Origin of the sequence: Burkholderia puraquae (genome assembly GCF_002099195.1) — a bacterium.
GTDB classification, from domain to species: Bacteria; Pseudomonadota; Gammaproteobacteria; order Burkholderiales; family Burkholderiaceae; genus Burkholderia; species Burkholderia puraquae.
In genome coordinates, this window is sequence record NZ_NBYX01000008.1 from 114285 (window position 1) to 171123 (window position 56839).

The following is a 56839-nucleotide window of genomic DNA, read 5'->3' on the forward strand; positions in this document are numbered from 1 at the left end:
CGCACGGTGCGACGCTGCTGCGCGAACTGCGCAAGCCGTCGGCCGTGCTGCCGCGCGTCGATGCGGCGTGGATCGGGCGCGAGGTGCGGCTCAGCGACGGCCGGCTGACGCTGGTCGAATGACCGCGGCGCGGTTGCCGCGTGCCTGAGCCGGCACTCAGCGCACCGGCGTGCGGACTTTCCCGTCGACCTTCAACGTGCGCCGGTCGTGCGCGGCTTCGTATTCGACCGTCTGCGCGGGCGTGACGGCGCCGTACGAACGGCCATTCACATAAACGGTGCCGTCCCGCAGTTCGACCCGGTCGCCGTTAACGGTCGCGGCGGCACGTTCGCCCTGCAGCACCGCGCCCGAGCAACCGGCGGTCGAAAAGCTGCGGACCGACGTGCCCGGCATCGCGGCGATCCCGCCCCGATCCGCCGCCTGCGCCGCGCTGCAGGGCGGCGCGTCCATGCTGCCGGCAGCATGGGCCGCGCCGGCGCTGATGCCGCATCCGGCAAGCAACGCAATCGTCATCGGCTTCAGATGGTTCATGGTGCGCTCCGTTGTCCGCTGCCGCGGATCGATGACCGGGCGACACCCGTGCTCGCATTGCAGGCCGTCCGGAGGCTCCCAGTATGCGTCCGGTTCGCGGCACTCCGCCATTCGCGCCAGTACCACTCACGGCCCGCCCCTGCCCCCTCGATCCGCACCGACACCGGCCGCCGGCAGCGCCTCCCCGGCGCAACCAGTCCGCATGAAGATTCACCTTGATCGAGTTGCGACTCGCAACTATTATTGATTGCGATCCGCAACCTTTCCGGACCCACCATGGACCTCATCGACGCTCCCGCCAAGCCTCGCGAAGCCACCATCCTCGAGCTGCGCGACTTCTCCCGCAAACTGGTTCGCGAGCTCGGCTTCATGCGCGCGACGCTGGCCGACAGCGACTGGGCGCCTTCGGCCGTTCACGCGATCCTCGAGATCGGGATGGCGCCCGGCATCAACGCCCGCGATCTCGGCAACATCCTGCGGCTGGACAAATCGAACACGAGCCGGCAACTTGCGCGGCTCGAGGCGGCCGGTGTCGTGGAACGGCGCGTGTCGAGCGACGATGCGCGCGCGACCGAGTTGTACCTGACCGCCGACGGAAAAAAGCTCCAGAAAAGAATCGACACGTTCGCGACGGATCAGGTGTCGAATGCGCTGCGCCGCATGGTGCCTGCCGACCAGCAGGCGCTGCTGCGCTCGCTCGCGCTGTATGCCGATGCGCTCGCGCAGGACAACGCCGCCAAGGCGCCCGCCGCGGCATTCGATGCGCCATCGATCCGCGAAGGCTACCAACCGGGCTGCATCGGCGATATCGCGAGCCTCCACGCGCGCTTTTATGCGGAACACTGGGGCTTCGGCGCCTTTTTCGAAAAGCGGGTGGCGACCGAGCTGGCCGAGTTCGCCGGTGCGCTGCCGGCCGGCGGCAAGGCGCTCTGGCTGTGCCGGGAAGACGGGCGGACACTCGCGTCGCTCGCGATCGACGGCGACCCGGCCAGCGGCGTCGCGCACCTGCGATGGTTCATCGTGAACGACGCGTTGCGCGGGTCTGGCATCGGCCGCCGGCTCATGACGGAAGCGATGCAGTTCGTCGACGCGCAGCGGTTTCGCGAAACCTATCTGTGGACGTTCAAGGGGCTGGATTCGGCGCGCCATCTGTACGAGTCGTTCGGCTTTGCGTTGACGAGCGAATCCGCCGGCACGCAATGGGGAACCGAGGTGGTCGAGCAGCGCTTCAGCCGGCCCGGGCCAACCGGCGGCTGAGGTTCGACGGGTCGGCTCCGCTGCGAACGCCCTTGTGGCCTGCCGGCACGACGTTCCCGCACCGCCAGCCACGCATGTTCGAACGTCTCGCCGCCCTTGCGTTCTGCGCGGCCGTCATCGCACCGGCCGCCGTTGCCGCGCCAACCGATGCCGCGACCGGCATCGATCCGCTCGACCGGAGGATGACGCGTTGCCTGGACGCCCCCGGGCACGCATCGAGCGCGGCACGTGGTCGATGCAGCACTTGATGCGTTGCACGCGCACGATGCCCGGGACAAGCATCGCGGCCGCGACGGCACTCACCCGGCGGCAGACCGCCTCAGACGGAGAATGCCGAGTATCCGCGCATGTACTTCCGACGAGATCGGATACAGCAGCACCAACACGATCGCCATCGCCGTGAACACGAGCGGCCCCTTCCATAACATCGCCCACAAGCCGTCGAGCGTGCGTGCCGGCTGCACACGATTGGCGGCGAATCCGATCGCCTCCAGTATCTGGCCCACGGCGCCGACCGCAAGCGCAAGCGCCGCCTTCTGTGCGAGCGCCACGACACCGAAGATCACCCCCTCGCCGCGGATGCCGGTGCGCCACTCGCCGTATTCGACGGTATCGGGAATCATCGCCCACTGGGCAAGCAGCATCGCGGCATTGCCGAACCCGATCGCAACGAGCACGGCCAGCAACATCCCCAGGCCCGGGAGCCCCGTAACCCCGAGCAAGCCGTAACTCATCGCCGTGATGCAGGCGCCGGCCAACGCGACCCAACGCTTCGATGTCCTGCGCATGACCCACGCCCAGAACGGGATCGAGACGAATACCTGCAGCGCGACGGCACCCAGCGCCCAGCCGATCAGGTCTTCCCGATGCATGCAGTATTTCAGCACGTACGGGAGCGTCTTCGACAGCAGCGTGGACGACGTCATGTGCAGGATCGCGAAGCCGAACACGATGACGAACGCGCGGTTGCGGACGATCACGAGCAACGCGTCACGTATCGACACGCGATGCTGGTCCGGGACGATCGCTTCCTTCGTCGACAGGAACGTCATCACGAAGACAAAGACCGCCACCGTCGCGTACAACACGTTCACCCACAGAAACCCCGTTTTCGCATTGCCTCCACCCAGCACCTGCACGAGCCGCAGTGTCGACAAAGCGACCAGCACGCCAGCCGTGGCCGCGCATACCATCCGATACGCGGCCAGGCTTCCCCGCTCGCGGCTGTCGACCGTCAGCGTCGCCATCAATGCGTTGTACGGCATCGACAGCACGGTATAGGCCGTCCTGAACAACGCGTGGGTGCTCACGACGAACGCGAGTTGGGCGACACCCTCGAGGCGGTTCGGCACGAACATCGCTACGAAGCTGACGGCGAGCGGAACGCATCCGAACAGCAGGTAAGGCCGGTAGCGCCCCCAGCGCGTTCTCGTGTGATTGGCGATATATCCCATCACCGGATCGAACACCGCGTCCCACAGCATTGCACCGCCGAATATCGCGCCGGCGACCCCCGGGGCAATTCCGACCACATCCGTGTAGTAATACAGCAGATAGAGCGTCGTACTCTGCCAGTACAGATTGAACGCGAAATCGCCTATGCCAAAGCCGATCTTGCGTACGAACGGCAACCTGACGCCAGCCTTGTCGCCCGCTCCCGGCGCGCCCTGCGCCGGCATGGAATGTGAAATTTCGGCCATCGTCTCTCCACGGTTCAGCCTCGTCCTGCCCGCTCCAAACTCAATCCCGGACTTCATCCGGTGAAGTTTCGAATCGGAATCGGCGGTCGATTCGGTGCCTCCTCGTTCTGCAACTCGGCTTCATGCTTGCGGAGCAGCGCCGCCGCCTTGTCCGCGCGTCCCGTTGCCGACAATCGCTCGAGATAGGCCCGTAACTTGCCGCGCACGTGATACGGGCCGCCCTCGTCGACGACGTTGACGAGCGGATCGCGCCCGCGTGCCGCCCCAGGGAGCATCTGCGCTTCCCACTCCTTCAGCAGTGCGGTACCCCGGGCAACGACGTCCGCACGATCGCCGGCCAGGTTGCGCAACTCATGCGGGTCGCGGTCGAGATCGAACAGCATGACATCGTCGAAGAGGTGATATCCGTCGTGCAACGTGACGATCATCAGCCAGTGCTCGAAACGCACGCCGCGCTGGCATGTCCATGCGCCCTGCGACACGACGAGGTGATCGCGACCTTCGTCCACGCCCTCCCGCAGGCTCTTCGCGAACGAAACGCCGTCCCAGGAATCGGGAACAGGCTGCCCGAGCAATTCCAGAATGGTTGCGGTGACATCGATCTGATAGTGGAATGCGCGGTATTCGCGCGCCGGTTCCAGGCCCGGCCACTTGAGCAACAGCGGAACGTTCGTCGTGAACTGGTCGGCCGTCTGGTGATCCCCGTAGATTCCCAGCTCGCCGAGCGTCTCGCCATGGTCGGACGACAGCATCACGGCCGTGTCGCCCATCACGCCGAGCGCCGTCAGCTGTCCGAGCAGTTTCCCGACATATTCGTCGGCCATGCGTACACCCGCGTCGTAGCCGTCGAACATCGCTCGCACGGCCGCCATGTCCGGAATGTGCTGCGGCTGGCGCGGATATCGCCGCAAGGCCGCTTCGTTCGGCGCAAATCCCGTGCATTCCTGCGCACTGTGCGGGCCGCACCCCTGCCAGTGGTTTGCACGCACGTCTTCGGTCAGCCACGCCGGCAATGGATCGTCCGCAAACGGCTCGCCATCACTCGCAGGCGCGCGGTACGGCGTGTGCGGGTCCCACATATGAACGTGCAGGAACCAGTTGTCTTCGCTGCCGTGCCGGGCCAGCCAGTCCGACGCGATCGCGAACACTTCATCCGCTGTCTCGCGCCCGAACTTGCCGACGTTGTAGGCCTCGTCGAAACCGGCGTACCAGTGGAACGCCGAATGCCGATGCGCGAAGGAGCTCACGCTCACGGTCTTCAAACCCGCCTGCTGCAGGCGAAACGGGAAGCTGTCGAAGTGCAGTTGCGACCAGAACTTGCGATCGGGGCCGCCGATCACCGGGTCGGCATCGACGCCACCGTGGTTGACCACGCCATTGTGAACGCCGAAACGACCGGTCAGCAGCGCCGTGCGACTCGGCAGGCATGGCGTATCGGACGCATGCACGTTCCGGAATTTCACGCAATCGGCAGCCAGCCTGTCGATGTTCGGGCTGGTCCGGCGATGGTACCCGTAGCAGCCGAGGTGGTCGGGGCGCAGTGTATCGATGTCGAAGTAAATCAGTCTCATTGTCTGTCGTTTCTCGTCATGTCGCCGGCCTTCGCCGACAAGATGCCCCCGTGGGTTGCCGTTTGCACGCCGCGGCGCTGTACGTCAACCCGTCCTGAGGCTACCAATTCTGTGTACTGATGCGTAGTTGATTGCGGACAGCCACCACACCCCGACGTCCGCGGCCGCAGTGAGTTGCCGGCCCAGCGTGACGCGCCACGCGTCGGTGCCCAGGCCGACATAAGCCGCCTTCGAAAAGAGGGGGCCCGACGTGCTCGCCAGGCCGCCCGTGCCCGTGACGAATCCGCTTTGAAGGGTAAAGATCGCCTTCAGCCCCTGCCCCAGATCGTCGGTTCCCTTCAGGCCGAAGCTATTGCCGGAGATGAGGTTGCTATCGAACCCGATCTGATGCCCGCCTTTCACGCCATCGACCCAGCGAACGCCTCCGCCGACAGTCCCGAACAGCATCACGCTCGACTGCGCGTTCGCGCCGCCAACCATCATTACCGCCGCCGTCGCCAGAATTATCTTTCCCTTCATTCGTCTCCTCCTGTTTTGCACTGCTTATTACATCGTGAAGAACGGCCCTCTCAATGATTCTTCAATGGCGATCCACTCGTTCGATCGTCGGTCGATTGGCGCCCGGCGGATCGGATGCGCCCGCATTGCGCGCCCATCGTTCCTTCAGCTCGGCCTCAGGTACCGAATCGGCGCTCTTCCAGCTTCACCAGCGCCTCCGCGACGTGATCCGTCGCGGAACGCCCCAGAACGATCCGGTACACGCCTTCCCGTATATGCCACTGCCCCGACGCTTCATCGAAGCGCGCGAGCAAACGGGGATCAGCGGTCAGGCTAACTTCCGTGGAAGCCCCTGCTTGCAGCGATACGCGCTCGAAGCCGAGCAGACGCAAACGCGGCTCCCCGTCGACCTCGGTCAGATACACCTGGGGCACATCGTCGCCATCCCGCGCGCCGGTATTGGTAACGGTAAAGCCGACCGTCACGGTTTCGCCGCCACATGCCGAGAAGTTGCCGTACGTGAATTGCGTGTAGCCCAGCCCATGACCGAACGAAAACATCGGCTGCTCGCCGCACTGCGCGAACCAGCGATAGCCGATCTCCGCACCTTCGTGGTAATGCACCCGGATGGGCGTGCCCAATTCGACGTCCGCTCCGGGCAAGCGTGGATGCGGCGTCTGCTCGATGCTGACCGGAAAGGTGACGGGCAGGCGTCCGGACGGATTGACCTCGCCTGTCAGGATTTCGGCGATCGCCTGGGCGCCGGCCTGCCCGGGGAACCACGCCTGGACCACCGCGCGCACCTTGTCTCGCCATCGCATTTCGATCGGATTGCCCGTCTGCAACACCACGACGACACGCGAATTCACGCGCGCGACGGCTTCGATCAGTTCGTCCTGTCCGAACGGAAGTCCCATGTCTGGACAATCGAATCGCTCCCCCTCGTGCCGGATCGCATTCACGATCACGACATCCGCCTTGGCGGCCAACGCCACCGCATCGGCAATATGCGCGCCGCTGTCGAATTCGACGATCGCTTGCGGCATCCGCGCGCGCAGTTCCGCAAGCGGCGACGGCCCGTAAAAGCACATCGACGTGGGCCCCAGCAACGGATGGCTCCTGAGCGGCACCTCGGCGGCATACCCGCCGCGCGGCCGAACCTGGCTCGAACCCGATCCCGACAATACCCCGGCCTGCGCAAACCCTCCGATCATTGCGATCCGTCCGAGATTGCGCGCAAGCGGCAACGTCTCGTCATCGTTCTTCAACAGCACGATCCCCTTGCGGGCGATCTCCAGCGCGACGCCATGATGGGCCGTCCAATCGACGGCTTCGGCCGCACGCGGCCGATCGATGCCGATCGCATAGTACGAACGCAGCATGCGCCGCACCATCTCGCCGATACGTGCCTTCGAAATCCTGCCTTCGTCGTAAGCGCGACGCAGCGGTTCGTTGAACCACTCGCACGCGTCGAGCTGCGCGCCGGACTGCTGATCCAGGCCTTTCAACGCAAAATCCCAGTGCCCGACCGCGCGCCAGTCCGACATGATCCACCCCTTGAAGTGCATCGCGCCTTTCACGATGTCCTGCAAGATGCGCCTGTTGCCGCACGCGTATTCGCCGTTCACCAGGTTGTACGCGCCCATCACCGCACCGGGCGCACCCTCCTCGATCGCGATCTGGAACGCAAGCAGGTCGCTTTCGCGATGCGCGGCGGGATCGATGATGGCGTCGAGAAAAAACTTGTTCGTCTCGCTCGCGTTGAGCGAGACGTGCTTCACCAGCGCGATCACCCCTTGCGCCTGGGTTCCCGACACGAGCGCGGCGCCCAGTTTTCCCGACACGAGCGGATCTTCCGACACGTACTCGAAATTTCGCCCGTTGCGCACTTCGCGCACCAGATTGATCCCGCCACCCAGTGCGACGTTGAAACCGAACGCACGCACCTCCCTGCCGATCGCCGCTCCTTGCGCTCGGGCCAGTTCCGGATCGAACGTTGCTCCGAGCGCGAGCGTGGCCGGGAACGCCGTCGCGCCCGCATGCGGATCGTCCGTCGCCCGCACGCCCAGGCTCGTGTCGGCAAGCATCAGCGGCGGTACGCCCAACCGCGCCACGCCGCGCACGTATCCCGCGATCGCGGGCACGTCCGCCGGTACGCGCGGCTCTCGCGCGTGCGTGCCGAAGATGCGCACCATCAGGCTGTACAGCATCGAGAACCGTTCGTCGTCCGTCATGCGGGCTTCGGTCTCCGTCGCCCGCGCGTCGGGATCCTGAACCTGCACGCCGGAACTCGGCGACGGCGCTGGCGTGGCGGAACCCATCTCTTTGGCATCGATGCCGCCGTGGGCGAATTTCATCTTGAGAACGCTCCCTCTCTTATAACTATCCACTCGGATAATTTAATTGCGCTTCGGCAGGGCAGTCAAGCAGGATGCGGCCGATCGATGTCGGGACTTTCCCCGATGGCAAGCGATTCGATGCCGTTCACGGTGCGGTTGCGCCGGCCAGCGGTCGACGCTATGCCAGACGTTGCGGCGCTATCCGGGCGAAGGCACAATTCCGATAATCCATTTTCCGGAAGCAGCAATGACGATCGTCAGACAAGCCCAGCAGGAGCGAAGCGAACAGACTCGCGCGGAAATCCTGGGCATCGCGCTTCATCAGTTTTCCACGTCCGGCTTCGACGCGGTAAGCGTCCGGGACATCGCCGATCAGGCGGGCGTCAACCACGCGATGATTCGCTACTACTTCGGGAACAAGGAAAACCTGTGGCGTGAAAGCGTGGCCTACCTGTTCGAACGCTTCATGGAAAAGGCTGCGCCACCGAAGCCGGACGCCGGAAAGCTCTCGCTCGAGGCGGTCAAGGCGTACATTCGGAACTACGTTCGGTATTGCGCGGAGTATCCCGAGCACGCGCGTCTGATGATGCAGGAAGCCAACCGCGATTCAGAGCGGCTGAAGTGGATGGCCCAGAAGTTCATTCGCCCGCGTCACGATCTCACGATTCCGCTGATCAAGCGCGTTTGCGCGCAGACGAAGGGATTGGAAAAGATCGACCCTGTCCTGCTGTTGTACATGGTCACGGCGATCGCACAGATTCCGTACCTGCTGACCGCGGAGATGAAATACGTGCACGGCATCGACGCACTGCGGGAAAAGGCCATCGACGCCCATTGCGACGCGGTCCTGACGTTCATCTTCCGCTGAGCGCCGACGCCGCGACCCGCTCCGGAACGCTCGGCCGAGCGGCGCGCACGGTTACTTTCAGGGTCATTCAGAGTCAGTCGACTCGCGGGCCGGAAGCCTTGATCCATGAGGATTCCGGAGTGACGGAATTATCTTGCTGTACGTCCTGTCGGGAATGGAGGAATCGGCGGGCCAGCGCGCGGATGCGGAGATCGTCGAGGACGATCACCGATCCTACGGCTACCCGGCAGGTCGGACTCACGTCAAGAACAGGCGGTAGCCGCGCGTGCGTCGAACGCGTCCGCTTCCGGAAGCCGTGCCCACGACTCCGGGCCCGCGTCGATTTCTTCGACCGTCAGCAGGCACGCATCGAGTTCGCGTCGCAACTGGCCGTGATCGATCACCTGCCCGATGAACACGATCTCCTGCCGGCAATCGCCTGCTGGCTCCTCCCATTTTTCCAGCACGCCGCCGCGGCGATAGTCGTCGTGCGGCCAGTCCGACTGCGGCACGAATCGCCACCAGCGACCGACGTAGCCCCACTGGAATCCGCCGCCCGTCTGCACGAGCATGCCGATCTCGGCATGGCGGTGCGCGGCCCAGACATAGCCCTTGCAGCGCAGCAGCCGGCCATTGGTCCACGGCCGGCTCAGCCATGCAAGCAGGCGCGCCGGATGAAACGGCGCACGTTCGCGATAGATCCACGACGCGATCCCGTATGAATCCGATTCCGACGGGTGTTCGCCGGCCTGCATGCGTTGCATCCATCCCGGCGATTCGACGAGCGCCGGTAGATCGAAGCGCCGCGTGTCCAGGACGTCTGACGGATCGATCGCACCGTGCTGCATCGGCAGGATTCGCGCGGACGGATTCAGCGACGCAAGCATGGCGCGCAGCCGGTCGAAACCCGCGTGGCCGATCCGGTCGAGACGGCTCACGAGGATCACGTTCGCGTATTCGACTTGTTCGATCAGCAGGTCCGACAGCTTGCGCGGCGGACCGGAATTGCCGTCGTTCGCGAGCGTTGCGTCGTGCGCGACCGGTCCAGCCGACGCGATCATGTCCTCGAAGGTCTCGCCGTTGACCACCGTGACGAGCGTGTCCAGGCGCGCCAGTTCGCTAAGACTGAAACCGTCTCGATCGAGAAACGCAAACGTCTCCGCGACCGGCATCGGTTCCGAGATGCCGGTCGATTCGATCAGCAGATAATCGAAGCGGCGCTGCCGCGCCAGCGTGCTGATCTGCTCGAGCAGATCGGCGCGCAGCGTGCAGCAGATGCAGCCGTTGCTCATCTCGACCAGTTCGTCCTCGCCTCGATGCAGCTCGACGTTGCGCCGCACGTCGTCGGCGTCGACGTTCACTTCGCTCATGTCGTTGACGATCACGGCGACCTTCAGTCCCGCGCGATTGCGCAGGATGTGGTTCAGCAACGTCGTCTTTCCGGCGCCGAGGAAGCCGGACAGTACTGTGACCGGAATTCTCGGGCCAGGGGCGGCCGGCGCTCCTTGATTCTCGGGCGTCGTCATGCGCTTTGCCCGGACGCGCGATCCAGGTAGCCTTCGAACAGGTCGACCACGACGTAGCCGTCGTCGGCGGCGTCGCCCCACAGATCCTTCACGCGGAACTCGACGTGGTAGGTCGGCTGATGCGCGGCGCCGGTGTCGCCGTGGCCGATCGCGTCCGGGAATGGCCACGATTCGGTCGTCCGGTGCAGCACGACACCTTCCTTGCCGCGAACGTAGCCCGGCGCGCGGATGTGTCCGCTGACGTATTCGTCGCGAACGACGACGCAATCGCCGACCTCGAACCGCATTGATTCGGGCGGTGCCGCCCGGCCCCCGGATTTCGGCGGGTTCGCGAGCCTGAAATGCGAACCGAGCGCGCGGTCGAGTTCATCCTGCGTGAGCACGCCGGTTTCGACGAGCAATGTCGCCGTCGCGATCACGTAGCGCTCGTAGTAGCGCGTGCCGACGTGCTGGCGCACGTCGATGCGTTCGACCGCGTGACGTACCTCGTCGACGCTGAATTTTTTCAGTTGGTCCACGCCGACGAACATCAGGCTGTACGCGAGATGTTCCCAGTCTTCCTTGAAGACCGGCTTGTAGCCGAGACTGTTGATCGTATGCGGCACCGGGCCGAAACCCTGGAATCCGCCGAGGTCGTGAAAGCCGTCCATATGTGATCTCCGGGATGAAAGTCGAGAGCGAAACGTGGTGGGAGTCAGCGCGCGCGCGGCAGCGCAACGCCGATCAGCACGTCCTTCGTGACGAGCGTGCGCAGTTGTTCCTCGGTCATGTGCTCGCTGCCGGCCGGCCGCATGGGCAGCACGAGATAGCGGCTTTCGGCGGTCGTATCCCAGACCTTCACGACGACGTCGTCGGGCAGGTCGGTGCCGAGCTCCCGCAGCACCGTGCGCCCCTCGCGGACGAGCCGCGCCCGATATTCGAAGCCCTTGTACCACTCGGGCGGCAGCCCGAGCACAGGCCAGTTGGTGCATGAGCACAGGCTGCAGACGATCACGTTCTTCAGCGTGGGGGTGTCTTCGAGTGCGACGATGTATTCGCCCTGCGGGCCGGTGTAGCCGAACTGCGCACACGCGGCCGTACCGTCCTTCAGCAGAAGTTCGCGAAACGCCGGGTCGACCCACGCACGCGCGACGATGCGCGCGCCGTTGTCCGGATCCCAGGTCGTGGACATCAGCTCGTTCAGATTTTCGATATAGCCGTCGGGAATCAGGTTCTTCTCTTTCATCACGCGAAACAGCGCCCAGGCGCGTTCGCCGGGCGTCGAGGCGGTTTCCTCGGAAGGAATCGTGTTCATCGTGGGGCTCCTTGTCGTGGTTCGGGGCGACCGCCGCCACGGCGTGGCAACTGTCGTGGCGGGGTGCGGGCGCGTCGTGTCGGTCACGCTCGACGAGCAGGGTAAGAAGAGAAAAAACGCAGTTCTTTGCCGGCACGGATCGGAAACTATGCCGAGACGGCCCCGTTGCGCGGCAGGCGCCGACGCGCAGCGGATGCACGACGATTCGCGGCATCGACAGGGCGTCCGGCCCGAAACGGCAGTAGCCCGCGCACGTTTCGCGACCGCCGCAGGGCGCTGGCTGCGGAGGTCCGCCACAGCCAATTTCTTGTTCCGCCGGAAAACAGAAATGCGGATTTTGCCTTTCTATTCTCACCCTCAAGCGACGGCGGTCCGGTGTCGCGAATCGTCGGCACTCTCCCGAGTACCGGCGGAATAACAGTCAGCCAGTACCCCGCGATTGCCCCGTCCGGCAACGGTTCCCGTTAGTCGTATGTCGAGCGTGGCGGTGTCTGCGCATTCAGGTGAGGAGCATGATGGACAACGTCAACAGAATGAAACTGAAGCGATTCGCGCGCTGGATCGGCCTGTCGCTGATGGTCGTCGCATCGCATTACGCGGGCGCGGTCGAGGTCGATCCCGGCGACTACGAGCAGTACCCGATCGGCGCAACGATCGGCGTGCTGTACTACAACTATTCGGCGACGAACGCGTACTACGCGAATGGCCACCGGACGTCGGATTTCGATCTGCAGTCCAATGTCGGCATCGCCCGCCTGCTGCATGTGTTCCAGCTCACCGACAGGCTCACGATCGATCCGCAGGTGTTGCTGCCGTTCGGTCACATCAGCAGCTTCGGCAACGCAGGCGCGCTTGGCAGTACGAACGGTGTCGGCGACGTGATCCTGACCGCTCCGTTGAAATTCCGCCTGAACGAAGCGAAGGACGTCATCGCCGCGACGGTCTACGTTTACGCGCCGACCGGGAGTTACGACCAGAACCGCGGTCTCAATCTTGGCGCCAACCGCTGGTCGCTCGACTTCCAGGCGGCCTACGTCAAGCACTTTTCGCCGCAGTGGGCACTCGATCTCGTCGGCGACGCGATCTGGTACGGCAACAACACGTCGTACGGCGCGAACGGTGCGACGCTGCATCAGCGGATGAGCTACAGCGCACAGGCGATGGTGCGTTACATGCCTGATCCGGGCACGTCGCTCGGGATCGGCATCACCCAGCTCTGGGGCGGCGAAACGAGCGTCGACGGCGCGGACAACAACGACGCGCTGCGCACGACGCGCCTGCGGATCACCGCGGCGAAATTTGTGACGAAGGCCGACCAGGTGCAAATTCAGCTCGGCACCGACCTGGCCGTGCGAAACGGCCCGAGGAACAGCCTGCTCGCCGGCCTGCGTTACGCACACATCTTCTGACACCCCGCATGCGCCGGAATACGTCCGGTGCATGTCGCTCCGTGCCCCCAACGTCGATACCTCGACACCCGATTCCCTTTCCAGAGAGGTCACGCATGGAATCCGCCATCGACACACACCTGACCTGCCCGCGGACGCTGTCGCGCCGCGTCGCCGATGATTACCAGCCGCCGTTCCCGATGTACGTCGCCCGGGCTGCCGAAGACCTGAGCCAGGTCGTGATGGGCTATTTCGGCGTGCAATACAGCGGCGCCGACAAGCGCGCGGCAGCACTGGCCGCGTTGCGCCGGATCGTCACCGATTTCGGTGCGCAGGACGGCCCGAAAAACTACGATCTGACGCAACACACCGACGACCAGGGTTACGAGAACCTGATTGCCGTCGGCTACTGGCGCGATCCGGCCGCGTACGCGCGCTGGATTGCGTCGCCGGCACTCGTCGAATGGTGGACTTCCGACGCACGCCTCGCGGACGGCATCGGTTACTTCCGGGAAATCGTCGCGCCACGCGCCGAGCAGTTCGAGACGCTTTACGCATTCACGAGCGATTTCCCCGGTGTCGGCGCGATCATGGACGGCGTCAGCGGCGAGATCGAGGAGCACGGCTACTGGGGATCGATGCGCGACCGGTTCCCGATCTCGCAGACGGACTGGATGAGCGCGGACGGCGAGTTGCGCATCGTCGAGGGCGATCCGGCCCGCGGCGGCCGCGTGGTCGTGCTGGCGCACGACAACATCGCGCTGATTCGCTCCGGTCAGGACTGGCGCGCGGCCGAGAGCGACGAGCGCCGGCTGTATCTCGAGGAAATCGAGCCGACGCTGCGCAGCGGCATGGACTTCCTGCGCGACAACGGTACGGACGTCGGCTGCTACAGCAACCGCTACGTGCGCTCGATCGATCTCGACGGCAACGTGCTCGACGAGAGCTACAACATCGGCCACTGGCGCTCGCTCGACCGCCTCGAACGGTGGGCCGAATCCCATCCGACGCACCTGCGGATCTTTGTCACCTTCTTCCGCGTCGTCACCGGGCTGTCGAAACTGCGGCTGTATCACGAGGTTTCCGTCTTCGATGCAAAGCATCAGGTCTACGAATACGTGAACTGCCATGCGCGCACCGGGATGATGCGCGACGCCGTCGCCATCGCCCGCTGAATCCCGCCGGTACCGCCGTGGCCGGCGGTGCCGCTTACCAAACTGGAGAACGTCGATGGCCATCAAACGCCCGACCCGCGAACAACTGTCCGATATTGCAGCCGGCTTCGGCTTTCATCTCGATTCCCGCCAACTCGCCGAATACGACGATGCGTTGCAGGCGAACTTCGACGCATACGATGCGATCGACGCGCTGCCCGACTATCTGCCCGTCGTCGCGTATCCGCGCACGCCGGGCTACCGCCCGGAAGGCGACGAGAATCGTTACGGCGCGTGGGCGCGCAAGAGCACGATCCACGGCGCCGCCGGCGGCAAGCTGCGCGGCAGGACGGTGGTCGTGAAAGACAACATCTGCGTCGCCGGCGTGCCGATGCGCAATGGCGCGAGCACGTTCGAAGGCTACGTGCCCGACGTCGATGCGACCGTCGTCACGCGGGTGCTCGACGCCGGCGGAACGATCGCCGGCAAATCGACCTGCGAGTACTACTGTTTTTCCGGCGGCTCGCACACGAGCGCGTCGGGGCCGGTGCACAATCCGCGCAAGGAAGGGCACTCGTCGGGCGGCTCGTCGTCCGGCAGCGGCGCGCTGGTCGCGAGCGGCGAGGTCGATATGGCGCTCGGCGGCGATCAGGGCGGCTCGGTGCGGATCCCGTCCGCCTATTGCGGCATCTACGGGATGAAGCCGACGCACGGGCTCGTGCCGTACACCGGCGCGATGCCGATCGAGGCGACCGTCGATCATCTCGGGCCGATGACGAGCAGCGTGCTCGACAACGCGCTGCTGCTCGATGTCATCGCGGGCGACGACGGACTCGATCCGCGCCAGCGGGCGCTGCCGCCGCGCGCCGATTATCTCGGCGCGATCCGCGACGGTATCGCCGGCCTGCGGATCGGCATCCTGCGCGAAGCGTTCGGGCTCGCGAATTCGGAGAAAGTGGTCGACGAGGCCGTGCGGGTCGCCGCGCTCCGGTTGCGCAAGCTGGGCGCGAACGTCGACGAAGTGTCGGTGCCGCTGCATGCGGCCGGCACCGCGATCTGGCTGCCGATCGCGGCCGAGGGCGCGACGCAGCAGATGATGAAGGGCAACAGCCACGGGTTCAACTGGGGCGGCCTGTACGTGACCGGCATGATCGATCATCACGCGGGCTGGCGCGAGCGCGCCGATGAGCTGCCAGATACCGTGAAAGTGACGATGCTGCTCGGCGAATATTTCACGAGCCGGTATCGCGGGCGCTACTACGCAAAGTGCCAGAACCTCGCGCGACGCTTGCGATCGGCTTACGACGCGGCGCTGCAGTCGTATGACGTATTGCTGATGCCGACCGTTCCGATACGCGCGTCGGAACTGCCGAAGCCTGGCTGTGCGATGTCCGAGTCGCTGACCAGGGCGTTCGAGATGCTCGCGAATACCGCGCCGTTCGACGTGTCCGGGCATCCGGCCATGTCGCTGCCGTGCGGGGTAGCCGATGATCTACCGATCGGGCTGCAGTTGGTCGGGCGCCGCTTTGACGAGGCGACCATCTACCGCTGCGCCTATGCGTATGAACAGTCTTCCGACTGGCGCCAGACAACGTTCGCATGACGTGCCAAGCGCGGCGGCGCAACGCCGCCGCGCCGCCTGCCGGTCCGACCGGCAACGAGAAGTACACGGTTGCCGATTGGACAATGCGCTTTTGAACGGGCACGCTACCGGTTGCGTGTTTGCTAACCCATGTGGGGCACGACCATGACGATGCGTCCTTTCCCGCGCGCCGCAAGCGGCGGCGCGCCCGGCCCGGCGTCCGACAGCCCGCCGGACGAATGGACGAATTCGGCGATCGAGCTGGCGACCGACGGCTCGGTCAGCCAGCGTATCGAGTTTTGGCGCGAGACGATTCTGCGTTTGTTCGCGGACGTGCAGATCGCCGCCGTGCAGAAGGCCGATTTCTTCGGCCAGGTGCGGCAGCGCAAATGCGAAAAGATGCGGATCTCGGAAATCTACGCCAGCGAACAGGCCGTGATTCGGCGCTATCGCCAGGCGCGGAGCGAGTATGAGGACAAGTATTTCGGCGTATTGATGCTCGAGGGCAGCCAATCGGTCGAGCAGGACGGCAAGATCGTCACGCTGCACCCCGGAGATTTTGCGATCTACGACGCGACCCGGCCGCATCACCTACAGTTCGGCCAGTCGTGGCGCGAGATCGTCGTCAGCATTCCCCGCGCAACCCTGAACCAGCTCGTCGTCGGGATGGAACACCGCACGGCCTGCCCGACGCACACCGGGGAGGGCGTCGGCAGGGTCATGCGTGCGTTTCTCGAGCAGATGTCGTCGCAGATCCGTAGCGTGACCGAGGACGAGATGCGGCAGTTGTCGGATACCGCGATCTCGCTGATCGCGCTGACGCTCGGGGGCATGCAGCGTAACGACCTCGCGCAATCCAGGATGAAGACGTTGACGCTGACGCGTGTGAAGCGGCATCTGCTCGAGCACCTGCACGATCCGGAGCTGAGCCCGATGATGATCGAGCGGTCGCTCGGGATTTCGTCGCGGTACATCAACAAGCTGTTCGAGGCCGAAAGCACGTCGCTGATGCGTTACGTATTGAACCTGCGGCTCGAACGGTGTGCGCACGATCTTGCGAATCCGCAATGCGCGATGCTGCGCGTGTCCGACATCGCGTTGCGGTGGGGATTCAACGACATGTCCCATTTCAGTCGCGTGTTTCGCGAGCGGTTCGCGATGTCACCACGGGCGTGGCGCGAGCACGGTGGCCCGCCACGGGCGCGACCTGTGCCTGCATGAGTCCGAGGCCGTGCCGGAGCCAATGCGCAGGGAATGGGCACGACGCCCCTTCCTTTCCTTCGCCGCAGGCGGTGGATCTTCAACGCATTCCGGCTATACCTCGATTGCCGGTCAATTATTCCCTGCACATCTAACGTATTAGAAGCCGATTTCGAACTGGAAAGAATCCGCTATCCAAGATAGACGCGCTTACCGCCGCGACGACGCCCCCCCCGCTTCCAGTAATGTTCAGCTTGGGAGCCCGGGGTTAATTCAGCTGCATCTGCCACCAGCTGGCGAGCGCTAGCGGAATTAAAGGACACGAAAGAGGCGTGTGCAAAGCTAGTGAGCAGGCGTAGATCAAATTGAAGTTGTCACCGGCGATGGTGTTGCGAAGACCCGTGTCAACTCCCGCGCGGTGACATCGCAGCGCCAGCAGCCCCTGTCACGCGTCGCGAAGCCTGAGTTTGAGCGGCGGTGAAGCGCAACATGAAGCGCGAATGTATCGTTCTCGCGAATCGCGTGACACCGGTTCATGTCGACGCGTACCGCGACGAGCGACGCATAGGCGCGCCGCCCCTCGTCGTCGAAGAACTCGGGGACCTCGCGGCCGCTATGCGCGGCCAGCGCGTCCCAGTGACGCTGCCCGCACTCCTTGCGCAGCCAGTTTTCCGCAAGCCCGGTGTGCGCCAGTTGCGGCATGCCGGCCCGATAGCGATGGGTGGCGGTATGCATTGCGTCAGGCGGCCAGGCTGTCGGCCGAGCGTCGTGCGGCCGTCCGCTCGGCCTCGATCCGGTCGACAATATGGGCGGCATCGCGCGCAACCCCGGAAAAGCGCCCCGAGCCCCATGTGTACAGCCAGGGCAGCCCGACGAAGTAGAGCCCCGGAACCGGCGTCACGCCACGCTGGTGCGCAGGATAGCCGCGGCCATTGAATACCGGTGCATCGAGCCAGCTGAAATCCGGGGTGAAGCCGATGCACCAGATGACCGATGCGATACCGCTGGCAGCAAGATCGAGCGCCGTGCGCTCGCCGGCCGGACGCCACACGGGCTCGTAGCGCGTCGCAGGCGGCGCCTCGATCGCGTTCTTGTCGATATAGGCATCGATGCCTGCATTGATCCGGTTGTACGTATCGTCGGCGCTGTCGAGTTGCGCTGCCAGGTCCGCTGAAAATTGCAACTGCCCGCCGACGAAATCCTCGAGCTTGCCGTACAGTTCCATCCCTTCGGCGGCAAAGCGGCGCAGATCGATGTCGCGCCCGCCGTCGCGGCCGGTCACGTAATGGTTGGTGTTGTCGCGCACGCCTTCGCGCAGCGGGTGCGCATCGACCGGCATGTCGTAGTACTGCATGTCGGCCAGCCAGTCGACGACGTCCCTGCCGCGGTAGAAGCGGGCACAGCGCGGTGCATCGCCCACCGCGAGGTACACCTTCCGCCCGGCCAGATGGAGATCTTCCGCGATCTGCGCCCCCGACTGCCCCGAGCCGACCACGAGCACCGGGCCATCCGGCAATGCACCGGGATTCCGGTATTCCGACGACTGGATCTGCACGATCGCTGCCGGAAACCGTTCGGCCATCCGCGGCACGATCGGCCGATGGTAGCCGCCCGACGCAACGACCACCTGATCGGCCGTGTATGCGCCGCGCGACGTCAAGATGCGATAGCGTCCGTTCGCGTCACGCGTCACGCGCTCGACGGCGGTCTGTTCCAGCACCGGGGCATCGACGCTCCGGATGAATCCGTCGAGATACTCGACGATCTCGTCCTTCGTCATGAAGCCATGCGGATCGGCACCGCGATACGGGTAGCCCGGCAGCGCACACTGCCAGTTCGGCGTCACGAGACAGAACGCGTCCCAGCGCTGCTTGCGCCACGTGTGCGTGACGGTTTCCTTTTCGAATACGAGATGATCGATACCTGCCTGCTTCAGGTAGTAGCTGATCGACAGCCCCGCCTGGCCACCGCCGACGACGGCTACGCCGAGATGGGATTCGACATCCGGGAGGCTGGATAAAAAAACGGGTTCGCTTGACATGATGCAGTCCTGAATGTGTGTTGAAGACGGCAGTTGAATTCTGCGTGCTCGACGCCTCAAACGAGTTCGATGACGGTCACGGTCGCGTCGCCCTGCGGTGAAAATCGCTCCGCCTGTGCTTCGATCCGTGTCAGCTCGTCCATTGCGGCAGAACACGCGAATCCGTATTTTTCGCGTACGCGATCGGACGCGATACCCAACGCGCGTCGGGCGCGCTCGACAAAGTCGTCGAGCGCGTATTGCGTGTCTGCAGCGAAGAATTCCGACACGACGGTCGAAGGCGAATAGCAATTGGTTTCCGACTGGTCGGGCCAACGAACCCGAAAATGCATGACCGGCATGATTCCTCCTCATTCGGCGGACAATGCTCGCGCACGATGCGCCAGCCTGTCCTGGTAGATATCCAGATGCTTGCGCGCACTCGCTTTCCATGTGAAGCGGTTCAGCAGTGCCGGGACGGCATGCGCGAAATCGGGAGCACGCCGTCCCGAGAGCGCGTCGCGCAGCGCGCGGGCGATCGACTCCACATCGTCGGGATCGGCCCAAACGCACGCGCGCTCGTCCAGATATTCGGTAAAGGGCGCGATTTCGGACACGACGACGGGTTTTCCGCAGGCGAGCCCCTCGAGCACGACCAGCCCGAATCCCTCGCGGATCGACACCATCGACACCACGTCGGCGCTGTGCATCAGCGCGACCAGGGCCGCGTCGTCCAGCGGCCCCGTCGGCACGACCGGTTCGTCGACACCGATCCCGAGCCCGAGTGCGGCGGCGCGCGCGACGAATCGGCGCGCGTATGCGTCGTGGTCGAGCAGGCTCGCGCCGCCCCCGATCACGAGCTGTGCGTCGGGCGTCGTGCTGCGCAGCCGTGCGAACGCCTCGAGCAACGCGATCGAGTTTTTGCGTTCCTCGATTCCGCCGATCGCCACGACGATCGGCCCGCGGCTCAGGCCGAACCGCTGCCGCAACACCTGCACGTCGCGATGATGTGCACAGGCGAACCGGGCAACGTCGATGCCGTTCGGCACCACGCTTGCGTCGACTCCGAACGACTCGCGCATCGTGGCCGCCCAGGTCTTACTCACGCACAGCACCTGGTCCGCCTCCCGCCACGCACGCGCCTGCCAGCGTTCGAGCTGCGGATCGTCGAATACGTCGAGGTGATGCACGGTCCGTACGAATCCGTCTATCGCCCCTGACTGCTTCAGCTCCGCCAGCGCGTTGCCCGTGATGCTGTCCTGCGCATGCACGATATCGAACCCGCCCGCCTCGTGCCCCGGCAAAGCGTTCCTGATCGCGGCAATCCGCGCGCGCACCATTTCCGCGATGCTGCGCGAACGGACATCGACGCGGGCCAGAACGACGCGGCACGGAACATCGCGAAACATCGCCTCCCCCGGCGCTGCCGGCGCAAACACGGTGACGTCGCTTCCCGCTTCGTGCAACGCGCTCGCCAGTTCGAGTGTGTGCACGACACCGCCGCGCGGATTGACCGAGTGGGTAAGCAGCGCGATGCGCAATGCATCTCGACTCATCGGGCACCTCCGCTTGCACCGGCAATGAACGGGGCGATCCGGAAATCCCACAGCACCGCGGTTTCACCCGCCTCCTCGACGACGACCTCGCGCGTTGCATCGATGTCGCCAATCACCGCGCACGCGAGCCCGCGCGCGACGAAGCGCTCCATTACCGTATCGGCATGCGCCGGCCGGGCCGCCATCAGGAACCCGTAGCTCGGAAAGGCTGTCAGCCAGCGATCGAAGTCGACGCCTGGAGGACGCGGAATCGCATCAAGCCGTATCCGCGCACCGACGCGCGAGCACTCGACGAGCATCAGCGCCGTACCGAGCACGCCGGCCATCGAGATATCCTTCGCCGAATCGCACAGCCCGTCTTCGGCCAGCGCCGGCAGGATCTCGAGATCGCCGCGCAGCCGGGCCGGCGGTGCGCCGACCGACGCATTCCAGAACGGGTACGGATCCTCGAATGCGCCGCGCAGGTCGACCGCCATCATCAGGCGATCGCCCGGCCGCGCGCTGAAGCTCGACAGCAGCGCGCGCGCACGGCCCAGGATCGACACCGCCAGTTGCCCCTGCGCACTGCGCGTGTTGCTGTGACCGCCGACGATCGGCACGCCATACGCGGACGCAGCCGCGGCCATCCCGGCGAGCACCGGCCGCGCGGCGTCGATCCCGTCGCTCCACAACGCATCGACAACGGCGATCGGTCGTCCGCCCATCGCATAGATGTCGCTGACGTTCGCCATCACGCCGCTGTACCCGGCAAACCAGGGCATCGACTCGACGAATTCGCCGACCATGCCCTCGATCGCAAACAGCAGGTAGCCGTCCGCGTCGGCGATCGCCGCGCAGTCGTCGCCGAGTGCAACCGCCTGCGCGAAATCCCGTTCGCCGTTCGGAAATCCCGCCGCGAGCGATGCGACCACGCCGGAGATGTCGTGCTTGTGCTGGAAGCCGCGGGTCGCACGAAGCATTGCGACACGATCCTCGACACTCATTGCCGCACCTCCGGGCATAGAACGAAACCCTCGAACGGCGTGCCGCACGGCGGATAGTGCGCAAGCTCGGCCTGCATCAATTGATGGGGACGTCCGAACAACGTTTCCTCGCCGAGCGCATCCCAGTGAAGCCGGCGAAACAACGGCACGTTCTGCGATTGCACGTGTGCGACGAAAGTCCGGCACCCTTCGGCATGCGCGCTGCTTACAGCCAGTGCGATCAGCATCGAGCCAATCCTGCTCTGCCTGCGAAATGCCGGATGCACTGCCAGCCGAGAACCCATCCAGGTTCCGGGCGCGGTTTCATGAATCCGCACCGTGCCGACCACCTGCTCGGGCAACCCTGCGCAGCAGCTCACCGCGACCAGCAGCTGCGCGTGGCGATCGATATCGTCGCGATCGTCGCCGACGAAGATCCCCTGCTCGATGCAGAATACGGCCCGGCGCAACTTGTACGCCTCGTCGATTTCCCATGGAAGTCCGGCCCATTTGATCCGGTATTCCGAAGGCCGGTACGTGTCGCCACTGTCGGCAAGGCCCATCTCCGTGCAGTACATGATCACACCTCGTAGGTCGACAGCGACGAGCAGGCGCCGCACTTTCCGCAGCCGGCCTTGATGTCGGTGGAGCGCATTCCTGCGTCGCGCAGCATCGCGCCGAGCGGCTCGAGCACCGCCCGCATGAAGTCCGGCGACGGCGCAGGATGGCTCTCCAGCGGCGTGCCGCTGATCGGAACGAACGGCACGACGAACGGATACACGCCCAGTCCGATCAGTTCGCGCGACATGTCGAGAATCGCGGCCGCGCTGTCGCCGAGCCCGGCGAGGATGTAGGTGCTGACCTGTCCGCGGCCGAACACGGCGACGGCCGCGCGAAACGCCGCCATGTATCGGGACAACGGCACGCTCGCCTTGCCCGGCATGATCCGTTCGCGCACGGCCGGCGTCACGGCTTCCAGATGCATGCCGAGCGTATCGATCCCGCTTGCCTTCATCCGGTCGAACCAGGCGTCGTCGTCGGGCGGCTCGCACTGCGCCTGGATCGGGAGATCGACGGCCGCCTTGATCGCGAACGCGCTTTCGCACAATACGCGGGCGCCGCGATCCGGCGTCGGCGGCGTGCCCGTCGTCAAGACCATGTGCTTGACGCCATCGAGCAGGACCGCCGCGCGTGCCACCTCGGCGAGTTGTTCGGGCGTCTTCCGGGCGATCGTCCGGCCCGCTGCCAGCGACTGGCCGATCGAGCAGAACTGGCAGGTCTTGCGCCGGCTCTCGTAGCGGATGCAGGTCTGCAACACCGTGGTTGCGAGCACGTCGGCACCGTGCAGCGTCGCGATGTGCGAATACGGCACGCCCTCCAGCGTCTGCAATGCGTAGAAGCGCGGGCTCGACGGAAAGCTGATGCTCGCGATCGGGATGGTGCCGCGCGAGAGCAGGCTGACGCCCGCCGCGTCGGGCTCCGCCGCGACGAACGGCGACTCCCACGCGGTGCTCGTGTGCACCGGCACCATGATGGTCACGCCGTCGACCGTCACGGCCTTGTGATCGGACGGCCCCGCGCCGCCGCGCCGGCTGGCGGCGCCGATGCGCGGATCCGCAAGGCGCAGCCCGACCGACTGCAGTTCAGTCATCAATTGCCGGCTCTGCACCGACGGTTTCGCGTTCGCGCTCATGGCAATTTCCCTCGAAGTCACGTGCGGCCGGCCCGCTGATCCCCATCGGGGTCACCGTCATCGCCGGCCGATCGTTGATGGCAAGGCTCAGCAGTTCCGGACGCGCATAGTGGCCGACCGAATCCATCATTCGCTTGCGTTTGGTGATCAGCGACATGTCCAGATCGGCGATCACCATCCCTTCGCCCGAGCGCAACGGCTCGGCCAGATGCTGGCCCTCCGGGGACACGATCGCGGTATGACAGCCGCCGCGCAGGGCCTTCTGCAGATTCGGATCGCCCGTGATCGACTCGATCTGGGCATCCGCCAGCCAGCCGGTCGCATTGACGACAAAGCAGCCCGATTCCAGCGCATGATGACGAATCGTGACTTCGATCTGTTCCGCGAAGATCGGGCCCACCAGCGATCCGGGGAACTGGCTGCAATGAATTTCCTCGTGCTGCGTCATCAGCGCATAACGCGCGAGCGGGTTGTAGTGCTCCCAGCACGCGAGCGCACCGACCCTGCCGACACCGGTCTGCGCCACCTTGAGTCCAGCCGCGTCGCCCTGCCCCCAGATCATCCGCTCGTGAAACGTCGGCGTGATCTTGCGGCGCTTCACCGCGAGGCGTCCGTCGACGTCGAAAATCAGCTGCGTGTTGTACAGGCTGCCGTGGTCGCGCTCGTTCACGCCGAGCACGACGACCATCCCGTGGAGGCGTGCGCGCTCGGCGACCGCATGCGTCACGGGCCCGGGCACCGCCACGGCCTGCTCGTAGAGCCGCATGTGATCGGCGCCGGATGCGACCGGTGCCCGCACGAACGAGAAGTACGGGTAGTACGGCACGAACGTTTCGGGGAAGACGATCAGCTGGACACCCTTGCCGGCGGCCTCGTCGATCGCCGCACAGACCTTGTCGAGCGTCCCGCCGGCCCGTTCCAGATCGGGGGCGATCTGGACGGCTGCCGCCCGGACGATGCGTTTGTCGGACATGATGGCACCCGTCATTCGGTCAAACGGTCCAGGTATGGATGACCAGCGCATTCTCCTTGCGGTGAAGCAGCTGGATATCGAGCACGTCGAGCGGATTGATCGGTCGAATGCCCTCGATCAGCGACGCCTCGCCATGCCCGTAAAGTGCCTGCAATGCAAAGCGGCACGCGTAGACCTTCCCGCCCTCTTCCATGAACTTCACGAGTTGCTTGTTGAAGTTCAGGTGACCGGGAAACGCCTCGTCGCCGAGCGTCGGAAAGCCGCGCTGCAGGCCGAGCGTCACGCCGGGGCCGTAGAGCAGCACCGACGTCTCGAATCCCTTGCGTTGCAGGCGCGTCGCCTGCAGCAGGTTCACGAAGCCGATCGAACCCTCGAACGCAACCGTGTGGAACGTCACGAGCGCCTTCTCGCCCGGTTCGGCCTTGACGTCTTCAAACACTTTTTCCTCGTAATCGACGAGGAAATCTCCTTTCTTGTGCAGAGGCTGGTTGACTGCGGGCATGGCACGCTCCGTTTGAAAATGAGTTGAGTGATATTCCCGAACGCTTTCGAATCCGGGCGAACTCATTAACGCAACGCATATGCCAACCGGGCCCGATCCGATGCAATCACTCTCCAATCATTCAATCGATAAATGCCGATGCTGTCGGCCCGATCCTTGCGTGACCGGATCGGGCTCGGACGGAAAATAGCCGTCCAGCGCGCCGCCGCGCACTGGACTGATGCAGCGCAAAGGGGTTCGTGCGCATCGAGCGTGCATCGATGCATCAATCCGATACATGATGCGATCAATGCAATCACCCGATCGCAAAACGGCGATATCTATATTTTTCTATTAATTCGTGATGCCAATATTTTGATGAATCACCAAATGGAAACGGATATGGATTACGCAATCCATCATTGGTCGAAGCGACTATTGGAAAGCAGGAAACCGGCGTACCTGCTGATCCCCGACCTCATCGAGGAAGATCTCGCCGCGGGCCGTCTGAAACCGCGCGAGCGCCTGCCCGGGCTGCGCGATCTCGCCAGTGCGCTGAACCTCAACTACACGACGGTCGCCCGCGCTTATGCGGAAGCTCGCCGCCGCGGCCTGCTCGATACGCGCGCCGGAAGCGGCACATTCGTGCGCGGCCCGACGCGAACGATTCCGCTGTCGGGCGGCAGCAGCATCGAGATGTCGATGAACATGCCTCCCGAGCCGCCCGAGATGGCCAGGCGGCTGCAGCAATCGGCGGCGGCATTGTTCGACGGCGCCGATCCTTACCAGCTCATGCGTTACCAGGATTTCGGCGGCACGTCGGCGGATCGCGCCGCCGGCCGCGCGTGGCTGGCCAATCGCCTGCCCGGCTGCAGTAGCGATACCGTGCTCGTTTGCCCGGGCATCCACAGCGCGCTCGTCGCGCTCGTCTCCACGCTTGCGCGCCGCGGCGACGCGATCTGCCTCGATTCGCTCGCCTACCCCGGCATCAAGGCAATCGCATCGCAACTGGGCGTGCAGTTGCAGCCGCTGCCACGGGACGAAGACGGTCCGTTGCCGCACGCATTCGAATCGCTCTGCAAAAGCGGACGGCCTGCCGCGCTGTACTGCAACCCCACGCTGCAGAACCCGAGCACGCTCACGATACCGTTCAGACGCCGCGAAGCACTGGCCGATGTCGCGCTGCGCTACAGCGTGCCGATCATCGAGGACGACGCGTATGCGATGCTGCCGCAGAGCGCGCCGCCGCCGCTGGCGCTGCTGGCGCCCGAACTGACCTACTACGTGACCGGCATGTCGAAGAACCTCGGTGCGGGGTTGCGAATCGCATATCTGCTGGCGCCGACGGTACGCGAAGCACAGCGCATCGCCGGCGCATTGCGCGCCACGACCGTGATGCCGAGCCCGTTCACGATGCTGTTGTCCACCCAATGGATCAACGACGGCACCGCGAGCGAGATGCTGGCCGCGATGCGATCGGAAGCGCATGCACGGCAGGCGATCGCGAGCCGGATTCTCGGCGCATGGCCTTTCGATGCGCACCCCGACGGTTTCCATCTCTGGTTGCCGATTCCGCGCGCGTGCCTGTGGACCGCACCGGATCTGGCGCAGCATCTGCGGAGTCGGAGCGTCGCCGCGGTGGCAAGCGCGGCATTTTCGACGGACGGCGACCCGCCGGCGGCGATCCGTATCTGCCTCGGCGGGCCGCAGGATCGGGACCAGTGCCGGGACGGCCTCGAGCTCGTCGCGGATGCACTGGCCAACGCGCATCATCTTTATGGTGCGGCGATGTAGCGGCCGATACCGCTCCGAAGGCATTCGAACGCGAATTGCCGGTCTGTCGCAAGCCGAAATGAACGCCGGCGCGAGACGGGTCTGCGGCGCCTGCCGCATCGGACGCTCGCCTGCCGATCAGTCTTCTCGCGCCAGTTGCAGCAAGATGTCGGCGAGGGCTCGAATTTTCGGTTGTTCCGCACGTTGGGGCGGATAGACGAGGAAGTACGAAAGGCCGTCCTGGACGACCTCCTCAAACGGTGTCACCAGCGATCCGGCACGGAGTCGGTCTCTTGCCATCCGTGGGTCGCCGATTGCAATTCCATGCCCTTCCGTCGATGCCGCGAGCGTCAATTCGAGGGTATCGAATACCAGCCCGCGTCCCGCATCGATCTGGCGCGCCCCAACGTGATCGAGCCAGCATCTCCACTCTGCGTGGCTGGGGCCGGGATGGAGCAAATCGACCTGCGCAAGGTCGGCAACGGATCGCAGCGATGTTGCCAAGGCGGGTGCGCACATCGGCGTGAGCCTCTCCGCAAACAGCGGTACCGCTTCCATGCCGGTCCACTGTCCCGTGCCGCGCACGATGACGGCGTCGACGTCGGACGTCGTGAAATCCGGCGTATCGTCCGCGGATGTCGAAATACGAAACTCCGTCCCGCTCATCGCGCGATGAATGTCCGGCAGCCGCGGGAGCAGCCAGCGAACGGCGAACGTGGACGGCAACTTCAACGTGAGCACCGAGGTCGCCCGTGCACGGGAATCCGCGTGCTGGACCAACTGCGTGAGCACGTTGACCGCGACCGTCAGCAGTGCATTTCCTTCCGCGGTCAATGTCAGACCCGATACATGGCGCACAAAGAGCGCGCATCGATAATGCGTCTCCAACTGCTGTATCTGGCGGCTCACCGCGCCTTGCGTACGGCACAGATGATCCGCCGCCTTGCTGACGCTGCCGAGCTGCGCCGCCGCGACGAATGACTGAATCGCCGCCAACGGCGGGAGGGGCCTCGTCAGGTCAGCCAGCGGATATGCATGCGCCGCATACCCGGGTTGCAAATTTTTCGATTGTTCGGTCATCGGTGCGTCGCTATCGTGCGTCTACCGGATACCCCGTTCCCACGCATGAACGGGGACGTCAACGAATGATCGGAGGATAATTTTGGGCTCAACGTCGGAATCACTCCATACGGAACGGGTTCGCGCTTACCTTCGGGAACTCGAGCGAGGCGATGTCGGCGCCATCTGCGCGCTATTTACGCCGGACGCTCGGATTTTCTCGCCATTTCTCGGCTGGATGCACCCTGAGCCGTTCTTTTCGAAGGTCGCTGCTGCATCGGGAGAAAGCAAGATTACACCGATCGATATCTGCGTCAGCGCGACCGGCGCTCGACGTGCGACAGGTTACTTCATCTACGACTGGGTCCTGAAAGACGGTTCGGTGGCGCGCTTCGAGTGCGTCGACGTGTTCGAGTTCGACATCGCGGGGCTCATCGAGCGGATGATCATCGTCTACGACACGCATCCGATTCGCAGTACGGTCGGCGACAAGTACGCGTAACCGGATCGGCGCCGCTGGATACCGACGGCTGGCGTTTGCGCAGCGCTGCTCTGCCGACGAGCGATGTCGACTACGAGTTTGCGTCGCGGTGCTGTCTGTCGAAATTCTGCCTTGCTTCCCGGAAGCGGTCGGAATTCTCGACGACCCAGGTCCACAACGGAACCATGCGAACGAGCAGGTCCGTGCCCGTGTCGATTTCAGCCCGCAGCGAGTCATCGTGAATCCGGCCATCCGCGCGAACGGCATCGACGGCAGGCCCCCGAACAGAAAGTCCGGCCCGGGGCTTGAACCGGCCTGATCGACCTCGACTCGACAAATTGGCGAACCACCGGTTCGCCATCGCGCTTGACCCGCAGCGCGTCAAAGAACACCACCGGATACATCGGTTCGAGCGGCACTGTGAAGACGAACTTGCTTGACGAAGGTCAACCCGGCAGAAGCCGTCCGTGCAAAAAATTGCCGTGTACAAGACCGTCGATTGCCACCGGGAGACATTCATGAACACCAGCACTTCACCCGTCCAGGCAGCCCCCGCTCCCCTACGGGTGCTGATCGCCATCGATGGTTCCACCGCATCGGCTCATGCACTCGCATATGCCAAAGCGCTCGTTCCGTCGAATGCAGCGGTGCATATCGTCAGCGTTGCGGAAAATCCGAGAACGCTTGTCCCGCTCGGATCGAAAACCATGGCATTTCTCGAATCGGCGCGCAACGAGTTGCTTCGAGACGCATCCGACGCGCTGTCGCGCGCCAAAGCCGCAATGGATCGCGACGATCTCGCCGTCGACACGGAAGTCATCGACCTGTCCACGCACGGCGGTGATGTCGTGAATGCGCTGGTCGACAGTGCGCAAGCCTGGCAGGCCGAACTCCTGATCGTCGGCGCACGTCAGCATCGTGGCCTGCTCGGATGGGTCGAAGGAACGGTTTCCAACCCGCTCGGCAAACTTGTCGGCTGCCCGCTGCTCATCGTTCCGGAGGGTTTCGCGTCGGTGGCCGAGCACCTGCCGCGGCGGATGCTGTTCGCCGTCGACGGAAGCCCGATTGCACTCCACGCATTGCAAACGGGGTTGAAATTCTCGCGACCCAACAGCGAATTTCGTACGATATATGTACTCGATCGCCCTGTATCGCTGGGTGATTTCGTTCCCGTCGAGACGCTGGAAAGCGCACTGATCAGCGACGGCAATCGTGCACTGCAAAATGCCGCGGCCCTGCTCGACGGCACAACCGGGCACGCACAGTCGCAACTGATTCAAACGAACCGGACTGGCGCAGACGTTCCTCACCTGATCGTGAACGACGCTCTCGAATGGAATGCGGACATGATCGTGATGGGCACCCATGGGCGCCGCGGCGTCACAGGCTGGCTTGTCGGCAGTGTGGCCGAGCGCGTCGCGCGCATCGCGAAAACGCCGGTCCTTCTCGTGAGCGCGCCGCGTGCGTGATGCGTTTCGTCGTCACGCATCCCCTCCCACGGCATGGAACAGTTCTTCCTCCTGAGCGCAATGCAGGCGTACGATTGCCTCCAGCCCGTACAGCAAGCGTTGTATCGCATGCACCTGCGTGGTGTTCGTTCCGTCGCGCGGCAGGTCCACGACCATCTGCTTGAGTGATCGGACCATGCTGAAGATCTCCCGGTGTGCGCCGCTCATCGCTGCAAGCGGGTCCTCGCCACCGAGAAGCGGAGCAAGACGCGCGTACACGTCCAGATCGTCGGTGCGTTCGTGCGGCAGCAACCGTTCTTCCAGCGAGTCGATTACCCGGGCAAGCTCGCCGGTCATGGTTGCCCCGGACAATTGCGGCATGCGATCCGCGAGATCCCTGATCTGGTCCAGCAACGGTGACAATGCCGTGTGCTCGCGCTTGAGTTGCTCGACGTCGACATCGGCCAGCCGGGCATCGGTCAGCCTCGGGCGCACCAGCAACACGCGCAACGCATTGACGATGACGACGACATCGATGACTTCCTGAATCACCGCACCGGCGATCGGCTGCAGGAATCCGGCCGCTGCAATCGTCATTGCGACAACCGACAACGACATGCCGGCCACCACGCTCTCGAGCGCGATCCGGCGCGACCGTCGTGCGATACGCATCGCATCCACGAGTCGATCCAGCCGATCCACCAGCAGTACCACGTCGGCGGCTTCGGAAGACGCGGCCGCCCCTCGCGCCCCCATCGCGATACCGACATCGGCCGCCGCCAGCGCCGGCGCATCGTTCACACCGTCGCCGACCATGATCGTCACGCCCTCCTTGCGAGCGGCCTGAATGGCGGCAAGCTTGTCTGTCGGCGTCTGCTCGGCGCGCACATCGGTGACACCCAGTAGTTCGCCGACGGCCTGTGCAATGTCCCGCCGGTCGCCGGTCAGCATGATGAGGCGCTCGACGCCCTCACGTTTCAGCAGCCGCAATGCCCGTGGCGCTTCCAGACGCACCTGGTCGGCCATCTGAATCGCGCCGATCATGACACCATCGACACCGACGAATACGGCAGCCCCGCCCTCGTTGCCGACCCGCTTCAGGAACGCGCCGCTCCAAGGTGCAGCCGCCGAGCAGGCGGTGACGTACCCGAACTTCCCGATCACGACGGTTCGGTTGTCGACCCGGCCTGTCACGCCTTCACCCGCCGTTTCCACGACGATCGACGGCGGCGACAGATTGATCCGACGGTCCCGCGCGGCGACCGTCAGTGCATCCGAGATGACGTGCCCCGATGCCTGGGCCAACGACGCCGCGAAACGCAGCACATCGTCCGTTCCGACGTCCGTGCCACATTCGATCGCAACGATGCGCGCCCGCCCTCCTGTCAGCGTCCCGGTCTTGTCGAAGAAGAGGATCGTCGCCTGCGCAAGACGTTCGAGCGCACCTCCGCCTTTGACCAGGATGCCGCGTTTCGAACAACGCGACATGCCGGATACGATGGCGACCGGCACGGCGAGGATCAACGGACAAGGCGTGGCCACGACGAGCACGGCGAGCGCACGCGCGACATCACCCGTCAGCAGCCAGGAGATGCCCGCGACGAGCAGCGAAGCGAGCACGAAGCATGCGGCGTAGCGATCCGCGAGACGCACGGATGGACCGCGCTCGTGTTGCGCACGCTCGACCATGCGGACGATGCCGGCAAACGTGCTGTCGCCTGCCGTCGTGCGGGCGACCATTTCGAACGGCGCGCCGGCGTTGACCACGCCGCTGCACGCGCCTTCTCCGGCGTGTCGCCGCTGGGTGGACGACTCGCCGGTCAGCATGGCTTCGTCGAGTTCCGCGTCATCGGTCAACGTGCCGTCGACCGGCACGCATTCGCCGCTTCGCACGAGCAGCCTGTCGCCCGGGAGGAGGGTTTCCGGCGCAACTGAACGCCATTCACCGTTCTCGAACCGGGTTGCCTGCCGAGGGGTGCGGCCGAGCAGCGCGGTCATCTCGCGTTGCGCGCGGTTCTGCGCATACTGCTCCAGCGTCCGGCCGCTTGCCAGCATCAATGCAATGACTGCGGCAGTCAGCGTCTCGTCGAGCGCGATCGCCAGGCCGATCGCCAGCCACGCGAGCACGTCGATGCCGGCCTGCCGCTTCGCCACGGCCTTTGCAAGGGAGACAGTCAACGCGAGCAAGACCGGCAACGTACCAAGCAACCAGACGACTCGCGCGAGTGAAGGCAGACCCACCGCCACGCACACGCCTCCTGCGGCGAGCGCAACGGCCGCCAGGACCAGCAAGACAAGATCGATCGACCAGCGGATTCGGGACATGACGATTTTTCCGAGCGCCGCGCGCGGACGTATTCGCTGCGATCGAATCCGGTTCCAGACGGCGTGGCATCAGTCTAGGAAATGCCGCGCTTCGACCGTTGACATGGGTCAGGACGAAGGGCCTCCTACGAAATGACGGCAGCGCGGCGCGTTGCTTGACGTGAGTCAAGCCGTCGGCCCCTTTCTTCAGCAAAATTCAAACATGACACCGGATGGCTTGGAGTCGAGATCGTGCTGACGCTGGCGGTGCTTTTCCTGCTGATTCTTCTGCTGAATCTCATGCCCGCGTTCGCCCCGCCCACGTGGATGGCGATGTCGTGGGTCGGGTTCAACCTGCCTGAGGGCAATCCGCTGATCTTTGCCGTCGTCGCGGCAGGTGCAGCGACAACCGGCCGCGTCATTCTGGCGACCTTCGCACGATCGCTCGTCCGCTCCCGCTGGATACGGGAATCCGATCGAGAGAATATCGACGTCGCCACACGCTGGCTGCGAAAGCACAGGACGCTCACCGCCGGCGCCTTCTTCTTTTACGCATTGAGCCCGCTTCCGTCGAACTATCTCTTCATCGCATACGGACTTTCCGGGTTGCCGCTCAGAATCATCGCGGCGGCCTTCTTCATCGGCCGCGCAACGACCTATGCGCTCTGGGCGCACCTCGGCCGCTTCGCGTCGACTCGGCTGGACATGGAATCCGCACTCGAAGGCACTTACCTCGGCGGATACTTCGTCGTCACGCAACTGGTGTTGCTCGGCCTCGTCTTCGCATTGATGAAGCTCGATTGGCGCGCGCTCGTCGATGAGCGCCGATTGACGTTCCGGCGCGGCCATCATCCGCGCAGCTCTGAATGACACCCGGCACACGCAACATTCGAATCGGGCGCATCGGTCAACCGTTCCAGCCTACCGGCTGCGAATCCCGAACGTGCCTTCAGCGATGCTTTCCCGCTTGCGCGGATCGACATGCGTCATCACGTTCAGGACACGGTGATGCCGCATCACGCGAGCACGCGCGTCCACGGCGATGTCGTGCCCTTGCGAGACCGTGAGATCGGCGTCGATGTCGAGATGCACGTCCACGAGGATCAGATCGCCGGTCTTTCGCGTGCGCAGGTCGTGCGCGTCGAGCACGCCCGGCGTCGCAAGTAGCGTCGCGCGGATCGCCTGCACGTCTTCGGCATCGGCCGCCCGATCCATCAGGTCATGCAATGCGTTCCAGCCGAATGTGGCGCCCATCTTCACGATCATCCCCCCGACGATCAGCGCGGCGACGGGGTCGAGCAGCGGATAGCCGAACAGGTTGCCGAGGATGCCGCACGCGACCACCAGCGAGGATGCGGCGTCCGAGCGCGCGTGCCACGCGTTGGCGACCAGCATGCTCGACTTCACTCGCGTTGCCACCGCAAGCATGTAACGGAACAGGCTTTCCTTCGCGGCGAGCGCGACGAGCGCCACCCAGAGCGCCGCGACGTGGACGCGCGCGATCGCTTCCGGATGCCCGAGCTTCTGGATGGCGGACCAGAGCATCCCGCCCCCCACCAGCAGCAGGATCGCCGCGAGTGCGAGCGACGCGCCGGTTTCGAAGCGCTGATGTCCGTAAGGATGCTTTTCGTCGACAGGCTTGCGGCTATGGTGACCGGCCAGCAGGACGACGAAATCCGCGATCAGGTCGGACATCGAATGAATACCGTCCGCCACGAGACCCTGCGATCGGGACAGGATGCCGATCACCACTTGTCCGATGCTCAGCGCGAGGTTGACCGCAACGCTCACCCAGGTGCTACGCGTGGCCGCTGCGGCCATCCCGGGCGTCGCGTCGGCGACGGTTTCCAAAACAACGTCAGGGTTCTTTGACATCACGATTCAGGTCACATTCCAGGGTTGAGCACGGTCGGACAGTCACAAGCCGGCGCGGAGGCCCGCGCTTGCTGCTCCGGCAGCGACGTACGCCGACATTCACGCCGAAAGCTCGTCGAACGCCATCCACGCATGTGCCGCGTACGTCATCGACGCGGCCGCCGCCCATGTAGACGGCGACACCTGCGACCGCCTCGATCGCCTCGCGCGTCGCCTTCAGCTTGATCAGCGATTGCATAGGGAAGCCGATACAGTCGTCGCAGCGGCATGAAATCGCGATGCCCGACGCGCCGAAGGCGGACAAGAGTTCCGGCTGCGACTGCCGAAGCTTGCGCATCTGCCCGACGACTTCCGCGATTCTTTCACGATAACGCAACGAGTTCGGCATGGCCGGGTAACGCCTAAACGAGGGAATCAAGCCGGTGCCCCACGCGTTGACATCGCGACATGGAACGATGCGCCGCATGTTTGACAACAGCGTGATCTCCAGCATGGATTCGATGGTATTGGCGGCCACCCCGGGGGACTTGATCTGGGGCAAAGGTTCGACCGCCGGTTTTACGTACGGTTGACCCCATGCAAACGACCTGGAGACCGTCATGTCCAGAGCGAACAGGTTCACCGTTTCGTGTCTGATCGGCGTCGCGATCGCGATGACGACCAGTCTGGCCGATGCCCAGCCACGCCAGCCCACTCGCGGTCCCGCCGTCGAATCCGGCGGCATGATTTACGGCAGCCAGCTGATGACGCCCGCCGAGCGGAACGAATACCGTACCCGCATGCTTGCCGCAGCATCGGATGCCGAGCGCGAGAAAATTCGCGTGGAGCATCACACCGAAATGCAGAAGCGAGCGAAAGCGCGCGGCATCAAGCTGCCCGATGCGCCCCCGATGACGGGCATGCATCGGGGGCAAGGCATGGGTATGGGCATGGGGCCGGGCTATATGCACGGCCAGCCTGGCGGCCCTGCAAGCGAAGCTGCCGGCCAGTAATCGCGTGGTTCGGGGTGTCCGGTGACGAGCGCGGCATCCCGGTCGCGATCGACCGCTCCCGTGACCGCCGGCCACGCATCGAACTTGTGCCGTCTGATCGGCGACGTACACGATCGACTAGCGCATGGCCGGACCGGTTTCATCGGCAGCCGGCCACGAAACGACCACGCGCAGTCCACCGAACGCGGGCGATCGACCCACCTGGATGTCCGCTTCATGCGCGGCTGCGATTCGCCGCACGATCGACCAGCCTAGGCCGCTCCCGCCCGGCCGGGTTCCCGCCGGCCGAAAGAACCGTTCGCCCAGCCTGCGCAGGTCGTCGTCGCCGATGCCCGGGCCGCTGTCTTCGACCCGTAGCGTGGTGCGTCGGTCGCATCGGCCAACCGAAACGGTTATGCACGCCTGTGGCGGGCTGTAGCGGATCGCGTTGTCGACCAGATTGCGCACCATCGACTCGAGCAATGGTTCGTTGCCGCTGGCGATGCATGGCGTTGGCGCATCGAGTTCCAGCCTCTGCCGTTTCCCGATCGACTGTGGCGCAGCCTCCGCGACCACCCGCTTCGCGACGACCGATATGTCGACCGGTGCGCGGTCCGCCAGTGCCCCCGCATCCAGACGCGAAAGCAGCAGGAGCTGATCTACCAGGCGTGCCGCCCGGTCGCACCCTTCGAGTACGCCCCGCAACGCATGCCGGCGTCGCTCGTCATGGCGCTCCGCCATTGCAACCTGCGCCTGTGCCTTGACGGCGGCGATCGGCGTACGCAACTCGTGAGCCGCATCCGCAGTAAATCGGCGTTCCGCGTCCATCACGATGCGAATCCGCTCGAACAGGCGGTTCAGCGCATCCAGCATCGGCCGCATCTCGAGCGGCGTGCGGTCGAGCCGAATCGTGTCGAGTGCCTGCGGATTCCGCTTCGCCAGGGCCTGGCCGAAATCACGCAGCGGCGCCGTGCCGCGGCGAACCGCCCAGCCGATGGCCAGCACCAGCAATGGCGACGCAGCCGCCATCGGCCAGAATGCGCTGCGCATGACGGCACCCAGGATCGATTTGCGTGAATCGATTCGTTCGCCGACGAACACCTGAACGTCGCTTCGGACGCCGTGCACGACGAATACCCGCCACGCATCGCTGTCGATCACGACAGTCCAGAAGCCGGAAGCCCGATCGCGCCCGGTCAGCTCGGGCGCCACCATCGGCTTCGACGGCGCGTTTTCGGAATGCAGGCCGAGCCGCCCGTCGTGAAACACCTGAAAGGCCACGCGAGGCCCGTACGGATGAAGGATCGGTGCGTCGATCGCAGTGTCGTCGTCATCGGGCCCGCGCGCCTGCTGCGCGACGAGCAGTGCCGCCGCTTGCGCGAGGTGACCGTCGAGCAGCCGGTCGATCTCGCGCCGGGCATCGAGCCACGTGAGCATCAGCGTCGATAACCACACTCCGAGGACCACGGCCAGCACGAGCGTGAGCAGCCGGCCATGCAGCGAGCGGGCGGGCAGCATGCTTTTCATGCACCGTCCCGCATCAGCACATAACCCACGCCGCGCACCGTCCGGATCAGCTCGCTGCCGAGCTTGGCGCGCAAGCGATGTATGTGCACCTCGACGGCATTGCTCTCCACCTCCTGCCCCCAGCTGTACAGATAGTGTTCGATCTGCTCGCGCGACAGAACCCGGCCGGCATTCAGCATCAGGACGTGCAGCAGGTCGAACTCGCGCGTGGACAGCCCAACGGCCACGCCGGCGCGGCGTGCGGTTCGCGACGCGGGCTCGAGCTCGACGTCCTGCGCGTGGAGCCGCTCCGTCGGCCGGCCGTGGGACCGCCGGACCAGTGCTCTCAGGCGCGCTCCGAGTTCGTACAGGTCCACGGGCTTGATCACGTAGTCGTCGGCGCCCACGTCGAGCGCCCTGATGCGGTCGGGCACGGCATCGCGCGCGGTCAGGATCAGAATCGGCAATGCTATGCCGTCCCGGCGAATGCGCTGCAGGACGTCCATGCCGTCCACGAGCGGCAACCCGAGATCGAGGACCGCGGCGGCATGAACATGCGCGCGCAGCTCGCGCTGGGCCGCGTCGCCGTCGCGCACCCAGTCAACCTGGAACCCTTGCTGGCGCAATCCGGCGCGGATCCCGTCGCCGAGCAGGACGTCGTCTTCCACGAGCAGGATGCGCACGATTGAACACTCCGCCTGCGGCCGTCAGTCGTCATTCCGGCCCGCCCCGTGCACGGGGCGTCCGGTGTCCGTCGCGACGGGCCGGTTCGCTTCCACTGGCTGCGGCGCCGCATGCCATTGCGTCCACCACCAGCCGATCACCGCTGCCGTCATGACGACAGCGATCCCCCACCACGCCCGCCGGATGCCATCGATCGGCACACCGCGCTTGTAGCCGGTCACCATTGCCCCGGCCAGATTCTCCCGGTGCACGACGCTGCTGACGAGAACGGCTGCGACATGCACCACGACGAGCACGAGCATGACATTTGCGGCCCCTTCATGAAAATCACCGAACGATTCGCCGTTTCCGGTGTAGGCCGCCCAGCCGGTTAGCCCGGTCGCGACCGTCATCGCCAGCATGGCGACAATCGCGACCGCGCCGGCCGGGTTGTGGCCGACATGATGTTCCGGCCGGCCGTTCGCAAGGCTCACCACGTAGCGGAAAACGGCCGCCGGCGAACGTACGAACGACGAGAACCGCGCATGACGCGTGCCGGCCACGCCCCATACGACGCGAAACGCGACGAGCGCCAGCATCGTGTACCCGAACGCGACGTGCATCAGCCGCCATCGCTCGCTCTCGGCGGTCAGCCACACGCCGGCAAAGGCAATGACCATCAGCCAGTGAAACACGCGCAGCGGAGCGTCCCAGACCAGTATCCGGGCGGGACGCGAGCGCGCCGGTTCACCGTGTGTTCGGGATGCGGACGAATCGTTCATCGAAATTTCCTTTGTCTGCTTGCGTATGACATGCGGCGCAATTCGACGGCCGCTTCACTGCGGGGCTGAGCCACACGGACGCGGGAACCTCGTCGTGCGTGGCGACGAACCACGCCGATCGCGTAATCCTGTCTTCCGGCGGACGACGTGCTGCGGCGCCCGTCGCCGCGTGTGCCGTCAGCCACGTTTCCAGTTGCCCGATCGTTGTTGGGTCCAGCGTCGCATCGGTGCCGAAGTGGCGATCCAGACCGTTCAGAATGCGGCGCCACGACTCGGCGGGCAGCGCACCGGGCGGATAGGCGACATGGCAGGTCGCGCACTCCTGCCTGTACTTGGGCAGCAACGGGATCGCGACGCCCCGCATTTCGTCTTCCGCCAGTGCCGCGCACGGCAGCAGCGACATCAGCAGCATCGCGAGCAGGCTTGCCCGCATATGTCGCCGTGCAGCGATCGTGCACGGCAAGGTCGTCGAGTCGACTTGGTTCATGATCGTTCGCCGTCAGGGTTTCAGGCTCATGAGCCAGCTCAGGACGTCGGCCTTCTCGGCTGCCGAGCATTCACGCCCGACGACGTCCTTGCAGTTTCTGCGGAACCATTTTTCCGTCCTCGCCTCGTCCGTGAACCGCGCGGGATTGAACGCGGGAGCGAGCGGTTCGATGGCCTTGCCGGTGACGACGTGCCGACCCGGGCCGGTCGGCGTGCTTCCATGACAAGTCGCGCAGCTCCAGTCGCGTCCGTGCCGGGACGTGAAGAACTGCTGTCCGCGCGACGGCATGGCGCTCGTGCCTGCCTGCGCCGCATAGCCGTCGAGCAGCCGGGCAGGCGTTTCGGCACGGGCGCACGCCATCGCGGCGAACACCATCGATACAGAAAGGCACGGGTAACAAAGCGTGCGAAAGGAACGGGATATCCGCATCGTGTTTCTCCTGAGCGATGCGTTCATGTTCGGGCAGATTCCTTACCGCATTCTTAACATCGCGACGTCGGGTTGTCGGCGGGCCATTACATGAGCGCGCAACGACATGTAAATCGAGCGTGGAGATGCCCTGAACGAATCTTGTTGCGCTCGTGATCAGGATCCCGCCGCCCGGTCATTCGCGCTTGACTCAAATCAAGCCAATGTTCGACGTGGACACTAGTCTGGTTATCAATCGACTTCGACGTGCGAAATCGGCATATAGCGACGGATGCCCGTGATGATCTCTTTGCGAACAAGCAGGTGGATTGCCTTCTCCGTACTGGCGATCCTCGCCGCTTCGAAATCCGGTGCCGAAGAGCTGGCGCGCATACCTGTGCACTCACAGCGCTACGGTACCCATATCGGAATTGCCGCGTACGACGACCCGCTGATCAAAGGCGTGACGTGCTTCATTTCCGAACCGCACACGGGCAGTGGCCGACGCAACCTCCACGACCGACGTACCGGAGGGGGAGCAACCTCGGTGTCCTGTCATCAGGTCGGAAGACTTGCGACCACGGCGAGCGTGCCGCAACAAGCGCAAGTGTTCGACGAGTCGGTCGACCCGGTGTTCAGGTCGATACACGTATTCCGCATTCTCGATACGCAGCGTCTCGTCGTGTTGTATTTCTCGTTCGTCGAGAGCGATCTGGCGGGCGATCTGCCGGGCCACGTCGACGTGGTCCGCTTGCCCGTGCTTCCTGGAAAGCAGGACGCGTCGGACAAGTGAATCGAGCGCGTGTCCGCGCGGCACATAGTCAGTACAGCAGAAACGCCGCCCGCTCACGCGCGAACGCAGCCTCTTGTGCAGCGACGACACGTTCGATCTCGTCGAGCGATCGCCCCGCTTCCAGCATGTCCGCCACTTCGTGCGAGCCGACCGATGCACGTATCGCACCGATCCGGAACTGCGCCGGATAACGGCGGTGCAGCGCCAGTGCGAGTGCCAGCCCGATCTCGCCCGGCCGCGCCGCCCCGGGCCGCCGTTCAATGCGCACCCCTTCGCACAACCTGCCGCGATACGGCCCCTCGGTCGGCACGAATCTAACCGGCGAGAAGGTTGCGTCCAGCCGCATCGCGCGAAGATCGTCCGCGAGGATGCGCGCGTCGATCCACGGTGCGCCGACCACGCCGAACGGTGTCGCGGTGCCGCGCCCGACACTGACCGCCGCCCCCTCGATGAGCCCCGTCTCCGGGTACAGCGACAGCGCGGTGCCGTCGCGCAGGTTCGGCGATGGCGGCACTCGGCCGAGCCCGGTGTCGTCGAAGCGCATCGCGCGTGCGTAATTCGCCATCGGCACCACGGTTAGCGCAGCGCCGATCTGCCGGCGCTCGTTGAACAGCCGTGCCAGTTCGCCGAGCGTCATGCCGGGCTGGAGCGGCATCGGATAATAGCCGGTGAAGGTCACCGCCCCGGCATCGGCCACAGGGCCGCCGAACGCATCGCCGCCCAACGGGTTCGGGCGGTCGAGCACGAGCACCGGGCGATGTGCGGCGGCGGCGGCTTCGAGTGCGTAACCGAGGGTCGCCAAGTATGTGAAGAAGCGTACGCCTGCGTCCTGCAGGTCGATCACCAGCACGTCGACATCGGCGAGCAGCGCGGGCGCGATCCTGCGCCGGTCGCCGTAGAGGCTGTGAACGGCCACGCCGGTCGCGGCATCGGTCGTATCGCCGAAGGTTTCGTCGACGTTCGTGCCGAGCCCGTGCTCGGGCGCGAACAGCGCGACAAGCCGTGCGCCCGGCGCCTGCGCGAGCAGGTCGGCCGTGCGCCGGCCGAACCGGTCGAAGCCGCTGCGGTTCGTCAGGAGTGCGATTCGCTTGCCGGACACCGCGGCGAAGCCGCTCGCCGCGAGCACGTCGATGCCGGCCAGCACCGGCCCGCGCGAGGCCGGCAACCGGCCAGCCTGCGCGACGGCCGCCGCCATCGTCGGCACGCGCGTCGCGATCAGCGACGACGCGATCGGCGCGGCCGCGCTCGATACGATGCCGAGCACGAGCGCGCGCAGCGGCATCGCGGTGCCGGTTTCATCCGGATACAGCCGGCTCGTCAGCACGATCGCGAAGCGGCGCGTCACGGGATCGATCCACAGCCCCGTGCCCGTGTAGCCGAGATGCTGCAGGGCGCCGGCCGGCGGCAACCGGAAGCGGTTCGCGACGAGCGGCGGCCCGACCTGCCAGCCTGGCGTATGCCAGTCGCCTTCGGCGTCGAGCGTGGCCGGCGTCTCGAGCGTGGCGACGCTCGCGTCGCCGAGCACACGTGTCGTGCCGAGGGTGCCGCCGTTCAGCAGCATGCGCGCGAAGCGCGCGAGGTCGTCGGCGCTCGCGAACAGCCCCGCATTGCCCGCGACACCGCCCAGCGCCGCCGCGACCGGATCGTGCACGCGCCCCCGCAGCAACCGGCCATCGCGAACGATCGTCGGCGCGACGCGTGCCAGCGTCGCGGCGCCCGGCCTGAAGGCGGTGTCGGCCATGCCGAGCGGCACGAATACGTGAGCCGCGCACCACGCGTCGAGCGGCTGCCCCGACACGCGCTCGACGATCTCGCCAAGCACCACGTAATTGACATCGCTGTAGCGCACACGCGTGCCGGGCGGCTCCGCAAGCGCCATCGCGACGATGTCGGCGAACACCGCGGCACGGCTGCGCAGTGCGCGCGACGACGACACACCGGCCGGCAATCCCGACACGTGCGCGAGCAGCTGGCGGATCGTGACGGCGCCCTTGCCGTGCGCGGCGAATGCCGGCCAGTAGCGCGCGGCCGGCGCATCGAGGCTCAGCAGGCCGCGCTCCGCGAGCTGCAGGGTCGCGACGGCCGTCGCCACGGGCTTGGTCAGCGACGCGAGATCGAAGACGCTATCGGCCGTCATCGCCTCGGCGTGCTCGCCCGTCACCCGAAGGCCGCGCGCCACGCGCACCTGCACGCCGTCCGCGTCGCCCGCCACGACCACCGCGCCAGCAAGATGGCCGTCGGCGATCTCGGCCGCGATCGCCGCATCGATCGCGACAGCCTCGCGCTGCTGCGCGGTCGCCAACGCCGCATCGGGCGCGGCACGTGCACCGGTTGGCAGCAGCGCCAACAGCAGCGCGCCGGTCAGCGCGGCAGCGCAGCGGGATCGTAGCGATTGCGCGGATTCCACAGCATCCATCCGTCCGTGCCGGCTGCGTCGGCGGCGTCGACCTGCGCACGGATGTCCGCCGCGTCGAATACGCGCCGGTCGAACGCATAGTCGCGAAACGCCTGCAGCCACGGCCTGAAGCGCACGCCGTCGAGCCCGGTGCGGCGCATCGCCTCCGCGAGCGAGCGCCCGACGATCTCGCCGGGGTGATCGGTCGGCTTGCGGCAGCCCGGCAGGCCCCACGTGAAGCCAGACGGATACAGCATCGGCGAAATGTAGTCGACCAGCCCGCCCAGTGCGCCGAGCCGCTGCCCGATCTGCGTGTCGTCGGCATTCCAGCATACGTAGCCGAAGATGTCGGCCGACAGGTAGACGTTGTAGGGCCGCAGCCGTGCGCGCGCGCCTTCCAGGAAGCCGGTGATCGCGGCCACGCGGTTCGCTTCCGTGTTGGGCTCGCCGAACCGCAGGCCGCTCGCGTCGGGAAAGCGCAAGTAGTCGAACTGGATCTCGTCGAAACCCATCCGCGCAGCCTCCTCGGCCACGTCGAAGTTGTGTTCCCACGCGGCGCGCACGGTCGGGTCGATCCACCGCAGGTGCTCGCGATCGCGCCAGATTGCGCCGGCCGCGTCGCGCACGGCCCAGTCGGGATGGGCGGCCGCGAGTGGATCGTCCTTGAATACGACGATGCGCGCGATCAGGTACAGCCCGCGCGCGTGGAATGCGCGGATCAGCGCCGGCAGGTCCGCCACGCGCGGGCCTGGCTCGCCGGTCGCGCCGGTCGCGCCGATTGCGTCGCGCGCGCCGCTGCGATACGGCGTCATGCCGCGATCGCCCTTCACGTCGATCACGAACGCGTTGATGGCCGTGCGGCCCGGCAGCGCGAGCGCCGCGTCGCGCAGCGTACGATCCGCGATGCCGTAAACCGACAGGTAGACGGCCTTGGGACGGAATGGCACGAGCGGCACCGTGCGGGTCTTCTCGCCGACGGCGAGTGCGACCTCCGCGCGCGCGTAGCCGGGTGCGGTCACGCTGAGCGTCGTGTCGGCCGACGGCGCGGAAAATTCACCGGCGGCCGACGCGATCAGGTTGCTGCCCGACGCATACCCGACCGCACCCGCCACCGGCCGGCCGCTGCCGGCATCGACGACCGTCACCGAGACGGTTCCGGCCCGGCCGGTAACGCACGTGAGCGCCAGCAGCATGCCTGCGAGCACGCGGCCGAGCATCGCCACGCCCTGCCACCCGTTTCGCCACGACTCATGCCGGTGCCGCACGGCGCGCGCCCCACTGACGATTGCCTGAATCTTCAATGCACACCTCGCGACGCGAATTCATGTGGACATTGTTGCGAATCCAGCGGAACGGCCCGTGAGGCAGATCAACGGTACGCCACGCGCCACCGCCCGATCCACGTCGATCGAAGCGTGCGTCTATGGCCCTGCGTGCGTGCCGGTGCCCGGACAACCGCCGCAAAGCCGTATCACGCCGTGCCGCTCCGGGTTCTGCCAGTAGAACCGCACATCGACACCGCCGCGCGCCGGCACGACGACGTGCCGGACTTCCTGGACGGCACGGTCGCGTGCCGACACCGTATAACGCCCCGGCGGCACGCGCGCGAACAGGAACGGGCCGGCCGTGTGCGCGTCGAGGACCGTCGACTTGCCGGACGTCAGCGTCACATCGACGTCGGACAGGTAATGGCCGGCCTTCGTCGCGAACGTGATCCGCAGGTTGTAACGCGGCGCGGCGGCGCGAAACGCAGCAACCTCCTCGGCACCGATGCCGCCCGTGACGTACACGGCACCATTCTGCTCGACGGGTTCGGGCAACGCTTGAGCCGTCGCGCTCGAGGCAGCAGCCAGCAAACAGGCCGACAACAGCAGCGACCCGGCGATTTCAGTTCGCATTTCATTCTCCCGGTTGATGCACGCGGGTGGCGATGCGGCTCGTTCGTTCGGGCGCGTCACGGCCGGCGTGCCGCGACGTGACGCATGCGCATCGTTGACGAAGCCAGCGTCGCGCGGAACGTCGATTTCCCGTTGACGCAGGTCAAGCACACCCAACCGGCCAGCGGCGCGACCGGCGGCACCCGCCAGCCGTTCGGGCGGCACGGCGCGCCCGCCCGGCCTGGAACGGCGGCAGGCCGGCACCGTTGTCCGTTCCGGCTGTCAGCCGATATTGCACGGCGCGTCGGAAATTTCCGACACGACGCGCCGACATCGGACAGCAAGCTCAGGCCGCGCTGATTGCCCGGCCCTGGTCCGCCGCCAATACTGGAGACGTGACAGGACGCAACGCATTCCGCGGCTGGCGGGCAAGTCTTCCGCACGGCCGCTGCAGGATCCAGGAGCTGGCCATGACTCACCCGACCGCAGCACAAGCCGACGACGCCATGCCGGATCGCGATCCTCCGGTCGGCGCCCACCTCGTGACACGGCGCCACGGCTACGTGCATCACGGGATCTATATCGGCGACGGCAACGTGATCCACTACGCGGGCCTGGCGCACAGCCTGAGCAGCGGCCCGGTCGAAATCGTCTCCGTCGACGGCTTCTGCGCCGGTTTCGAACTCGCGATCGTCCGGCACGCGCGGCCCCTGTACGGCGGCACGGAAGCGGCGCGGCGCGCGGCCTCGCGCCTCGGCGAATGCCGCTACCGGTTGCTCACCAACAACTGCGAGCACTTCTGCCTGTGGTGCCTGTTCGGCGTTGCAAGGAGCGATCAGGTTGCGTCGTGCCTGCGCAACCCGGTTCACGGCATCGCGGTCGTCGTCATGCTGCTTGCCTGCGTGCTGGCCGCGCGGCTGCATACGGCATCCGTCGAACCCACGCCGGGTGCCCGCACCTGCCCGGTTCAGTGCGGGGCCTAGCGCTGCCGTTCACCCGCGTCGGCTGCATGCCGCATGCACCCGCCCCCAGCGCTTCGCCTGCGCGATCGCGATGCGGATCGCGCTGCCCTCGGCGCGCCCTTGCCGCAACAACGCGTTGGCGATCTCGATCGCCTTGCCGCGCACCGGCGGCGGAAGGTTCCGCATCGACGACGGATAGCGTTCGTCATCCCACGGCACGGTCGATCCTCCTCGTCCCGATGCGCCGGTCCCGATACGCCGGTCGACGCATCAAGCGGCAAGATCGCGACGATTGTGCGAGCCCCACGACGCGGCGCCGGGCGTGAGCCCGAACGGAAACGGCATCCGCGAACGACGGCGGCGAACCCGCGATCAGGCGATCGGTCACGGTTTCTCCCGGGCGGATTGCAGCAATCCGTTCATGCAGCGCGTATCGCACGCATCCGTCATCAGGTAGCGCGGCAGCGCCATGGAGGGATCCGTGAGCCGAACGGGGCGCGCATCGATCGTGAACGCCGCGACATAGCCTTCACGAGCGGCCGCCTGATCGGTCAGTGCGTCATGAACGCCGAACGGCCAGGCCAGCAGCCGGACCGGCCGACCGGTTTCCGACTCGAGCCGTTCGCGGGAACGGCTCAACTGGAACGACACGAATCGTTGGTAGTCCTCCTCAGACCGCCGTGCGCGCTCGGTGCGGAAATTCGGATGCCAGTAGGTATGCGATTCGATATCGTATCCGCCGGATTGCCCGAGCACGCGCAGCTGGTCCCATGTCATCGCGTAGCTGGCGTTCGAGATCGCCGATGGATAGATGAACAGCGTGACCGGTACCGGATGCGCGGCCAGCAACGGGCGCAGCACGTCGTAGACGGAGCGGTGGCCGTCGTCCACCGTGATCGCGACCGCCCGCGCCGGCAGCGCGTCCACCTGGCCCGCGTGCCAGCGCACGATGTCGGCAAGTGGCACGATGCGGTAGCCGCTCGCCTCGATCGCATGCAGTTGAGCGAGGAAGGTTCCGGTGCGCACCGTCATCGAATCCAGGCGTTGCGCCGCAAACCGGTGATAGACGAGGATCAGCACGCGTTGCGGCACCGGCTCGCCCGTCCCCGTGCCGGCGAACGATACCTTCGGCCAGCATGACAGCAGCAGCAGGCAGACGATCGCACGAACACTCATGCCGCACCACGCACGACGGCCGTGCCGCTTGCCTGCGCAACCAGTTCCGCATGAATCCGCTCGACGTCGGCGCGCGTGCACAGCGCGGTGCCGGGATGCTCGACCGAAGCAGCCGATGCCGCCAGCGCATAACGACACGCATCGTCGAACGGCACGCCGCGCGCGAGCGCCCAGACCATCCCGCCGACGAAGCTGTCTCCGGCACCCACCGTGCTGCACACCGTCGCCGGCCTGCCCGGCAGGCGCAGCGCGCGCTCGCGCGTGACGACCCATGCGCCGCGCGCGCCGAGTGTCAATGCGACGATGTCAGCCCGTCCTTCCGCGACAAGTTCGCCCGCCTTGCCGCATGCCGCCGCTTCGTCGAGCGGTTCGCCGGCCAGCGCACTCAGTTCGTCGAGGCTGGGCTTCACGAGATGAACCCCGGCGTCGAGGGCCGCGCGCAGCGCCGGGCCCGCCGCATCGACGACGACCCGGCTGCCGTTTGCGGCGGCCGTCCGCGCGAGTGTCGCGTACAGGTCGTCGGGTGCGCCCGGCGGCAGGCTGCCGCTCAGCACCAGGTAGCGCGGCGCGGGTCGCAGGGCCGCGATGCGCGCCGCGCAGTCGCGCCACTCGGCTGCCGTGACCGACGGCCCCGGCATCAGGAAACGGTATTCGCGCCCCGTCGCGGTTTCGGTCACGCAGACGTTCTCGCGCGTCTCGCCGGCGATCCGCAGGCGCACGGCCGGCACCTGTTCGGCTTCGAGCAGCAGCGTCAGCACATCGCCGGTCGGGCCGCCCGCCAGGTACAGCGCGACGCAGTCGCCGCCGAGCCGGTGAACGGTCCGCGCGACGTTGATTCCGCCGCCGCCGGGATCCCGCCGTGGCCGCGCGCAGCGCAGTTTGTGCGTATCGACGATGTGCTCGACCGACGTCGAGACATCGACGGCGGGGTTCAACGTGACGGTAACGATCTCGGTCATGGCGCGTAGTCGGTAAAAGGCGCGATTCGCGGGCCTGCACGACGCTCGCGTGCGGCCGTGGCGGGTGGCAGGTGCCGGCCACCGGTGCAGGCCAGCCCTGGCACCACCTTACGTGCGCGCCTTCCCGCGGCATTGACGACCGTCAAGCCATGCCGCAACAACGCCGGATTGCGCTCGATCAACGACGCGGGCGGGCAGGCCCTTACAGTGAGTCATCCGTCGTCGCCGAGCCCCGCCATGGACGAGCAGCCGCTTTGCACCACCGTGTTCGCCGAACGCTATGCGCAGCCCGGCGAAACGTCGCGCGCGGCCGTCTTCCAGCGTGTCGCCCGCGCACTGTCGCTCGCCGAGCCGCCCGCGCTGCGCGCCCGGGCCGAGCGCACGTTCTTCGTGAACCTGCAGCGCGGCGCGATCGGCGCCGGTCGCATCATGGCGAACGCCGGCTCGAAGACAGGCGGGACGATGATCAACTGCTTCGTCCATCCGCTCGCGGTTCCGTTGGACCTGCCGCTGCAAGGTGTCGACGCAGCGCTCACGCAGGCGCTCGCCGACGCCCGGCTCACGCTGCTGATGGGCGGCGGAATCGGCTACGACTTCTCGCCGGTGCCGCCCGCCGGTGCGTACGAACGCAGCCTGTCGCCCGAACGCGGCGTATGTGCGGCGATCGACCAATTCGATGCGATGTGCCGCGCACTGCCGTTCACCGGCCCGCGCCGCGGCGCCCAGATGGGCGTCCTGCGCTGCGATCATCCGGACCTGCTGGCGTTCGTCACGGCCAAGCGCGGGCGATCGCGCTGGCCGACCTTCAACCTGTCGGTCGGCATCACGAACGCGTTCATGGAAGCGGTCGCGCACGATCTGCCATGGGCGCTCGTCCATCACGCGCCGCGCCATGCAGCCGACGTTGCGTCGCCCCGGCGGCCGGACGGGCGCTACCTTCATGCGACGGTTCCCGCTCGCAAGTTGTGGCAAGCGATCGTCAACGCCGCACGCGACAGTGCCGAACCCGGGCTGCTGTTCCTCGACACGATCCATGACGCGAATCCGCTGCGCGAGCACGAGCGGATCGACGCGACGAACCCGTGCGGCGAACAACCGTTGCCGCCTTACGGCAGTTGCGTGCTCGGGCCGATCGACCTGTCGCGGTTCGTGCGTCATCCGTTCGGCATCGACGGCGATCCGCGCGTCGATTTCGCGGCGCTAGCCGACGCGGTGCACGTCCAGGTCCGCCTGCTCGACGATGTGCTCGACCTCACGGCGTGGCCGCTCGCCGCGCACGCACGCGAAGCGCATCGGACGCGGCGCATCGGTGTCGGCGTGACGGGCCTGGGCGACGCGCTGACGATGCTGCGGCTGCGCTACGACAGCATCGAGGCGCGCGCATGTGCACGCAGCATCGCGCTGGCGATGCGCGAGCACGCGTTTGCCGCATCGGCCGCGCTGGCCGCCGAGCGCGGCGCGTTTCCCGCCTACGATCCGGCCGCTTACCTGACCGGCCCCGCATACCGCATGCGGCTGCCGCTGAAGGTGCATCACGCGATGACACGGCACGGGCTGCGCAACAGCCATCTGCTGTCGTTTGCGCCGGCCGGCAGCGTGAGTCTCGCGTTCTGCGACAACTGCTCGAACGGCATCGAGCCGGCCGTCGGCTGGACGCAGCGCCGGATGGTCCGCACGGCAGACGGGCAGGTGCACGCGTTCCGGGTACAGAACCATGCGTACCGGCTGTTTCGCGCACTGCATGGTGACGGCGTCGAGCTGCCGGACTATTTCGCTACCGCGGCCGAGATCGCGCCGCTCGATCACGTCGCGATGCTCGCGGCGCTGCAGCCCTGCGTCGACGCCGGCATCTCGAAGACTGTCACGATGGACAGCCGGTGTTCGCTGGCTCAGGTCGACGCGTTGTTCTTCGCGGCGTGGCGCGACGGGCTCAAGGGCATCACGGTGTTCCGGCCCGATCCGCAGCTCGCGTCGGTCGTCATCGACGACACGGCGCAACTCCGCGACGGTGCGGTCTGCATCGGCTGCTGAGCGGCCCGATCGCCGGTAGCCGGTCAGGCCGGCGTGTCCGTTGCCGTTACCGGCTCCGCATCGGCTCGCGCCGGCTCGGGCGCCGCGCCGCGATCGTCCGGCGGCGTAATGAGCGCCACCAGCGTGTCGTGATCGATCGACTCGTGCTGCAGCAGGCACTGCGCGATCCGTTCGAGCGCGTCGCGATGCTCGCCGAGCGTCGCCGCGACCCGCACGTGCGCGTCTTCGAGCAGCGCGCGCACCTCCTCGTCGATCAACTGCGCGGTGTGTTCGCTGCACCGGCCGTCGCCCGGCGTCCACACGCCGGGCGAACCGCCCTGCGGCGTCGCGTCGTCGAGCGTTGCCAGGCCGAGCTTTGCGCTCATCCCGTACTGCATGACCATGTGCCGCGCCAGCGCAGTTGCGCGCTCCAGATCGTTCTGCGCGCCGGTCGACACGTCGCCGAACGCGATTTCCTCGGCCACCCGGCCGCCGAGCAGCACGTCGAGCCGGTCGAGCAGCTCGCTCCTGCGCAGCACGTAGCGATCCTCGGTCGGCACCTGCTGCGTATAGCCGAGCGCCGCGATGCCGCGCGGGATGATCGACACCTTCTTCACCGGATCGCAATGCACGCGGCTTTGCGCGACGAGCGCGTGGCCCGCTTCGTGGTACGCGATGGTCCGCTTTTCCTCGTCGTTCATCACGCGGCTCTTGCGCTCCATGCCCGTCATCGCGCGATCGATCGCCTCGTCGAAGTCGGCCATGCCGATCGCCGGCTTGCCGAGTTCGGCCGCGTGCAGCGCGGCCTCATTGACGACGTTCGCGAGATCCGCGCCGACGAAGCCCGGCGTGCGCTGCGCCAGCTCGGCAAGGTCGACTTCCGGGGCCAGCTTCACGCGCTTCGTGTGCACGGCCAGGATCTGCTTGCGTCCGGTCAGGTCCGGCCGGTCGATCGCGATGTGCCGGTCGAAGCGCCCCGGGCGCAGCAGCGCGGGATCGAGGATCTCGGGCCGGTTCGTCGCGGCCATGATGATCACGCCCGAATTGGCCTGGAAGCCGTCCATCTCGACGAGCAGCTGGTTGAGCGTCTGCTCGCGCTCGTCATTGCCGGACATCAGGCCGACGCCGCGCGCCTTGCCGAGCGCATCGAGTTCGTCGATGAACACGATGCACGGCGCCTTCTGCTGCGCCTGTTCGAACAGGTCGCGCACGCGTGCCGCGCCGACCCCGACGAACATCTCGACGAACGCCGAGCCGCTGATCGTGAAGAACGGCACGGCCGCCTCGCCGGCCACCGCGCGCGCGAGCAGCGTCTTGCCGGTGCCGGGCGCGCCGACGATCAGCACGCCCTTCGGGATCTTGCCGCCGAGCCGCTGGTAGCGTTCGGGATTGCGCAGGAACGCGACGATCTGCTGCAACTCGGCCTTCGCCTCGTCGATGCCGGCGATGTCGTCGAACGTGATGCCGGTTTCCTGCTGCACGTACACGCGTGCCCGGCTTTTACCCATGCCGCTCAGGTCCCGGACCCCGCCCGGCCTGCGCATCATGAAGCTCCAGAACGTCACGAGGACGATCACCGGCAATATCCACCCGGCAAGCGTTTCGAGCCAGCCCGAATCCGGCACGCCGCGATAGCGGATGCCGGCGGTCGTGAGTTCGGTGACGAGACGATCGTCGGCGACCCGGTTGGTCGTGAAGCGCCACGGCGGCCCCACCTTCTTCACGGCGGCCGCATCGGAGGCCGGCAGGTTCGCACCGGCCTCAGGCATGCGCAGCACGCCCGAAATCGACGACTGGCCGATGTCCAGATCGTCGACGAGCCGCGCGTCGACCAGGCGGTGAAAGTCGCTGTACGAGATCGACGTCGTTGCCGGCCGGGCCATCAGCAGCTGATACGCCACCAGCGCGGCAAACACGAACGGGATCAGCAGTACGGAGTAGTCGAATGATTTTTTCATCGCATCGGGCCCGCTCGCCGGACACACCGCCGTTCATGCATCGTCGCGCGTCCATTGCGCACGCAGCATGTCCTCGCCGTCGCGGTAGTTGAGCGCGAGATCGCCGTGATGCGCGTGCAGCAACGCTTCCCCCAGCCGTCGCACCATGTGCACGCCCGTCGTGCGGACAACGAGCGTATCGGCGGATTTCTCGATTTCCATGATGCGTTCGAGCGCGTGTTCGCTCATCTCCAGATCAGCCTGACGCTCGAGCAGGTCGAGAATCGTCGCCCGGTGCGCGCGCAGGTACGCGCCGCGCAACACCAGCTCGCCCGCCGGCACGTTTTCTCGCATGCGCTTGCAGGCCGGGCATTCGAGTTGACGCCGGTCGAGCGGCGTCGCGTACCACGTCCATCGGCCTGCGTCGCACACGGCGCCGCAGCCCTCGCAAATCCGGTCGCCTGTGGGCCGCTTCGGATCGCGATAACTGTCCTTCGTATGCGGCTGCATGCGCTTGTCGCGGCGCAGAGGGTTTCGGCCGGGGCCGGAATTCGAACGGTTCATGACTGCTTCTCCTCGCAATAGACAGCACGGGCCAGCCGTCAGGCGACGGTTAGCCGATCGACGACCTCCCGGACACCTCTCACCGCCGCGGCCGCACCGCACGCGGCGCGCCTTTCGGCGAGCGACGCGACCTTGCCCGTCAACGTGACGACGCCGTCGGCCGCGTCGATCGCAATGCCCGCGGATTCGCGCTGCGCGCGACGCGCAAGCGCTTCGGCGATCCGCGTGCCGACGTCCGGCACCGTGTGGTCCGTTCGCACCCGGATCCGGTTCGCGACGCCGACGACACCGATCATCCGGCTCACCATCTTCTCCGCCGCCCGACTCTGGTATGCATGATCGACTTCGCCGTCGAGCGTCACGCAACCGTGATCGACCTCGACGCGGATCTTGTGATCGCGCAGCGCCTCCTGCCAGCCGAGCGCGAACGTGATCGCGATCGCCAGTTCCTGATCCGCGCACGCGTTCTCCGGCGGCGTGACGTTCAGTTCGAGCACCAGCGCGCGCGCATCCTCGACGTGCAGCGCCGTCTTCTGCGCCTCGAGCTTCTGCGCCCAGCTGTCGACCGTGCCGCGCAACGTCACGATCCGGTCGCGTACGTCGACGTCGATCCGCCGTGCATCGATCGCCGGATTCCAGAACAGCGCCTGCTCGACATCGTGCTTGAGTGCTGCATCGGACTTCATTTCCGTCTCCCGTCGGGCGGTGCCGGTCGCGACATTCGCGATCGGCGATGGGGCCGCACCGGATTCAGCATCGCGCACGGCGGCGCCCGCGGGTTGACGAGGATCAATCAACGGCGTGCTGGCGGCAGCCGCCGTCGCGCGCGCTCAAGCCGGATTTTTTCGTTGACGCAGATCAAGCGTGTGACGGGGCGCGACGCGATCATGACCCCGGACGCCCCGAAGTCCGTGGCGTCTCGTCCGTTTCGCATCGTTGCGACAGCCGCTCCCCGGGAGACCGTCATGAACCGCAGGCAATACCGAATCGCGCTCGCGACGCTCAGCGTATTCATCGCGCTCGCATCGCTGGCCGGCATCATTCACGGCATGCTGTTCGACGAACGGGTTTTCAGATACTCGATCGTCACGCTGATCCTGAGCATCCTCTCGTTCGTCGTCCTGCTGAACCTCGCCCCGGGCGACCGGCCGTGACGCGCGCGACCGCGTCGGGCGCGGCGCAACCCGCCGGCGCGGGGCCATTTTCCGGCGTGCCTGTCAACCGAAGCACCGCTCGAAACGCATTCCCGCCGAAGTGATGCAGATCAAGGGTAAGAGCGTCATTCGTCGGATATAAGTGAACCCGAAGCGGCGACGCCACGAGGCGGCGCCATCCTGCGTTCCCGTATTCGCCGAGGCTTTCCATGCGCGCCTTCGCGCTTCCCGTCGTGTTCCGCATCGCAGCTTTCCGGTACGTGCGTTTCGTTGCGCTCGCAACGGGTATCGGCCTGCTGTCCGGATGCCTGTCGCTCGCACCGCCGGACCGGCGTCCCGCCGCGCCGATCCCGGCCGCCTTTCCGGATCCGTCGGCCGGCGCCACGCCCGCGGCTGAGGCCGAGGCTGCGCCGGTGCCCGCGTGGCGGGACTACTTCGTCGATACGCGCCTTCGCGCGCTGATCGCGCAGGCGCTGGCCAACAATCGCGACCTGCGTGCGGCCGTCGCGCGCGTCGAACAGGCGCGCGCCGCGTATGGCATCCGCCGAGCGGACCAGTGGCCGACGATCGGCGCCGGTGCGGCCTATGCGCGGTTTCGCGCACCGGCCGGGTTCCTCACGCCCGCCCCGTTCATCGGCCAGGTCTACGAGGTCCAGCTGGCCGAGACGCAATGGGAACTCGATTTCTGGGGACGTGTTCGCAACCTGAAGGACGCGGCGCTGCAGCGCTATCTCGCGAGCGATGCTGCCCGGCGCGCCGCCACGCTGAGCGTGATCACGTCGGTCGCCAACGCGTATCTGACACTGTGCGAATACGACGAGCGCATCGCGCTGACCCGCGCGACGATCGACACGCGACGCGAGTCGCTGCGGATTTTCCGGCTTCGCCACGCAGCCGGCGCGATCTCCCGCCTCGACCTGACGCAGGCCGAGATCCTGCTGCAGCAGGCGGAGTCCCTCGGCGCCCAGCTGCAACAGGGGCGTGCGTCGGCGGCCGATGCACTGGCCCTGCTGGTCGGCGCACCGCCGGAACTGGCGAGCACGCCGCTCACGCTCGACGACGGCGCCGTCGCGCCGTCGCTCGCCCCCGGCCTGCCCTCGTCGCTGCTTGCCCGGCGGCCGGACGTGATTGCGGCCGAGCACGAACTGCAGGCAACCCGCGCGAACATCGGCGCGGCGCGCGCCGCGTTCTTTCCGCGCATCGCGCTGACGAGCTCGATCGGCTCGGGCAGCAGCGCGCTGCATGACCTCCTGACATCGAGTACCGGCGTCTGGTCGGTGGTTCCGAACGTGACGCTGCCGCTGATCGACGGCGGCCGCAACCGCTCGAATCTCGCGCTGGCGCACGCGCAGCGCGACGAAGCGCTCGCGCGCTACGAGCGGACGATCCAGGGCGCGTTTCGCGACGTGTCCGATGCGCTCGCGTCCCGTTACTGGCTGGCAGACGAGGTGCGCATCGAGCGCGCCACGCTGGATTCGCAAGCCGAACGGGCCCGCCTAGCGAAGCTGCGCTACGACAGCGGCGCGACCCGGTTCCTCGAGGTGCTCGACGCGCAGCGCGACCTGATGAACGCGGAGCAGCAATGGGTGATGACGCGTCGAGCGCTGCTGTCGAGCCGCGTCGCGCTCTATGGCGCGCTCGGCGGCGCCACGCACGACAGCGACACTGCCGCCGCGCCACCGACCAACGAATCGACGAATCCGGATTCCCTACGATGAAAACCCTCAAGCGCCCTCTTCTGATCGGGGCAGGCGTCGCCGTGCTCGCGATCGGCATCACGTATTTCGGATGGACGCGCTGGCATGACGGACAGGCCGATGCCGGCCTCGTGAGCGGCAACGGCCGTATCGAAGCGACCGAGATCGACGTCGCGACCAAGCTGCCGGGGCGCGTCACCGCGATGCTCGTCGACGAAGGCGACTTCGTGACGGCCGGCCAGCCGCTCGCGCGCATGGACGTCGTCGTCCTGCAGGCCCAGCTCGACGAAGCGCGCGCCCGGGAGCAGCAGGCGGTGAACACGGCGGCGAGCATCGACGCGCAGGTCGCGCAGCGGCGCAGCGACAAGGCGGCGGCCGAGGCCGTCGTCGTCCAGCGGGAAAGCGAACTGGATGCGGCGACGCGGCGGCTCGCGCGCTCCGAGACGCTGTCGCGCGACGGCGCGTCGTCGATGCAGGAGCTCGACGACGACCGCGCGCGCGCCGGCAGCCTGCGGGCCACCGTGAATGCGGCACGCGCGCAGGTGCAGGCCGCGCAGGCCGCGATCGACGCGACCCGCGCCCAGCTCGTCGCCGCGCGCTCCGCCGTGACGGCCGCACAGGCGACGGTCGCGCGCGTGCAGGCCGACATCTCGGACAGCGACCTGACATCGCCGCGCGACGGGCGCGTGCAGTATCGCGTGGCCGAATCGGGCGAAGTGCTGCCGGCCGGCGGCAAGGTGCTCAACGTGGTCGACCTGTCGGACGTCTACATGACGTTCTTCCTGCCCGAGACGGTCGTCGGCCGGGTGCCGCTCGGCGCCGACGTGCGGATCGTGCTCGATGCGGCGCCGGAGTATGTGATCCCGGCCCGCGTGTCGTACGTGTCGAGCACCGCGCAATTCACGCCGAAAACGGTCGAGACGGCCACCGAACGGCAGAAGCTGATGTTCCGGGTGAAGGCGCGCATCGACCGCGACCTGTTGCAGCGCCACCTGAAGCTCGTCAAGACCGGGCTGCCGGGCGTCGCGTGGCTGAAGGCCGATCCGCACGCCGCGTGGCCCGCGCGCCTCGCGATCAAGGTTCCCCAATGAAATCGACGCTCCCGGCCGATACCGGCGCAGGCGCGACCGAAGGTCCGCCGGTTCCCGCGCCGGTCGCACGCCTGTCCGGCGTTTCGCTGCGCTACGGCGACAAGGCCGCGCTCGACGACGTGACGCTCGACATCCCGGCCGGCCGCATGATCGGGCTGATCGGGCCGGACGGCGTCGGCAAGTCGAGCCTGCTCGCGCTCGTGTCCGGCGCACGCGCGATCCAGCAGGGGCGCGTATGGACCCTCGGCGGCGACCTGTCGTCACGCCGTCATCGCGCGCGGGTCTGCCGGCGCATCGCCTATATGCCGCAGGGCCTGGGCCGGAACCTGTACGCGACGCTGTCCGTCGAGGAAAACCTGCAGTTCTTCGCGCGGCTGTTCGGCCACGACGCGGCGGAGCGGCGCCGCCGGATCGACGCGCTCACGCACAGCACCGGCCTGCACCCGTTCCTCGATCGGCCCGCCGGCAAACTGTCCGGCGGCATGAAGCAGAAGCTCGGCCTGTGCTGCGCGCTGATCCACGATCCGGACCTGCTGATCCTCGACGAACCGACGACCGGCGTCGATCCGCTGTCGCGCGCCCAGTTCTGGGAGCTGATCGGGCGCATTCGCGCCGCCCGTCCGGCGATGAGCGTGCTGGTGGCCACCGCGTACATGGACGAGGCCCGGCGGTTCGACCGGCTGATCGCGATGGACGCCGGGCGCGTGCTGGCAACCGGCAGCCCGGACGAGCTGCTGGCCCGCACCGGCTGCGGCACGCTCGAGGATGCGTTCGTCGCGTTGCTCCCCGACGCGCAGCGGCGCGGGCACCAGCCGATCCGGATCGCGCCGTTCCAGCCCGATGCCGCCGCCGGCTACGCGATCGAGGCCGACGGCCTGACGATGCGATTCGGCGATTTCGTCGCGGTCGATCACGTCAGCCTGCAGATCCGTCGCGGCGAGATCTTCGGCTTCCTCGGCTCCAACGGGTGCGGCAAGTCGACGACGATGAAGATGCTCACCGGGCTGCTCCCCGCGTCGGAAGGCACGGCGACGCTGTTCGGCCAGCCGGTCGCCGCGGACGACATCGACACGCGCCGGCGGGTCGGCTACATGTCGCAAGGATTTTCGCTGTACGGCGAGCTGACCGTGCAGCAGAACCTCGTGCTGCATGCGCGCCTGTTCGGCGTACCGGAGGCGGACGTCCCGGGGCGGGTCGCCGAAATGGCCGAGCGTTTCGGGCTGGCCGGCTCGCTCGACGCGTTGCCCGAACGCCTGCCGCTCGGCATGCGGCAGCGGCTGTCCCTCGCGGTAGCGATGGTGCACAAGCCCGAGCTGCTGATCCTCGACGAGCCGACTTCCGGCGTGGATCCGGTCGCGCGGGACGATTTCTGGCGGCTGATGATCGAGCTTGCCCGGCTCGATCGCGTCACGATCTTCATCTCGACGCACTTCATGAACGAAGCCGAGCGCTGCGATCGCATCTCGCTGATGCACGCGGGCCGGGTGCTCGCCAGCGCCGCCCCCGCGGAACTCGTGCGCACGCGCGGCGCCGGCTCGCTCGAGGAGGCGTTCATCGCCTACCTGACCGATGCGCAGCAAGCGAACGGCGCGCCGATGGACGAGGCGTCCGATGCGGGCTGGCTGAGCGCGCCGCCCGACGCCGCCGCCGACACCCGTGCCGGTGATGGCCGCGCAACCGCGTGGTTCAGCCCCGCACGCGCCGGCAGCTACCTGTGGCGCGAAGTGCTGGAGCTGCGCCGCGACCCGCTGCGTGCGACGCTGGCGCTGTTCGGATCGCTCGTCCTGATGTGCGTGATCAGCATCGGCATCAGCCTCGACGTCGACAACCTGACGTTCGCGGTGCTCGACCGCGACCAGTCGATCCTCAGCCAGGACTACGCGCAGAACCTCGCC

At 66.4% G+C, this 56839-nt stretch carries 55 protein-coding genes and 1 pseudogene (2 of these 56 only partly in view); 21 read left to right on the forward strand and 35 right to left on the reverse strand.

Translation table 11 applies throughout. From position 1 onward, the window contains the following. On the forward strand, nt 1–122 hold the 3' end of the coding sequence (locus B7G54_RS17420) for a PEP-utilizing enzyme (protein ID WP_085040193.1). It extends 2314 nt beyond the left edge of the window; the window shows 122 of its 2436 coding nt (coding positions 2315–2436); the start codon falls outside the window, past its left edge; it ends in the stop codon at nt 120–122. Between the two features lie 34 nt (nt 123–156). Here B7G54_RS17420 and B7G54_RS17425 read toward each other — a convergent pair whose 3' ends face one another. Beyond that, nucleotides 157–642: a S26 family signal peptidase gene (locus B7G54_RS17425; protein ID WP_244289362.1), complete on the reverse strand. Its 486-nt coding sequence runs from the start codon at nt 640–642 to the stop codon at nt 157–159. Nucleotides 643–807: 165 nt separating this feature from the next. Here B7G54_RS17425 and B7G54_RS17430 point away from each other — a divergent pair, with 165 nt between their 5' ends. Together B7G54_RS17430 and B7G54_RS39075 are read left to right on the forward strand one after the other, a co-directional pair. Next, nucleotides 808–1788, forward strand: coding sequence for a bifunctional helix-turn-helix transcriptional regulator/GNAT family N-acetyltransferase (locus B7G54_RS17430; RefSeq protein WP_085040195.1), 981 nt, complete (start codon nt 808–810; stop codon nt 1786–1788). Between the two features lie 74 nt (nt 1789–1862). Further along, the gene (locus B7G54_RS39075) at nt 1863–2036 is read left to right on the forward strand and encodes a hypothetical protein (RefSeq protein ID WP_165765586.1); all 174 of its coding nucleotides are present in this window, start codon (nt 1863–1865) and stop codon (nt 2034–2036) included. Between the two features lie 51 nt (nt 2037–2087). Here B7G54_RS39075 and B7G54_RS17440 read toward each other — a convergent pair whose 3' ends face one another. From B7G54_RS17440 to B7G54_RS17455, 4 genes are all read right to left on the reverse strand, one after another. Beyond that, entirely contained in the window at nt 2088–3488 is a 1401-nt protein-coding gene (locus B7G54_RS17440; protein WP_165765587.1) for an MFS transporter, read from the reverse strand. A gap of 53 nt (nt 3489–3541) precedes the next feature. Continuing rightward, on the reverse strand, nt 3542–5059 hold the full coding sequence (locus B7G54_RS17445) for a sulfatase (RefSeq protein ID WP_085040198.1): 1518 nt from the start codon (nt 5057–5059) through the stop codon (nt 3542–3544). A gap of 84 nt (nt 5060–5143) precedes the next feature. Beyond that, nucleotides 5144–5578, reverse strand: coding sequence for a porin (locus B7G54_RS17450; RefSeq protein WP_085040199.1), 435 nt, complete (start codon nt 5576–5578; stop codon nt 5144–5146). 155 nt (nt 5579–5733) lie between these two features. Continuing rightward, nucleotides 5734–7914: a beta-glucosidase family protein gene (locus tag B7G54_RS17455; RefSeq protein ID WP_208864962.1), complete on the reverse strand. Its 2181-nt coding sequence runs from the start codon at nt 7912–7914 to the stop codon at nt 5734–5736. A gap of 229 nt (nt 7915–8143) precedes the next feature. On the opposite strand from B7G54_RS17455, the gene B7G54_RS17460 reads away from it, so the two are divergent. Next, nucleotides 8144–8764 (forward strand): TetR/AcrR family transcriptional regulator, encoded by a 621-nt coding sequence (locus B7G54_RS17460; RefSeq protein WP_085040200.1) that lies wholly within the window; start codon nt 8144–8146, stop codon nt 8762–8764. A 242-nt stretch (nt 8765–9006) separates the two neighbouring features. Here the strand turns inward: B7G54_RS17460 and B7G54_RS17465 are convergent, their stop codons facing one another. From B7G54_RS17465 to nthA, 3 genes are read right to left on the reverse strand one after another with little or no spacing between them, the layout of a single operon-like run. Next, entirely contained in the window at nt 9007–10269 is a 1263-nt protein-coding gene (locus B7G54_RS17465; RefSeq protein ID WP_085040201.1) for a GTP-binding protein, read from the reverse strand. Beyond that, entirely contained in the window at nt 10266–10919 is a 654-nt protein-coding gene (nthB, locus tag B7G54_RS17470) for a nitrile hydratase subunit beta (protein ID WP_085040202.1), read from the reverse strand. Before nthB ends, B7G54_RS17465 begins: the two co-directional genes overlap by 4 nt. Before the next feature lie 44 nt (nt 10920–10963). Continuing rightward, complete coding sequence (gene nthA, locus B7G54_RS17475; RefSeq protein WP_085040203.1) at nt 10964–11563, reverse strand: nitrile hydratase subunit alpha; 600 nt, start codon at nt 11561–11563, stop codon at nt 10964–10966. A gap of 512 nt (nt 11564–12075) precedes the next feature. Between nthA and B7G54_RS17480 the strand changes: the two genes are divergently transcribed. The 4 genes from B7G54_RS17480 to B7G54_RS17495 all read left to right on the forward strand — a co-directional run bounded on the left by B7G54_RS17480 (nt 12076) and on the right by B7G54_RS17495 (nt 16908). Then, on the forward strand, nt 12076–12972 hold the full coding sequence (locus B7G54_RS17480; protein ID WP_085040204.1) for a transporter: 897 nt from the start codon (nt 12076–12078) through the stop codon (nt 12970–12972). 95 nt (nt 12973–13067) lie between these two features. Next, entirely contained in the window at nt 13068–14126 is a 1059-nt protein-coding gene (oxdA, locus tag B7G54_RS17485; protein ID WP_085040205.1) for an aliphatic aldoxime dehydratase, read from the forward strand. A gap of 55 nt (nt 14127–14181) precedes the next feature. After that, nucleotides 14182–15708, forward strand: coding sequence for an amidase (locus B7G54_RS17490; RefSeq protein ID WP_085040206.1), 1527 nt, complete (start codon nt 14182–14184; stop codon nt 15706–15708). A 144-nt stretch (nt 15709–15852) separates the two neighbouring features. Beyond that, nucleotides 15853–16908, forward strand: coding sequence for an AraC-like ligand-binding domain-containing protein (locus tag B7G54_RS17495; RefSeq protein WP_085040346.1), 1056 nt, complete (start codon nt 15853–15855; stop codon nt 16906–16908). A gap of 339 nt (nt 16909–17247) precedes the next feature. Here the strand turns inward: B7G54_RS17495 and B7G54_RS17500 are convergent, their stop codons facing one another. The 9 genes from B7G54_RS17500 to B7G54_RS17540 are packed head-to-tail and all read right to left on the reverse strand — an operon-like array spanning nt 17248 to nt 24593. Further along, nucleotides 17248–17622: an LnmK family bifunctional acyltransferase/decarboxylase gene (locus B7G54_RS17500; protein WP_244289364.1), complete on the reverse strand. Its 375-nt coding sequence runs from the start codon at nt 17620–17622 to the stop codon at nt 17248–17250. Between the two features lie 4 nt (nt 17623–17626). After that, nucleotides 17627–18928: an MSMEG_0569 family flavin-dependent oxidoreductase gene (locus tag B7G54_RS17505; RefSeq protein ID WP_085040207.1), complete on the reverse strand. Its 1302-nt coding sequence runs from the start codon at nt 18926–18928 to the stop codon at nt 17627–17629. A 56-nt stretch (nt 18929–18984) separates the two neighbouring features. Continuing rightward, on the reverse strand, nt 18985–19269 hold the full coding sequence (locus B7G54_RS17510) for an MSMEG_0570 family nitrogen starvation response protein (RefSeq protein ID WP_085040208.1): 285 nt from the start codon (nt 19267–19269) through the stop codon (nt 18985–18987). 9 nt (nt 19270–19278) lie between these two features. Next, nucleotides 19279–20463: an MSMEG_0565 family glycosyltransferase gene (locus tag B7G54_RS17515; protein WP_085040209.1), complete on the reverse strand. Its 1185-nt coding sequence runs from the start codon at nt 20461–20463 to the stop codon at nt 19279–19281. Further along, entirely contained in the window at nt 20460–21446 is a 987-nt protein-coding gene (locus B7G54_RS17520) for a sll0787 family AIR synthase-like protein (RefSeq protein ID WP_085040210.1), read from the reverse strand. Before B7G54_RS17520 ends, B7G54_RS17515 begins: the two co-directional genes overlap by 4 nt. Beyond that, on the reverse strand, nt 21443–22003 hold the full coding sequence (locus B7G54_RS17525) for an MSMEG_0567/Sll0786 family nitrogen starvation N-acetyltransferase (RefSeq protein WP_085040211.1): 561 nt from the start codon (nt 22001–22003) through the stop codon (nt 21443–21445). Before B7G54_RS17525 ends, B7G54_RS17520 begins: the two co-directional genes overlap by 4 nt. 2 nt (nt 22004–22005) lie before the next feature. After that, a complete protein-coding gene (locus B7G54_RS17530) occupies nt 22006–23076 on the reverse strand; it encodes an MSMEG_0568 family radical SAM protein (RefSeq protein ID WP_085040347.1) in 1071 nt (356 codons plus the stop codon). Continuing rightward, on the reverse strand, nt 23069–24091 hold the full coding sequence (locus B7G54_RS17535; RefSeq protein WP_085040348.1) for a Nit6803 family nitrilase: 1023 nt from the start codon (nt 24089–24091) through the stop codon (nt 23069–23071). The genes B7G54_RS17530 and B7G54_RS17535 overlap by 8 nt, the downstream gene beginning before the upstream one ends. A 19-nt stretch (nt 24092–24110) precedes the next feature. Continuing rightward, on the reverse strand, nt 24111–24593 hold the full coding sequence (locus B7G54_RS17540; RefSeq protein WP_006405208.1) for an MSMEG_0572/Sll0783 family nitrogen starvation response protein: 483 nt from the start codon (nt 24591–24593) through the stop codon (nt 24111–24113). Nucleotides 24594–24974: 381 nt separating this feature from the next. Here B7G54_RS17540 and B7G54_RS17545 point away from each other — a divergent pair, with 381 nt between their 5' ends. Next, entirely contained in the window at nt 24975–26366 is a 1392-nt protein-coding gene (locus B7G54_RS17545; protein ID WP_085040349.1) for an aminotransferase-like domain-containing protein, read from the forward strand. Nucleotides 26367–26483: 117 nt separating this feature from the next. Here the strand turns inward: B7G54_RS17545 and B7G54_RS17550 are convergent, their stop codons facing one another. Beyond that, a complete protein-coding gene (locus B7G54_RS17550) occupies nt 26484–27425 on the reverse strand; it encodes a LysR substrate-binding domain-containing protein (RefSeq protein WP_085040212.1) in 942 nt (313 codons plus the stop codon). A gap of 82 nt (nt 27426–27507) precedes the next feature. Between B7G54_RS17550 and B7G54_RS17555 the strand changes: the two genes are divergently transcribed. Both B7G54_RS17555 and B7G54_RS17565 read left to right on the forward strand, forming a co-directional pair. Continuing rightward, on the forward strand, nt 27508–27906 hold the full coding sequence (locus tag B7G54_RS17555; RefSeq protein WP_175130477.1) for a nuclear transport factor 2 family protein: 399 nt from the start codon (nt 27508–27510) through the stop codon (nt 27904–27906). 497 nt (nt 27907–28403) lie between these two features. Then, nucleotides 28404–29354, forward strand: a complete 951-nt coding sequence (locus B7G54_RS17565) for a universal stress protein (RefSeq protein ID WP_085040214.1) — start codon at nt 28404–28406, stop codon at nt 29352–29354. Between the two features lie 12 nt (nt 29355–29366). Here B7G54_RS17565 and B7G54_RS17570 read toward each other — a convergent pair whose 3' ends face one another. Then, the gene (locus B7G54_RS17570) at nt 29367–31658 is read right to left on the reverse strand and encodes a heavy metal translocating P-type ATPase (protein WP_085040215.1); all 2292 of its coding nucleotides are present in this window, start codon (nt 31656–31658) and stop codon (nt 29367–29369) included. Nucleotides 31659–31889: 231 nt separating this feature from the next. Between B7G54_RS17570 and B7G54_RS17575 the strand changes: the two genes are divergently transcribed. Beyond that, a complete protein-coding gene (locus B7G54_RS17575) occupies nt 31890–32507 on the forward strand; it encodes a hypothetical protein (protein WP_085040216.1) in 618 nt (205 codons plus the stop codon). A 51-nt stretch (nt 32508–32558) separates the two neighbouring features. Here B7G54_RS17575 and B7G54_RS17580 read toward each other — a convergent pair whose 3' ends face one another. Both B7G54_RS17580 and B7G54_RS17585 read right to left on the reverse strand, forming a co-directional pair. Continuing rightward, the gene (locus tag B7G54_RS17580; RefSeq protein ID WP_085040217.1) at nt 32559–33512 is read right to left on the reverse strand and encodes a cation diffusion facilitator family transporter; all 954 of its coding nucleotides are present in this window, start codon (nt 33510–33512) and stop codon (nt 32559–32561) included. Between the two features lie 99 nt (nt 33513–33611). Then, a pseudogene (locus tag B7G54_RS17585) lies at nt 33612–33900 on the reverse strand (carboxymuconolactone decarboxylase family protein). Between the two features lie 211 nt (nt 33901–34111). Between B7G54_RS17585 and B7G54_RS17590 the strand changes: the two are divergent. After that, complete coding sequence (locus tag B7G54_RS17590; RefSeq protein ID WP_085040218.1) at nt 34112–34504, forward strand: hypothetical protein; 393 nt, start codon at nt 34112–34114, stop codon at nt 34502–34504. A gap of 117 nt (nt 34505–34621) precedes the next feature. Here the strand turns inward: B7G54_RS17590 and B7G54_RS17595 are convergent, their stop codons facing one another. From B7G54_RS17595 to B7G54_RS17615, 5 genes are all read right to left on the reverse strand, one after another. Further along, nucleotides 34622–36001, reverse strand: coding sequence for an ATP-binding protein (locus B7G54_RS17595; RefSeq protein WP_085040350.1), 1380 nt, complete (start codon nt 35999–36001; stop codon nt 34622–34624). 5 nt (nt 36002–36006) lie between these two features. Beyond that, a complete protein-coding gene (locus B7G54_RS17600) occupies nt 36007–36672 on the reverse strand; it encodes a response regulator (protein ID WP_085040219.1) in 666 nt (221 codons plus the stop codon). Nucleotides 36673–36696: 24 nt separating this feature from the next. Beyond that, a complete protein-coding gene (locus tag B7G54_RS17605) occupies nt 36697–37434 on the reverse strand; it encodes a cytochrome b/b6 domain-containing protein (protein WP_085040220.1) in 738 nt (245 codons plus the stop codon). Further along, nucleotides 37400–37867 carry a diheme cytochrome c gene (locus tag B7G54_RS17610; protein ID WP_106408985.1) on the reverse strand — a complete coding sequence of 156 codons (468 nt, stop codon included), beginning with the start codon at nt 37865–37867 and terminating at the stop codon, nt 37400–37402. The genes B7G54_RS17605 and B7G54_RS17610 overlap by 35 nt, the downstream gene beginning before the upstream one ends. A 66-nt stretch (nt 37868–37933) precedes the next feature. After that, a complete protein-coding gene (locus tag B7G54_RS17615; protein ID WP_244289376.1) occupies nt 37934–38296 on the reverse strand; it encodes a DUF1924 domain-containing protein in 363 nt (120 codons plus the stop codon). A 325-nt stretch (nt 38297–38621) separates the two neighbouring features. Between B7G54_RS17615 and B7G54_RS17620 the strand changes: the two genes are divergently transcribed. Beyond that, nucleotides 38622–39122: a CreA family protein gene (locus tag B7G54_RS17620; protein ID WP_106408986.1), complete on the forward strand. Its 501-nt coding sequence runs from the start codon at nt 38622–38624 to the stop codon at nt 39120–39122. 28 nt (nt 39123–39150) lie between these two features. On the opposite strand, the gene B7G54_RS17625 is transcribed toward B7G54_RS17620, so the two are convergent. The 3 genes from B7G54_RS17625 to B7G54_RS17635 form a co-directional block, all read right to left on the reverse strand. Then, nucleotides 39151–41538, reverse strand: a complete 2388-nt coding sequence (locus B7G54_RS17625) for an exo-beta-N-acetylmuramidase NamZ domain-containing protein (protein WP_175130476.1) — start codon at nt 41536–41538, stop codon at nt 39151–39153. Beyond that, complete coding sequence (locus B7G54_RS17630; RefSeq protein ID WP_085040353.1) at nt 41484–42734, reverse strand: putative glycoside hydrolase; 1251 nt, start codon at nt 42732–42734, stop codon at nt 41484–41486. Before B7G54_RS17630 ends, B7G54_RS17625 begins: the two co-directional genes overlap by 55 nt. A 204-nt stretch (nt 42735–42938) precedes the next feature. After that, complete coding sequence (locus B7G54_RS17635; protein WP_085040354.1) at nt 42939–43415, reverse strand: hypothetical protein; 477 nt, start codon at nt 43413–43415, stop codon at nt 42939–42941. Between the two features lie 84 nt (nt 43416–43499). On the opposite strand from B7G54_RS17635, the gene B7G54_RS38650 reads away from it, so the two are divergent. Both B7G54_RS38650 and B7G54_RS17640 read left to right on the forward strand, forming a co-directional pair. Continuing rightward, entirely contained in the window at nt 43500–43754 is a 255-nt protein-coding gene (locus B7G54_RS38650; protein WP_133059182.1) for a hypothetical protein, read from the forward strand. Nucleotides 43755–43864: 110 nt separating this feature from the next. Further along, entirely contained in the window at nt 43865–44377 is a 513-nt protein-coding gene (locus B7G54_RS17640) for a lecithin retinol acyltransferase family protein (RefSeq protein WP_085040223.1), read from the forward strand. A 9-nt stretch (nt 44378–44386) separates the two neighbouring features. On the opposite strand, the gene B7G54_RS17645 is transcribed toward B7G54_RS17640, so the two are convergent. The 3 genes from B7G54_RS17645 to B7G54_RS17655 form a co-directional block, all read right to left on the reverse strand. Beyond that, nucleotides 44387–44575, reverse strand: a complete 189-nt coding sequence (locus B7G54_RS17645) for a DUF2188 domain-containing protein (RefSeq protein WP_085040224.1) — start codon at nt 44573–44575, stop codon at nt 44387–44389. Nucleotides 44576–44740: 165 nt separating this feature from the next. Then, entirely contained in the window at nt 44741–45532 is a 792-nt protein-coding gene (locus B7G54_RS17650) for a polysaccharide deacetylase family protein (protein WP_085040225.1), read from the reverse strand. Next, nucleotides 45529–46491, reverse strand: coding sequence for a 1-phosphofructokinase family hexose kinase (locus tag B7G54_RS17655; RefSeq protein WP_085040226.1), 963 nt, complete (start codon nt 46489–46491; stop codon nt 45529–45531). The genes B7G54_RS17650 and B7G54_RS17655 overlap by 4 nt, the downstream gene beginning before the upstream one ends. Before the next feature lie 237 nt (nt 46492–46728). On the opposite strand from B7G54_RS17655, the gene B7G54_RS17660 reads away from it, so the two are divergent. Next, complete coding sequence (locus tag B7G54_RS17660) at nt 46729–48522, forward strand: adenosylcobalamin-dependent ribonucleoside-diphosphate reductase (protein WP_085040227.1); 1794 nt, start codon at nt 46729–46731, stop codon at nt 48520–48522. 23 nt (nt 48523–48545) lie between these two features. On the opposite strand, the gene ftsH is transcribed toward B7G54_RS17660, so the two are convergent. The 3 genes from ftsH to B7G54_RS17675 are packed head-to-tail and all read right to left on the reverse strand — an operon-like array spanning nt 48546 to nt 51688. Continuing rightward, nucleotides 48546–50459 (reverse strand): ATP-dependent zinc metalloprotease FtsH, encoded by a 1914-nt coding sequence (gene ftsH, locus B7G54_RS17665; RefSeq protein WP_085040228.1) that lies wholly within the window; start codon nt 50457–50459, stop codon nt 48546–48548. A 33-nt stretch (nt 50460–50492) separates the two neighbouring features. After that, nucleotides 50493–51002 carry a BCAM0308 family protein gene (locus B7G54_RS17670; RefSeq protein WP_085040229.1) on the reverse strand — a complete coding sequence of 170 codons (510 nt, stop codon included), beginning with the start codon at nt 51000–51002 and terminating at the stop codon, nt 50493–50495. A 38-nt stretch (nt 51003–51040) separates the two neighbouring features. Then, on the reverse strand, nt 51041–51688 hold the full coding sequence (locus tag B7G54_RS17675) for a BON domain-containing protein (protein WP_085040355.1): 648 nt from the start codon (nt 51686–51688) through the stop codon (nt 51041–51043). Nucleotides 51689–51967: 279 nt separating this feature from the next. Here B7G54_RS17675 and B7G54_RS17680 point away from each other — a divergent pair, with 279 nt between their 5' ends. The 4 genes from B7G54_RS17680 to rbbA form a co-directional block, all read left to right on the forward strand. Next, complete coding sequence (locus B7G54_RS17680; protein WP_039353513.1) at nt 51968–52156, forward strand: DUF2964 family protein; 189 nt, start codon at nt 51968–51970, stop codon at nt 52154–52156. A 209-nt stretch (nt 52157–52365) separates the two neighbouring features. Continuing rightward, nucleotides 52366–53874, forward strand: a complete 1509-nt coding sequence (locus tag B7G54_RS17685) for an efflux transporter outer membrane subunit (RefSeq protein ID WP_085040230.1) — start codon at nt 52366–52368, stop codon at nt 53872–53874. After that, a complete protein-coding gene (locus B7G54_RS17690) occupies nt 53871–54944 on the forward strand; it encodes an HlyD family secretion protein (protein ID WP_085040231.1) in 1074 nt (357 codons plus the stop codon). The genes B7G54_RS17685 and B7G54_RS17690 overlap by 4 nt, the downstream gene beginning before the upstream one ends. Further along, on the forward strand, nt 54941–56839 hold the 5' portion of the coding sequence (gene rbbA, locus B7G54_RS17695) for a ribosome-associated ATPase/putative transporter RbbA (RefSeq protein WP_085040232.1). Its footprint extends 912 nt past the window's final position; 1899 of the gene's 2811 nt are visible here — the first part of the coding sequence; the start codon lies at nt 54941–54943; the stop codon falls past the right edge of the window. The genes B7G54_RS17690 and rbbA overlap by 4 nt, the downstream gene beginning before the upstream one ends.

Coding starts and splice junctions, on each gene's coding strand:
- B7G54_RS17425 (WP_244289362.1), bottom strand. CDS start 642: ATGGCGGAGTGCCGCGAACCGGACGCATACTGGGAGCCTCCGGACGGC.
- B7G54_RS17430 (WP_085040195.1), top strand. CDS start 808: ATGGACCTCATCGACGCTCCCGCCAAGCCTCGCGAAGCCACCATCCTC.
- B7G54_RS39075 (WP_165765586.1), top strand. CDS start 1,863: ATGTTCGAACGTCTCGCCGCCCTTGCGTTCTGCGCGGCCGTCATCGCA.
- B7G54_RS17440 (WP_165765587.1), bottom strand. CDS start 3,488: ATGGCCGAAATTTCACATTCCATGCCGGCGCAGGGCGCGCCGGGAGCG.
- B7G54_RS17445 (WP_085040198.1), bottom strand. CDS start 5,059: ATGAGACTGATTTACTTCGACATCGATACACTGCGCCCCGACCACCTC.
- B7G54_RS17450 (WP_085040199.1), bottom strand. CDS start 5,578: ATGAAGGGAAAGATAATTCTGGCGACGGCGGCGGTAATGATGGTTGGC.
- B7G54_RS17455 (WP_208864962.1), bottom strand. CDS start 7,914: ATGAAATTCGCCCACGGCGGCATCGATGCCAAAGAGATGGGTTCCGCC.
- B7G54_RS17460 (WP_085040200.1), top strand. CDS start 8,144: ATGACGATCGTCAGACAAGCCCAGCAGGAGCGAAGCGAACAGACTCGC.
- B7G54_RS17465 (WP_085040201.1), bottom strand. CDS start 10,269: ATGACGACGCCCGAGAATCAAGGAGCGCCGGCCGCCCCTGGCCCGAGA.
- nthB (WP_085040202.1), bottom strand. CDS start 10,919: ATGGACGGCTTTCACGACCTCGGCGGATTCCAGGGTTTCGGCCCGGTG.
- nthA (WP_085040203.1), bottom strand. CDS start 11,563: ATGAACACGATTCCTTCCGAGGAAACCGCCTCGACGCCCGGCGAACGC.
- B7G54_RS17480 (WP_085040204.1), top strand. CDS start 12,076: ATGATGGACAACGTCAACAGAATGAAACTGAAGCGATTCGCGCGCTGG.
- oxdA (WP_085040205.1), top strand. CDS start 13,068: ATGGAATCCGCCATCGACACACACCTGACCTGCCCGCGGACGCTGTCG.
- B7G54_RS17490 (WP_085040206.1), top strand. CDS start 14,182: ATGGCCATCAAACGCCCGACCCGCGAACAACTGTCCGATATTGCAGCC.
- B7G54_RS17495 (WP_085040346.1), top strand. CDS start 15,853: ATGACGATGCGTCCTTTCCCGCGCGCCGCAAGCGGCGGCGCGCCCGGC.
- B7G54_RS17500 (WP_244289364.1), bottom strand. CDS start 17,622: ATGCATACCGCCACCCATCGCTATCGGGCCGGCATGCCGCAACTGGCG.
- B7G54_RS17505 (WP_085040207.1), bottom strand. CDS start 18,928: ATGTCAAGCGAACCCGTTTTTTTATCCAGCCTCCCGGATGTCGAATCC.
- B7G54_RS17510 (WP_085040208.1), bottom strand. CDS start 19,269: ATGCCGGTCATGCATTTTCGGGTTCGTTGGCCCGACCAGTCGGAAACC.
- B7G54_RS17515 (WP_085040209.1), bottom strand. CDS start 20,463: ATGAGTCGAGATGCATTGCGCATCGCGCTGCTTACCCACTCGGTCAAT.
- B7G54_RS17520 (WP_085040210.1), bottom strand. CDS start 21,446: ATGAGTGTCGAGGATCGTGTCGCAATGCTTCGTGCGACCCGCGGCTTC.
- B7G54_RS17525 (WP_085040211.1), bottom strand. CDS start 22,003: ATGTACTGCACGGAGATGGGCCTTGCCGACAGTGGCGACACGTACCGG.
- B7G54_RS17530 (WP_085040347.1), bottom strand. CDS start 23,076: ATGACTGAACTGCAGTCGGTCGGGCTGCGCCTTGCGGATCCGCGCATC.
- B7G54_RS17535 (WP_085040348.1), bottom strand. CDS start 24,091: ATGTCCGACAAACGCATCGTCCGGGCGGCAGCCGTCCAGATCGCCCCC.
- B7G54_RS17540 (WP_006405208.1), bottom strand. CDS start 24,593: ATGCCCGCAGTCAACCAGCCTCTGCACAAGAAAGGAGATTTCCTCGTC.
- B7G54_RS17545 (WP_085040349.1), top strand. CDS start 24,975: ATGGATTACGCAATCCATCATTGGTCGAAGCGACTATTGGAAAGCAGG.
- B7G54_RS17550 (WP_085040212.1), bottom strand. CDS start 27,425: ATGACCGAACAATCGAAAAATTTGCAACCCGGGTATGCGGCGCATGCA.
- B7G54_RS17565 (WP_085040214.1), top strand. CDS start 28,404: ATGAACACCAGCACTTCACCCGTCCAGGCAGCCCCCGCTCCCCTACGG.
- B7G54_RS17570 (WP_085040215.1), bottom strand. CDS start 31,658: ATGTCCCGAATCCGCTGGTCGATCGATCTTGTCTTGCTGGTCCTGGCG.
- B7G54_RS17580 (WP_085040217.1), bottom strand. CDS start 33,512: ATGTCAAAGAACCCTGACGTTGTTTTGGAAACCGTCGCCGACGCGACG.
- B7G54_RS17590 (WP_085040218.1), top strand. CDS start 34,112: ATGTCCAGAGCGAACAGGTTCACCGTTTCGTGTCTGATCGGCGTCGCG.
- B7G54_RS17595 (WP_085040350.1), bottom strand. CDS start 36,001: ATGCTGCCCGCCCGCTCGCTGCATGGCCGGCTGCTCACGCTCGTGCTG.
- B7G54_RS17605 (WP_085040220.1), bottom strand. CDS start 37,434: ATGAACGATTCGTCCGCATCCCGAACACACGGTGAACCGGCGCGCTCG.
- B7G54_RS17610 (WP_106408985.1), bottom strand. CDS start 37,867: ATGCGGGCAAGCCTGCTCGCGATGCTGCTGATGTCGCTGCTGCCGTGC.
- B7G54_RS17615 (WP_244289376.1), bottom strand. CDS start 38,296: ATGGTGTTCGCCGCGATGGCGTGCGCCCGTGCCGAAACGCCTGCCCGG.
- B7G54_RS17620 (WP_106408986.1), top strand. CDS start 38,622: ATGCCCGTGATGATCTCTTTGCGAACAAGCAGGTGGATTGCCTTCTCC.
- B7G54_RS17625 (WP_175130476.1), bottom strand. CDS start 41,538: ATGGATGCTGTGGAATCCGCGCAATCGCTACGATCCCGCTGCGCTGCC.
- B7G54_RS17630 (WP_085040353.1), bottom strand. CDS start 42,734: ATGCTCGGCCGCGTGCTCGCAGGCATGCTGCTGGCGCTCACGTGCGTT.
- B7G54_RS17635 (WP_085040354.1), bottom strand. CDS start 43,415: ATGCGAACTGAAATCGCCGGGTCGCTGCTGTTGTCGGCCTGTTTGCTG.
- B7G54_RS38650 (WP_133059182.1), top strand. CDS start 43,500: ATGCGCATCGTTGACGAAGCCAGCGTCGCGCGGAACGTCGATTTCCCG.
- B7G54_RS17640 (WP_085040223.1), top strand. CDS start 43,865: ATGACTCACCCGACCGCAGCACAAGCCGACGACGCCATGCCGGATCGC.
- B7G54_RS17650 (WP_085040225.1), bottom strand. CDS start 45,532: ATGAGTGTTCGTGCGATCGTCTGCCTGCTGCTGCTGTCATGCTGGCCG.
- B7G54_RS17655 (WP_085040226.1), bottom strand. CDS start 46,491: ATGACCGAGATCGTTACCGTCACGTTGAACCCCGCCGTCGATGTCTCG.
- B7G54_RS17660 (WP_085040227.1), top strand. CDS start 46,729: ATGGACGAGCAGCCGCTTTGCACCACCGTGTTCGCCGAACGCTATGCG.
- ftsH (WP_085040228.1), bottom strand. CDS start 50,459: ATGAAAAAATCATTCGACTACTCCGTACTGCTGATCCCGTTCGTGTTT.
- B7G54_RS17670 (WP_085040229.1), bottom strand. CDS start 51,002: ATGAACCGTTCGAATTCCGGCCCCGGCCGAAACCCTCTGCGCCGCGAC.
- B7G54_RS17675 (WP_085040355.1), bottom strand. CDS start 51,688: ATGAAGTCCGATGCAGCACTCAAGCACGATGTCGAGCAGGCGCTGTTC.
- B7G54_RS17680 (WP_039353513.1), top strand. CDS start 51,968: ATGAACCGCAGGCAATACCGAATCGCGCTCGCGACGCTCAGCGTATTC.
- B7G54_RS17685 (WP_085040230.1), top strand. CDS start 52,366: ATGCGCGCCTTCGCGCTTCCCGTCGTGTTCCGCATCGCAGCTTTCCGG.
- B7G54_RS17690 (WP_085040231.1), top strand. CDS start 53,871: ATGAAAACCCTCAAGCGCCCTCTTCTGATCGGGGCAGGCGTCGCCGTG.